Annotated in this window: 56 protein-coding genes (2 of these 56 only partly in view); 37 read left to right on the top strand and 19 right to left on the bottom strand. The window is 54.0% G+C overall.

Annotation, left to right across the window (positions count from 1 at the left end; all coding sequences use genetic code 11):
• A protein-coding gene (locus WH298_RS17770; protein WP_180823458.1) for an amidohydrolase crosses the window boundary here: on the bottom strand, nt 1-586 show its 5' portion. 1,292 nt of this gene lie to the left of the window's left edge; the window shows 586 of its 1,878 coding nt (coding positions 1-586); the start codon lies at nt 584-586; the stop codon falls past the left edge of the window.
• Between the two features lie 233 nt (nt 587-819).
• Between WH298_RS17770 and WH298_RS17775 the strand changes: the two genes are divergently transcribed.
• The 5 genes from WH298_RS17775 to WH298_RS17795 are packed head-to-tail and all read left to right on the top strand — an operon-like array spanning nt 820 to nt 8,064.
• The gene (locus WH298_RS17775; protein WP_007891143.1) at nt 820-1,512 is read left to right on the top strand and encodes a hydrolase; all 693 of its coding nucleotides are present in this window, start codon (nt 820-822) and stop codon (nt 1,510-1,512) included.
• Between the two features lie 57 nt (nt 1,513-1,569).
• Nucleotides 1,570-1,821 (top strand): DUF1427 family protein, encoded by a 252-nt coding sequence (locus tag WH298_RS17780; protein ID WP_180823459.1) that lies wholly within the window; start codon nt 1,570-1,572, stop codon nt 1,819-1,821.
• 2 nt (nt 1,822-1,823) lie between these two features.
• Entirely contained in the window at nt 1,824-2,078 is a 255-nt protein-coding gene (locus tag WH298_RS17785) for a XapX domain-containing protein (protein ID WP_036621728.1), read from the top strand.
• A gap of 41 nt (nt 2,079-2,119) precedes the next feature.
• Entirely contained in the window at nt 2,120-2,506 is a 387-nt protein-coding gene (locus tag WH298_RS17790; protein WP_007891139.1) for a response regulator, read from the top strand.
• Nucleotides 2,503-8,064 carry an AAA family ATPase gene (locus tag WH298_RS17795; RefSeq protein ID WP_180823460.1) on the top strand — a complete coding sequence of 1,854 codons (5,562 nt, stop codon included), beginning with the start codon at nt 2,503-2,505 and terminating at the stop codon, nt 8,062-8,064. The genes WH298_RS17790 and WH298_RS17795 overlap by 4 nt, the downstream gene beginning before the upstream one ends.
• Nucleotides 8,065-8,135: 71 nt before the next feature.
• Here WH298_RS17795 and WH298_RS17800 read toward each other — a convergent pair whose 3' ends face one another.
• Together WH298_RS17800 and WH298_RS17805 are read right to left on the bottom strand one after the other, a co-directional pair.
• The gene (locus WH298_RS17800) at nt 8,136-8,750 is read right to left on the bottom strand and encodes a response regulator transcription factor (protein WP_007891134.1); all 615 of its coding nucleotides are present in this window, start codon (nt 8,748-8,750) and stop codon (nt 8,136-8,138) included.
• A 367-nt stretch (nt 8,751-9,117) separates the two neighbouring features.
• Entirely contained in the window at nt 9,118-9,510 is a 393-nt protein-coding gene (locus WH298_RS17805; protein ID WP_180823461.1) for a YgiW/YdeI family stress tolerance OB fold protein, read from the bottom strand.
• A gap of 182 nt (nt 9,511-9,692) precedes the next feature.
• On the opposite strand from WH298_RS17805, the gene WH298_RS17810 reads away from it, so the two are divergent.
• Nucleotides 9,693-9,839 (top strand): hypothetical protein, encoded by a 147-nt coding sequence (locus WH298_RS17810; RefSeq protein ID WP_007891130.1) that lies wholly within the window; start codon nt 9,693-9,695, stop codon nt 9,837-9,839.
• A gap of 19 nt (nt 9,840-9,858) precedes the next feature.
• Here the strand turns inward: WH298_RS17810 and WH298_RS17815 are convergent, their stop codons facing one another.
• Both WH298_RS17815 and WH298_RS17820 read right to left on the bottom strand, forming a co-directional pair.
• Entirely contained in the window at nt 9,859-10,977 is a 1,119-nt protein-coding gene (locus WH298_RS17815; protein ID WP_180823462.1) for an MFS transporter, read from the bottom strand.
• Complete coding sequence (locus tag WH298_RS17820) at nt 10,974-11,510, bottom strand: TetR/AcrR family transcriptional regulator (RefSeq protein ID WP_049851862.1); 537 nt, start codon at nt 11,508-11,510, stop codon at nt 10,974-10,976. Before WH298_RS17820 ends, WH298_RS17815 begins: the two co-directional genes overlap by 4 nt.
• Nucleotides 11,511-11,864: 354 nt before the next feature.
• On the opposite strand from WH298_RS17820, the gene WH298_RS17825 reads away from it, so the two are divergent.
• Entirely contained in the window at nt 11,865-13,445 is a 1,581-nt protein-coding gene (locus WH298_RS17825; RefSeq protein ID WP_180823463.1) for a sensor domain-containing diguanylate cyclase, read from the top strand.
• 9 nt (nt 13,446-13,454) lie between these two features.
• On the opposite strand, the gene WH298_RS17830 is transcribed toward WH298_RS17825, so the two are convergent.
• The 4 genes from WH298_RS17830 to WH298_RS17845 form a co-directional block, all read right to left on the bottom strand.
• Nucleotides 13,455-13,706 carry a hypothetical protein gene (locus tag WH298_RS17830; RefSeq protein ID WP_007891122.1) on the bottom strand — a complete coding sequence of 84 codons (252 nt, stop codon included), beginning with the start codon at nt 13,704-13,706 and terminating at the stop codon, nt 13,455-13,457.
• Nucleotides 13,707-13,905: 199 nt separating this feature from the next.
• The gene (gene umuC / locus WH298_RS17835; RefSeq protein ID WP_049851860.1) at nt 13,906-15,168 is read right to left on the bottom strand and encodes a translesion error-prone DNA polymerase V subunit UmuC; all 1,263 of its coding nucleotides are present in this window, start codon (nt 15,166-15,168) and stop codon (nt 13,906-13,908) included.
• A complete protein-coding gene (gene umuD, locus WH298_RS17840; RefSeq protein WP_180823464.1) occupies nt 15,168-15,590 on the bottom strand; it encodes a translesion error-prone DNA polymerase V autoproteolytic subunit in 423 nt (140 codons plus the stop codon). Before umuD ends, umuC begins: the two co-directional genes overlap by 1 nt.
• 172 nt (nt 15,591-15,762) lie before the next feature.
• Nucleotides 15,763-16,275, bottom strand: a complete 513-nt coding sequence (locus WH298_RS17845; protein WP_007891095.1) for a GNAT family N-acetyltransferase — start codon at nt 16,273-16,275, stop codon at nt 15,763-15,765.
• 281 nt (nt 16,276-16,556) lie between these two features.
• Here WH298_RS17845 and WH298_RS17850 point away from each other — a divergent pair, with 281 nt between their 5' ends.
• The 4 genes from WH298_RS17850 (at nt 16,557) to WH298_RS17865 (ending at nt 18,093) form a co-directional block, all read left to right on the top strand.
• Nucleotides 16,557-16,835: a hypothetical protein gene (locus WH298_RS17850; RefSeq protein WP_180823465.1), complete on the top strand. Its 279-nt coding sequence runs from the start codon at nt 16,557-16,559 to the stop codon at nt 16,833-16,835.
• Nucleotides 16,836-17,046: 211 nt separating this feature from the next.
• Nucleotides 17,047-17,292 (top strand): regulatory protein YcgZ, encoded by a 246-nt coding sequence (gene ycgZ / locus WH298_RS17855; RefSeq protein ID WP_007891089.1) that lies wholly within the window; start codon nt 17,047-17,049, stop codon nt 17,290-17,292.
• A gap of 178 nt (nt 17,293-17,470) precedes the next feature.
• Nucleotides 17,471-17,761 carry a hypothetical protein gene (locus WH298_RS17860; protein WP_007891085.1) on the top strand — a complete coding sequence of 97 codons (291 nt, stop codon included), beginning with the start codon at nt 17,471-17,473 and terminating at the stop codon, nt 17,759-17,761.
• A gap of 65 nt (nt 17,762-17,826) precedes the next feature.
• Nucleotides 17,827-18,093: a biofilm development regulator YmgB/AriR family protein gene (locus WH298_RS17865; protein WP_007891082.1), complete on the top strand. Its 267-nt coding sequence runs from the start codon at nt 17,827-17,829 to the stop codon at nt 18,091-18,093.
• Nucleotides 18,094-18,129: 36 nt separating this feature from the next.
• Here WH298_RS17865 and WH298_RS17870 read toward each other — a convergent pair whose 3' ends face one another.
• The 8 genes from WH298_RS17870 to WH298_RS17905 all read right to left on the bottom strand — a co-directional run bounded on the left by WH298_RS17870 (nt 18,130) and on the right by WH298_RS17905 (nt 23,776).
• Nucleotides 18,130-18,330 carry a hypothetical protein gene (locus tag WH298_RS17870; RefSeq protein ID WP_007891079.1) on the bottom strand — a complete coding sequence of 67 codons (201 nt, stop codon included), beginning with the start codon at nt 18,328-18,330 and terminating at the stop codon, nt 18,130-18,132.
• A 164-nt stretch (nt 18,331-18,494) separates the two neighbouring features.
• Entirely contained in the window at nt 18,495-18,752 is a 258-nt protein-coding gene (locus tag WH298_RS17875) for a hypothetical protein (RefSeq protein WP_180823466.1), read from the bottom strand.
• A 145-nt stretch (nt 18,753-18,897) separates the two neighbouring features.
• Nucleotides 18,898-19,707 carry a hypothetical protein gene (locus WH298_RS17880; protein WP_007891075.1) on the bottom strand — a complete coding sequence of 270 codons (810 nt, stop codon included), beginning with the start codon at nt 19,705-19,707 and terminating at the stop codon, nt 18,898-18,900.
• On the bottom strand, nt 19,708-19,905 hold the full coding sequence (locus WH298_RS17885; protein WP_007891073.1) for a hypothetical protein: 198 nt from the start codon (nt 19,903-19,905) through the stop codon (nt 19,708-19,710).
• 201 nt (nt 19,906-20,106) lie between these two features.
• Complete coding sequence (locus tag WH298_RS17890; protein WP_180823467.1) at nt 20,107-20,985, bottom strand: manganese catalase family protein; 879 nt, start codon at nt 20,983-20,985, stop codon at nt 20,107-20,109.
• 311 nt (nt 20,986-21,296) lie between these two features.
• The gene (gene fucO / locus WH298_RS17895) at nt 21,297-22,448 is read right to left on the bottom strand and encodes a lactaldehyde reductase (protein ID WP_180823468.1); all 1,152 of its coding nucleotides are present in this window, start codon (nt 22,446-22,448) and stop codon (nt 21,297-21,299) included.
• Nucleotides 22,449-22,653: 205 nt separating this feature from the next.
• The gene (locus WH298_RS17900; protein WP_180823469.1) at nt 22,654-23,328 is read right to left on the bottom strand and encodes an outer membrane protein; all 675 of its coding nucleotides are present in this window, start codon (nt 23,326-23,328) and stop codon (nt 22,654-22,656) included.
• A 154-nt stretch (nt 23,329-23,482) separates the two neighbouring features.
• The gene (locus WH298_RS17905) at nt 23,483-23,776 is read right to left on the bottom strand and encodes a hypothetical protein (protein ID WP_007891064.1); all 294 of its coding nucleotides are present in this window, start codon (nt 23,774-23,776) and stop codon (nt 23,483-23,485) included.
• 552 nt (nt 23,777-24,328) lie between these two features.
• On the opposite strand from WH298_RS17905, the gene otsB reads away from it, so the two are divergent.
• The 15 genes from otsB to cheZ all read left to right on the top strand — a co-directional run bounded on the left by otsB (nt 24,329) and on the right by cheZ (nt 41,979).
• On the top strand, nt 24,329-25,117 hold the full coding sequence (otsB, locus tag WH298_RS17910) for a trehalose-phosphatase (protein WP_007891060.1): 789 nt from the start codon (nt 24,329-24,331) through the stop codon (nt 25,115-25,117).
• On the top strand, nt 25,114-26,553 hold the full coding sequence (gene otsA, locus WH298_RS17915) for an alpha,alpha-trehalose-phosphate synthase (protein WP_180823470.1): 1,440 nt from the start codon (nt 25,114-25,116) through the stop codon (nt 26,551-26,553). The genes otsB and otsA overlap by 4 nt, the downstream gene beginning before the upstream one ends.
• 1,093 nt (nt 26,554-27,646) lie before the next feature.
• Nucleotides 27,647-27,997: a flagellar transcriptional regulator FlhD gene (flhD, locus tag WH298_RS17920; RefSeq protein WP_007891053.1), complete on the top strand. Its 351-nt coding sequence runs from the start codon at nt 27,647-27,649 to the stop codon at nt 27,995-27,997.
• Nucleotides 27,997-28,575 (top strand): flagellar transcriptional regulator FlhC, encoded by a 579-nt coding sequence (gene flhC, locus WH298_RS17925; RefSeq protein WP_007891050.1) that lies wholly within the window; start codon nt 27,997-27,999, stop codon nt 28,573-28,575. The genes flhD and flhC overlap by 1 nt, the downstream gene beginning before the upstream one ends.
• A 132-nt stretch (nt 28,576-28,707) precedes the next feature.
• Nucleotides 28,708-29,595, top strand: coding sequence for a flagellar motor stator protein MotA (gene motA / locus WH298_RS17930; protein WP_007891047.1), 888 nt, complete (start codon nt 28,708-28,710; stop codon nt 29,593-29,595).
• Complete coding sequence (motB, locus tag WH298_RS17935; RefSeq protein ID WP_049851853.1) at nt 29,592-30,623, top strand: flagellar motor protein MotB; 1,032 nt, start codon at nt 29,592-29,594, stop codon at nt 30,621-30,623. Before motA ends, motB begins: the two co-directional genes overlap by 4 nt.
• Before the next feature lie 10 nt (nt 30,624-30,633).
• The gene (cheA, locus tag WH298_RS17940; RefSeq protein WP_180823742.1) at nt 30,634-32,604 is read left to right on the top strand and encodes a chemotaxis protein CheA; all 1,971 of its coding nucleotides are present in this window, start codon (nt 30,634-30,636) and stop codon (nt 32,602-32,604) included.
• A 22-nt stretch (nt 32,605-32,626) separates the two neighbouring features.
• A complete protein-coding gene (gene cheW, locus WH298_RS17945) occupies nt 32,627-33,124 on the top strand; it encodes a chemotaxis protein CheW (protein WP_007892553.1) in 498 nt (165 codons plus the stop codon).
• A gap of 166 nt (nt 33,125-33,290) precedes the next feature.
• A complete protein-coding gene (locus WH298_RS17950; protein ID WP_180823471.1) occupies nt 33,291-34,964 on the top strand; it encodes a methyl-accepting chemotaxis protein in 1,674 nt (557 codons plus the stop codon).
• 318 nt (nt 34,965-35,282) lie between these two features.
• On the top strand, nt 35,283-36,947 hold the full coding sequence (locus WH298_RS17955; protein ID WP_180823472.1) for a methyl-accepting chemotaxis protein: 1,665 nt from the start codon (nt 35,283-35,285) through the stop codon (nt 36,945-36,947).
• 247 nt (nt 36,948-37,194) lie between these two features.
• Nucleotides 37,195-38,874: a methyl-accepting chemotaxis protein gene (locus tag WH298_RS17960; RefSeq protein WP_007892558.1), complete on the top strand. Its 1,680-nt coding sequence runs from the start codon at nt 37,195-37,197 to the stop codon at nt 38,872-38,874.
• Between the two features lie 103 nt (nt 38,875-38,977).
• Complete coding sequence (gene cheR, locus WH298_RS17965; RefSeq protein WP_007892559.1) at nt 38,978-39,853, top strand: protein-glutamate O-methyltransferase CheR; 876 nt, start codon at nt 38,978-38,980, stop codon at nt 39,851-39,853.
• Nucleotides 39,850-40,899 (top strand): protein-glutamate methylesterase/protein-glutamine glutaminase, encoded by a 1,050-nt coding sequence (locus WH298_RS17970; protein WP_007892560.1) that lies wholly within the window; start codon nt 39,850-39,852, stop codon nt 40,897-40,899. Before cheR ends, WH298_RS17970 begins: the two co-directional genes overlap by 4 nt.
• Nucleotides 40,900-40,938: 39 nt before the next feature.
• On the top strand, nt 40,939-41,328 hold the full coding sequence (gene cheY, locus WH298_RS17975; RefSeq protein ID WP_007892562.1) for a chemotaxis response regulator CheY: 390 nt from the start codon (nt 40,939-40,941) through the stop codon (nt 41,326-41,328).
• 9 nt (nt 41,329-41,337) lie between these two features.
• Nucleotides 41,338-41,979, top strand: coding sequence for a protein phosphatase CheZ (gene cheZ, locus WH298_RS17980; protein WP_180823473.1), 642 nt, complete (start codon nt 41,338-41,340; stop codon nt 41,977-41,979).
• Nucleotides 41,980-42,180: 201 nt separating this feature from the next.
• Here cheZ and WH298_RS17985 read toward each other — a convergent pair whose 3' ends face one another.
• The gene (locus tag WH298_RS17985; RefSeq protein ID WP_007892568.1) at nt 42,181-42,984 is read right to left on the bottom strand and encodes a DeoR/GlpR family DNA-binding transcription regulator; all 804 of its coding nucleotides are present in this window, start codon (nt 42,982-42,984) and stop codon (nt 42,181-42,183) included.
• Between the two features lie 379 nt (nt 42,985-43,363).
• Here WH298_RS17985 and WH298_RS17990 point away from each other — a divergent pair, with 379 nt between their 5' ends.
• From WH298_RS17990 to WH298_RS18020, 7 genes are all read left to right on the top strand, one after another.
• Nucleotides 43,364-44,161: a GolD/DthD family dehydrogenase gene (locus WH298_RS17990; RefSeq protein WP_049851849.1), complete on the top strand. Its 798-nt coding sequence runs from the start codon at nt 43,364-43,366 to the stop codon at nt 44,159-44,161.
• A gap of 56 nt (nt 44,162-44,217) precedes the next feature.
• On the top strand, nt 44,218-45,153 hold the full coding sequence (locus WH298_RS17995) for a D-ribose ABC transporter substrate-binding protein (protein WP_007892571.1): 936 nt from the start codon (nt 44,218-44,220) through the stop codon (nt 45,151-45,153).
• Nucleotides 45,154-45,195: 42 nt separating this feature from the next.
• A complete protein-coding gene (locus tag WH298_RS18000) occupies nt 45,196-45,807 on the top strand; it encodes a DUF2291 family protein (RefSeq protein WP_007892572.1) in 612 nt (203 codons plus the stop codon).
• 9 nt (nt 45,808-45,816) lie between these two features.
• Nucleotides 45,817-47,349: a sugar ABC transporter ATP-binding protein gene (locus WH298_RS18005; protein WP_007892575.1), complete on the top strand. Its 1,533-nt coding sequence runs from the start codon at nt 45,817-45,819 to the stop codon at nt 47,347-47,349.
• 20 nt (nt 47,350-47,369) lie between these two features.
• Nucleotides 47,370-48,437 (top strand): ABC transporter permease, encoded by a 1,068-nt coding sequence (locus tag WH298_RS18010; protein ID WP_007892577.1) that lies wholly within the window; start codon nt 47,370-47,372, stop codon nt 48,435-48,437.
• Nucleotides 48,438-48,448: 11 nt separating this feature from the next.
• The gene (locus WH298_RS18015) at nt 48,449-49,246 is read left to right on the top strand and encodes a glucose 1-dehydrogenase (protein WP_007892580.1); all 798 of its coding nucleotides are present in this window, start codon (nt 48,449-48,451) and stop codon (nt 49,244-49,246) included.
• A 170-nt stretch (nt 49,247-49,416) separates the two neighbouring features.
• Entirely contained in the window at nt 49,417-50,853 is a 1,437-nt protein-coding gene (locus tag WH298_RS18020) for a YchO/YchP family invasin (protein ID WP_180823474.1), read from the top strand.
• A gap of 82 nt (nt 50,854-50,935) precedes the next feature.
• Here the strand turns inward: WH298_RS18020 and WH298_RS18025 are convergent, their stop codons facing one another.
• Nucleotides 50,936-52,009: a porin OmpC gene (locus tag WH298_RS18025; protein WP_007892586.1), complete on the bottom strand. Its 1,074-nt coding sequence runs from the start codon at nt 52,007-52,009 to the stop codon at nt 50,936-50,938.
• 878 nt (nt 52,010-52,887) lie between these two features.
• Here WH298_RS18025 and WH298_RS18030 point away from each other — a divergent pair.
• The 4 genes in view from WH298_RS18030 to astB are tightly spaced (each overlapping or abutting the next) and all read left to right on the top strand, a layout consistent with a single transcriptional unit that may run on beyond the window.
• Nucleotides 52,888-54,108, top strand: a complete 1,221-nt coding sequence (locus WH298_RS18030; protein WP_180823475.1) for an aspartate aminotransferase family protein — start codon at nt 52,888-52,890, stop codon at nt 54,106-54,108.
• A complete protein-coding gene (astA, locus tag WH298_RS18035; protein WP_049851847.1) occupies nt 54,105-55,136 on the top strand; it encodes an arginine N-succinyltransferase in 1,032 nt (343 codons plus the stop codon). The genes WH298_RS18030 and astA overlap by 4 nt, the downstream gene beginning before the upstream one ends.
• Nucleotides 55,133-56,599, top strand: a complete 1,467-nt coding sequence (gene astD / locus WH298_RS18040; RefSeq protein WP_007892595.1) for a succinylglutamate-semialdehyde dehydrogenase — start codon at nt 55,133-55,135, stop codon at nt 56,597-56,599. The genes astA and astD overlap by 4 nt, the downstream gene beginning before the upstream one ends.
• On the top strand, nt 56,599-57,671 hold the 5' portion of the coding sequence (gene astB / locus WH298_RS18045) for an N-succinylarginine dihydrolase (protein WP_180823476.1). 256 nt of this gene lie beyond the right edge of the window; the window shows 1,073 of its 1,329 coding nt (coding positions 1-1,073); its start codon is at nt 56,599-56,601; the stop codon falls past the right edge of the window. Before astD ends, astB begins: the two co-directional genes overlap by 1 nt.

Raw genomic sequence — 57,671 nt, forward strand, 5'->3', positions numbered from 1 at the left:
TCGCGTTCGGACGCGCAATCAGCATGCCGGTTGGGTTGCCATTGCTGTCGCGCTGGATCTCGCCACCCGGCGGATTCGGCGTGTCTTTGGTGTAACCGACCACTTTTAACGCTGCACGGTTGAGCAGGGCGCGGTCATAGAGATGCAGGATGAATACCGGTGTATCGGGCGCCGCTTCATTGATCTCATCCAGCGTCGGCATACGACGTTCGGCAAATTGGAACTCGGTCCAGCCGCCCACCACACGCACCCACTGGGGAGACGGTGTGCGCAGCGCCTGTTCCCGCAGCATGCGCAGTGCATCAGCAATGGAGGGCACGCCTTCCCAGCGTAATTCGAGGTTGTAATTGAGCCCACCGCGGATCAAATGAAGATGGGAGTCGTTCAGGCCGGGGATGGCGGTATGACCCTTAAGGTCAATCACTTTGGTGCCTTCGCAATGGTGTTGCATCACGTCGGCCAGACTGCCGACTTCAAGAAACTTACCGTCCCGAATGGCGACGGCGTCGGCAACGGGGTTGCCACGGTCGACGGTATGGAATCGACCATTCGTCAATATGATGTCTGCTTTACCTAAAGTAACCATAAAACCTCCTGAATGAGATGCCCGCAATAGCAAGAGTGGCCGCGGACAAAGAGATGTCCTGCCGATTTCGCAGGTTAAGGACGTGAGCGGATTATGTTCAGGAGGGCTGGAAAGCGTCTAGTTATACAAAAGGATAGGTATACCTTCGTATAGTTATACCTATAGATAATAGTTTGCCTGCTCAAAGCTTCTTAGACTGCGTCGAGACATTAACCTCAATGGGATAAAACAACATGACGACGAGCAAACTTGAAGTACTGACACCGCAAAACTGCCAGATCATCTTTATTGACCAGCAGCCACAAATGGCGTTTGGTGTGCAGTCAATTGACCGCCAGGTACTGAAAAACAACGTGGTTGCGCTGGCCAAAGCGGCCAAAGTTTTCAATATTCCTACCGTGCTGACTACCGTTGAGACCGAAAGCTTCTCAGGGAATACCTTCCCGGAGCTGCTGGATGTATTCCCTGGCCAGGATATTCTTGAGCGCACCTCAATGAACTCCTGGGATGATCAGAAAGTCCGTGACGCACTGGCGGCTAACGGTAAAAAGAAAGTTGTGGTTTCAGGTTTGTGGACCGAAGTCTGTAACAACTCTTTCGCGCTGTGCGCCATGCTGGAAGGTGATTATGAAATCTACATGGTGGCTGATGCGTCGGGCGGCACCACGAAAGAGGCCCACGACTATGCGATGCAGCGCATGATTCAGGCCGGTGTCATTCCGGTAACCTGGCAGCAGGTGATGCTGGAGTGGCAGCGCGACTGGGCGCACAAAGACACCTACAACGCGGTAATGGATATTGCCAAAGAGCATTCAGGGGCTTACGGCATTGGTGTGGATTACGCGTACACCATGGTTCATAAAGCGCCTTCACGTCAGAAGAGCGAGCATCGTACTCTGGCTCCGGTCCCTGCACCGATTCGCTAACTGCTCAGGCGGGCAGATCCGTTCTGGATTTGCCTGCCTCTTTTGACAGGAGGAACTGTGCATCCTTTACTCATTTCTCTGGCTGCTGGCGTGTTTATCGGCTTGCTTTATGCGCTGCTCAAGGTGCGCTCCCCGGCGCCGCCCGCCGTGGCGTTAGTTGGCTTGCTGGGTATGATCATCGGCAGTTCGCTAGGGGGAAAATTGACGCACCCCGTGGCCTCCGCCGCGCTAGACGATAAAAATCGGACTTTAACTGCAGCCGAAAGGCCGTCCCAACGCCTCGTTTTACACCCAAAACAGGAGGGATAATGATGTTGAAAACCTATGCGATTTCGTTATCCGTCGGCATTTTAGTTGGCATTATTTATGCCGTAATGGACGTCAACTCACCTGCGCCACCGGTGATTGCGCTGCTGGGGCTGTTTGGTATGCTGGTGGGCGAGCAGATTGTCCCGCTGTGTCAGCGGCTCATTAACCGTCAGCCGATCACTCTGGCCTGGTTTCGTCATGAATGTGTCCCTAAAATCAGTGGCACACCACCGCCTTCAGGCGACAAAACCTCTTAAAGAGGGATCTCAGGGAATGAATAATCATTAAGGAAAACAGCATGCAGCTGTCGCAGCGCATTGTCGTTGTTGATGATGAACGTTCTGTTCGCAGTGGCCTGACTAATCTGCTTCAGTCTGAAGGTTATGTAACCCAGGCGTTCGAGTCGGCAGAGGCGCTGTTAGCGGATGCGTCGGCGCTGAAGGACGCTGCGCTGTTCATTATTGATGTTGAACTCAAAGGGATGTCGGGCTTTGACTTGTTCAGGGAGCTGGTTCAGCGTCTTGAGAATCCACCCGGCATTATTATCTCCGGCAACGGTGATGAAAATATGCTCTGGTACGCTATCAATCTGGGCGCGATAACCTTTATGCGAAAACCTATAGATATCGACCTGCTGTTTGAACACATTCGATTGGCGTTTATGTCCCAGGCTATGCGCCCATGAGTACGCTGTTCCTGTCATTAAATATTGCAGACGACGCTGGCCTGGTGCTGTCCGACGACATCGTCTTCCGTCATCTCGCCCAGCAAGGGCTGGTGGAATGGCTTGAATGCCGGCACGAGATCTCCGGTGAAACCTTCGTTCTGGCGACGGCAGCAGGCGAAGAAGCGACTTTTCAGGTTACCCAGCTGTTGAAAAATGAGTATGCGCTGCGCGCGTCATTAGCAGAAAGTTGGGCGCTAAAACCGATCAGGCACACGTTATATCAAGGGCGCTACGCCCTGATTTACCCGCCTTTCAGCTACCAAACACTGGCCGATTACCTGCACATGCCCGCAGGAAAAATCCAGAAGTTCATTAGTCATGCGCTGCTTTTGTGCCACGCGGTTAGTAAGTTGCATCAGCAAGGTGTGGTTCATGGTGACATAAAACCCGCCAATTTTTTCTTTACGGACGACTGTGAGGTTGTCCTCGGCGGTTTTGGCCTGGCTTTTATGGAAAACGAAGCTCAGCAGCCGCTGGGCGCACCTATCGCCGGCGGAACGCTGGCCTACATGTCGCCTGAGCATACGTCACGCACGCCGCACCGCGTTAGTCGGGTCAGCGATCTCTACAGCCTGGGCATTGTGCTTTATGAGTTGCTCACCGGCAAACTTCCCTATGGCAGTGCCGATGGCGGCGAAGCGGAGTGGGTACACCATCACATTGCTTCCGAAGCGCTGCCGCCGCACATGCTGCGCAAAGATGTCCCACTGGTACTCTCCTCCATCATTTTACGCCTGCTGACCAAATCGCCAGAGCATCGCTATCAAACGGTTGAGGGAGTATTGGCCGATCTCAGGCGTTGCGAGTCAAATTTGATGCCTGGCGGCAGGGTAGAGTCTTTTGCCTTAGGCTTACAGGACATGCAGACCTCGATACTTTTATCCGACGAGCTGTACAGCGACCACGCCCAGGCCAGCGAGATGTTAGTAGCGTTTGATGAGGTATGCCGTAGCGGTAAACACTGCACGGTAGCCATTTCTGGATCTCCCGGCTCAGGCAAATCTTCCCTGATGGTCTCGGCGTTAAAAATCCTGCGTGAGAAAAATGCGCTACTGACGGTGACGAAAGCCGACCAGCATTCCCCTATTTTGCCCTATGCCGTATTTACCTCAGCGTTCCGCTCGCTGACGCTGCATTTACTGGGCCTTCCGGCTGAGGAGATGGCGCGCTGGAAAACCCATATTGGGCGGCTACTGGGTGACTATGCCGATTTGGCGGTCAACCTGGTGCCCGAATTGGGCATCCTGCTTAATCAAAAAGCCAGCGTACCAACCGATGCGCACTCGCTGGATGCGCGAAATCGTTTAAATCTGCTGGCCTGTAGCCTGGTCAAAGCGTTTACGGCACCCGGTCGACCGCTGATTTTATTAATTGATGATGTGCACTGGGCCGATCAGGCAACCTTGCAGCTGCTGGAAAATTTGTTACGTTCCAGTGAAGATATTCCCTTGTTACTGGTGATCTCTCACCGCGATTATGCCGCGTTGCCTTGTCCCGAGGTGTCCGCCAGCCTGCAGCGTCTCCGTGCGGCAGCTACCCGCATTGTGGATATCACGCCTGAGCCGCTGTCGCCCAAAAATATTGCCAACTGGCTGGCCGGACTTTTCCACGCGCGCAGCGCAGAGACGGCAGAACTTGCGCAGATTATCCATGAAAAAACCGCAGGTAATCCGCTCGCCACGCGTGAATTTTACCGTCAGGCGGTACGCGATCATCACATTACTCACTTCGCGTCTGATAAATGGACCTACCATCCGCAGGCACTCAAAAACTGCCATTACACCGCCAACGTCGCAGCCTGCGTATTACAACAGCTGCAATTACTCTCTTATCCCGTCCGCCAGCTTTTGGGCCAGCTAGCCTGTTTAGGCAGCGCGGATGATTTGCAGGTTTTGCGCCACATTCTGGGCATTGAGGTTAGCGCGATCCAGGCAACGCTGTTACCCGCAGTTGAAGCCCGGCTGATTGCGTTAACAGAGAGTCGCTATGCCTTTATGCATAACAGCATGCATGAAGCCGCCCTCAATTTGATTACGTCCGAAGTGAAAGACCATTTTCATCACGCTGCCGCTGAGTTCTACATGCGGGCAACCCGCGAGGATAGGTCGCATACGCTACTGTTCAGTGCCGCACATCACATCATAACCCTCAAAAATCATGAACTGCTCACGCCAGATGCTGCTGCCTTCTGCCAGCTGTTACTGCAAGCGGCGCGGCGAGCAAAAATGATGGGTGATTACGTTTCCGCGCTGCGTTTTTTACACTGTGCCCGCGCGCTTAGCGCTGTTTCAGGATTAGAAGAGCGTGGCGAATTTCTATTTGAGCAAGCCGAGTGCGAGTTTTTAAACGGTAATTTATCGGCCGCGCTGGCGTTGAGTTCCGAGATTCTGGCCACGCCAGGCGCTGTAACGGATAAAGCCGATGCGGCCACGCTGATTGCTGAGATTCATATGCGCCAGTCAGATAGCCAGTTAGCACTGGAGACAGCGCTTGCCTGGCTGGCGGTTTTTGGTATCCATCTTGACCGCTATCCCAATAAAGCGGAGTGCGATGCCGCAAGATTGTTATTGAAAGAGGATGTGGGGAAAAATCCCTATACGCGCTTCCGCTCTTTGCCGCGTCTTACCTGCCACAAGACCGAAGCCGTGATGAACCTGATGGCCAGTGCCAGCACGTTCGCGGCCTTTATCAGTCCGCGTCTGCAGTTCATCATCCTGTGTAAACTGCTTCACCTGACAATGGCCAAAGGCATCAGTGGTGCATCAACGTTGGCGCTCTCGTGGTACGGCGTGGTGTGTGGCGATCAGTATGATGAGTACAGCCGCGGATTTGCCAGCGCATTGCTGGCGCGTGAACTGGTGTATAAGCACGACTTTGTCAGCTACAAAGCTCGGACGCTGATGCCACTGGATCAGGTCAGTGTCTGGACCATGCCGCTGAGTTACGCCATTGAGTGCGCTAAAGCGACATTTGATGTGGCGGTGGATATTGGCGATCGCACCTCAGCGTGTCTGGCGCTGCGTCATCTCACCATGAATTGCCTGGCGCGTGGTGACCATCTGGATGGGGTACATACCTCAATAACCCGCGGCATAGCGTATGTGCGCAAAGCACAATATCGCGATGTGGAAGTGATTCTGGGTATGCAGCTGGATTACGTCATGTTCTTGCGTAAGCCTGGAGCAGAGACATTTTCAGGCGATCACTTTATCTCGCCCGTATTAGCGGTGGTGAAACCCGAGAACGCCATTGAACCACTCTTGCTGATGCAGTTCTGGGCTCGGCTGTATAAAGGTATGGCGCATTTTTTCGCCGGTGAATATGCTGCCGCTCATCGCCAGTTTACTGACGCAGCCCCTCTGACCGCGTTCATCCCCGGTCATGTGCATATGCTGGATTTTCATCTGTACAGCGCGCTCTCACTCTCTATACCGCTACAGCCGACTGAGTTTGATGTCACGATGCGGCAGCGACTGCAGCGCCATCTGGATAGAATCGTTACCTGGGCATCGGAAAACGCCGGAACTTTTGCCGACAAAGAAGCGCTGTTGCGCGCCGAACTGCTAAGGCTGGCGGGTGAAACCGGGGAGGCAATGGAGCATTATGAAAAGGCCATTGAGCTGTCGCGGAAAGGCCAGTTCCATCATATCAATGGGCTGGCGTGTGAGCTTGCCGGTCGTTTTGCTCATGCTCGCGGCATGACCTTTGCTGCAGATGGCTATATCAAAGGTGCCCACTTAGCATGGGATCGTTGGGGAGCGGGGGCCAAGGTACGTCAGCTTGAAGCACACTATCCTCATCTAACAGCCCTGCATCCACAGACGGCTTTAAACACCGTAACGTTCGAGCAAAGCGCGGCCATCAGCGACTTGCAAAGTATGGTGACCGCCATGCGCGCCTTAACCGAAGAGATAAACCTTGATCGGCTGATCCATATTTTGATGATGATGTTGGTGGAGCGGGCCGGGGCGCAGCACGCTATTTTGATCCGTTTAGTGGACGGCAGTGTGCCTGAAATTCAGGCAAGAGCATCGTCAACGGTGGACGGGGTCAGAGTTAAAATTGTCAATGAGCGACCGGTTGCCACCGATCTGCCGCTGTCGATCCTTTCAGCGGTGATCCGTACCGGACAAGAGATCCGCACCGGAAGACCGGAAGTGTTCAGCCCGTTCAGTCAGGATAATTATCTGGTTGCTTCCGGCGCGGCGGTAATGTGTGTGCCAATGTTCAGGCAGGCGCAAATGGTTGGGGTGCTGTATCTGGAGAATCGACTGATGCCGGATGTGTTCACTGCTGAACACTCGCGCATTGTCTCTATGCTCGGCGCCCAGGCCGCGGTTTCACTTGAAACCGCACGGCTGTATGCCGAACTGTTGGAAGAGAATATCCAGCGGCGGAAAATTGAAAAGCAGCTGCGCGCCAGCCAGACATCATTGATGCTCGGTGAAAAAATCAGTAACACCGGAACCTGGCACTGGCATCTGACACCGGATATCCAACTGATCTCGGATGAATATAAACGCATCATGGGACTGCCAGCCGAACAGCTAAGCACTTCAATGGTGGAGTTTCAGAGCCGGGTGCATCCTGATGATATTCATTGTCTGAAAGAGTTGATTGAAACCAGCGTCCTGAATGGCGTGAGTATGCAGGCAGAGTTCCGCATTATCCGTGATGACGGTGAATGTCGCTACATTAAAGGCATCGGTGAGCCAGTAGAAAATTGGCCGGAGGTCGCCGAATATTTCGGCACGCTTACGGATATCACCGCGCAACGCCATTCAGAAGATGCGGTGAGGATTGCGCAGGCTGAACTTGCGCGCGTCGCGCGCGCGACGACGGTGGGGCAGTTAACCTCATCTATCGCGCATGAAATCAATCAGCCGCTGATGTCGATTGTGGCGAATGCGGGTGCCAGCTTGCGCTGGTTGAAACGCGATCCGGTGCATCTGGCAAAGGCCACTGAAGGTATAGAAGAAATTATTAAAGAAGGTCGCCGGGCAGGTGAGATTATTCGCGGCTTACAATCCCTCACGCGGAATAATGTTTCTGAATATGGTCCGGCAAGAATGCATCTGCTGGCGCGCGATATTTTAACCTTGTCACGCCTGGAGCTTGAGCGTCGATCTGTTTCTCTGGAGTTAGAGATTAAAGCAGAGAGGGATGAGGTTTTTTGCGAGAGTGTACAAATTCAACAGGTGCTGCTTAACCTGGTCATCAATGCTATCGAAGCCATGGCCGATAATTCTGGCGCGCGAATCCTGCGGCTGGCCTCATCAAATCCTACGCCTGGTTTTATTCGTATTGAGGTCGCGGATAATGGTTCTGGCTTATCAGAAGATGTTATCGATAAAATCTTTGATTCTTTCTATACGACTAAAGCGGATGGTATGGGAATGGGGCTGACGATCAGTAACGAAATTATCAAGCGTCATGGTGGCGTGCTAAATGCAGAAAATCGCCAGAGTGGCGGGAGTTTATTCTGGTTTACCCTACCGGTGCATGGGGTAACCTAATTTTTAATGTCGTCCTCCCGCACTATTTTGCGGGAGGCGCGCTACGGCATAATAGTAATGAAATAGCGCGCTTATTCATCTTTTAATAAGTTTAGCTTTTCTGCTGCCCGTACTAGCTCTGAAATGGAACGCACCGACATTTTGTCCATTACTCTGCGCTTATGTACTTTTGCGGTAATTTCACTGATGCCCATCTCGGCGGCCATCTGCTTGTTCAATAAACCGCGAATGAGGAACTGCATCAGTTCCTTTTCACGCGGCGTCAAAGAGTGATAGCGACCGGTCAGCGCTCGTTTTTCCTCTGAGAGAGCCACGCTTTTTTCGGCTAACGCTAGCGCATCAGACACGACTTGTACCAGGTCATCAGGCATCACGGGTTTGGTCAGAAATTCAAACGCCCCCGCCTTCATTGCCCTGACCGTCAGCGGAATAGTGCCGAACCCAGTCAGAAAAATAGTCGGAATAGCGTATCCGCGTTCTGTGAGTTCATGCGAGACATCGAAGCCATCCATACCCGGCATGTTCAGGTCTACGATCAGACAGCTCGGCGTACTGAAGTGAGATTGCTGTAAAAATTGAGCAGGAGAAGTAAATGTTGAGATCAGGTAGCCTTCTGAGCTCAGAAGATTTTTCAGCGCGGTGATGACGGAGGGGTCATCGTCAACAATATAAATCGTTCTATCCATAAAAACTCATTGGGACTCTTACGAGTTCTATTCACTTTGTGCGAAGTAATATACCCGCAAAGTGGCGTGTTAGGAATGGCGAAAAACTTATATTTCAAATCGATTATTCATTGCGCAATTAAACTGGCTGGCCCGTAAAAAACACACGGGGAAATGCCTTTCAGCGCAAAGGAGACTGATCTGAACACCTTTATTACCTGACTCCTGATTGCGTACTGGAATAAAAAATTTGCTTGGGAAAAGAATTTGAACAATCCTTTAAGCCGTAGGCTAGATTGTAAGTAGAGTTGTGCTGCAGAAAATGATTCAGGTGAGAGGGATGAAAGTCCTCTCACCCGGCAAGTTTTACAGCGCTAATTCCAGGTAATCAAGGCTCATCAATACGCGATACCTTCAGCGTGGTTTGATCGCCACGTCCATAAACCTTTCCGCTGACGCGAACTTTATCGTCGGCCGAATAGGTTTTTTCTTTAAACGTAGACTTTTCTGCCTGAATGGTAATGGTTCCCGTATCATCGCGGAATCGATAATCATCGCCCTGCAACTTTTCAATGATATGACCTTCCAGCGTGACATAACCACCCTGACGGAAATCACGAATACGCGAAATAGGTGTCTGCCCCGTGTCTTCAGAGCCCTTGTAGCCGGCATCCTGATTATTTTGCGGGGGGGCCGTCTCTCCCGACTTGAATCCGCCTTCGGCGGCACCCGCGCCCAAACTCAATAACAGCAGCGTTGAAGCTAAAAAAATACGTTTCATATACTCTCCATGAATTTATTCGCTTATCTGCTGCTAAGTCTGGCACAAATATTTATGCCTGCACGCCAGACAGTTATTTAATCCTTAATGGTTAAGCGTAACGGTAATGAGCGATCACCTACCTCCGCCATTTTTTCCGGGATGATCTAAACTTAAATTCTAAACCAAGCTGGGAGTTTAAAATGACTGATGCAAAAAAACAGACGGATAAAAAAGACGTGAGTGAGGAAAACCATCCGGCGAAAGATAATCCGGCTGAGCATGGTGAAATACCGAGAACGCGCGATGATAGCGAGGATGATAAAAAGGATCCTTTTCGCGATGAATGAGGTGTTATTTCCGCGAAAGTTAAGCGTTACGTGGAATAAGGAACAGCATCAATAAAGGCAGGGCCGCGAACAGCAGTAACGCGGCCGGCGCGCCTGCAACGCTATACAGCTGGCCAAACAGCAGTGAACCGATGACCTGACCGGCCGCTAACATGAAAAACAGCATGCCTACGCCAGTGGCGGGAGCTTGCTCTGTTGCCGCGGCGCCCCACACCAGCAGCACACCGGACAGCGTCACGTACGCCGCGCCCCCCAACGCCACGGCGGGAAATAGCCAACCTGACGCGTGATGGCTGGCCGCCAGCACCAGTAACGGGATGGCCAGGCAGCACTGTGACAGCCGGTAAACCTGCGACATTCCCAGCCATTTTGCCATCGGGCCGGTCAGCGCCCCGACAATACCTGCCGCACCCGCGATGAGCCACAACAGGCTAACAATGTTGTCCTTGACGGCAATGCGCTGCAGCAGTTCTGGACCAAAGCTCCACCAGGCTGCGCTGGCAATCCCACTCACCAGGGCAATGACGATCAGCCGCTGCAGGGATCGCTGGCGCAGGCTGTGATACCAGGATGGGTGACGAACGGTTTCTTTCTCTGCTGGCAGCTGGCGCCATAGCGGCACCACGCAGCACAGCGCCAGTAGCGCGAAGAGCGCACATGCTGCGCGCCAGCCGCCCGGTAACCAAAAGAGTATCGGTACGGAGAGCATAATGCCCATGCTGGTGCCGGCATTGATCAGCGTATTCATCTGCGGCTGTTGTTCAACGTCAACCCGTTGGCTCACCGCCGCCGCCAGCGCCGGAGAGGCGAGGCCAGCGCTCAGGCCAGCGATAAATAATCCTGCACCAAGCATCCAGGCCGAGCTGGCTAAAGCCAGTATCAGCATGCCGGCTGCCGCGCACAGTGCCGCTACGCTGGCGGGCATTCTTGCACCAGCACGGGCGGTCATCATCGGCGCAAGCATGACCGCCACGCAGTACGCGGCGAAGCTGCAGGCGGCAAGCACGCCGGAGATGCGCGGCGTAAACGGAATAGCGCGCATCACGTCGGGCATCATCAAACCCCAGGCAAAGCGCGCCATTCCGTAGGTGACGGCGATAAGCGCAAAGCCCGTCAGGCCCAATGCGCAGTTTTTCATGTTTTACCGCTTAACAGCTGCAGCGCTGCTGCTTTGCCGGTTGCACAGGCATCCGCCGCGCCCAACACTAACGCTGAGGTCAGCACCCCTTCAAACAGCAGCCAAACGGCATCCGCCAGCGCGCTGTTTTCCGGCGATGATTGCGGATTCACGCAGCGTGCAATGTAGGCGCGCATATGATGACGATACGCCATCGCCTGTTGGGCCAACGCGATATCTTCGGCGGCGTACTCTCCCCATGCCTTGAGGAATAAGCAGCCATTGTTGCCGTACTCAAGCATCCATTCACGCATGACATCGAACATCTGGGCTACCGCATGCGGATGTTCTGGCTGGTGTAACGCGGCAAAAAAGCGCGCCTGGCGCGCCTCCAGCACCGCCGCCGTTAACGCTTCGCGCGAGGGGAAATAGCGATAGAGGGTGCGCGTGGAGACTTGCGCCTCACTGCAGATGCGATCGGTGCTGGTGGCATGAAAGCCGTTGAGATAGAACAGCCGCTCTGCGGCCTGGATGATGTCCTGTTTCTTTTTCATCCTTAAAAAGTAAACCGATCGCTTTACTTTTGCAAGCCGGGCATTTCGCTCCGCCATGATGCCGAGGCGAAAAAAAGCCCGCGCTAAGCGGGCCTGGTAGATATCGCTACCGAATAATCTCGTATTGAACGCGTGCTGTGTATTGCAGCCACAGAGTGTGGTGGAGACATATTACATTAATATTTCGTTACTGGTCATAGGAGTTAACAATGGCAGCAACCTGGAGGGTTCTGTCACATTTATCAGGACAGACTACTCTGATAGTTGACCCTAAACGGCTGACTTATCCGCTAGCGTCTCGCTATGCGGTTTTTACATGCTTAACTCTGTGGTGGGGTGAAAACAGAGGACAGAATGCAGTTAAACAGGAAAATGGATACCCGGGCCACCAACGATTCGGGTTTGCTCAAAAGCATTGTGCTGTCCGGTGTGTTGCTGATCGTCACGGTGGTGAGCATGAACATCTGGACCTTGCGCGAAGCCTGGCTGGGAACGGTGCGCCAGGCGCAAGAGTCTGCCATGAATCTGGCTTTGTCTCAGTCGCGTCAGGCTGAAGATACCTTCCTGCAGACGGAACTTTCGCTTCGCCAGATACAGCGCGATTTGCAATTGCAGCTGGCAACCCATATTCAGGGCGCTGACCTGAGTCATACCATGCGCGAGTTGCAACGCCGTTTGCCACAGTTGCACGGGCTGTTTTATTACGATGCGAATGGCAAATGGATTGCCACCTCGGCCGCGCGCGTGCCTGCCGATATCAATAATTCCGATCGCGAATATTTTAGCTATCAGCGCGTTAACCGCCGCAACAGCGTACATATCGGTCCGGTGATCACCAGCCGCAGTACCGGCGATCGGGTGATTCCGGTTTCGCTGCGCGTGAGTGACGCCAGCGGCGGTTTTAAGGGGGTGCTGCTGGCGACCATCAAGGTGGATTATTTCCGCCGTTTTTACAGCTATTACGAACTGGGTAAACGTGACGTACTGGTTTTAATGCTGGCTGACAGCACCGTTCTCTATGCCCGGCCGATGCCGGACAGTTACATCGGTAAAAATCTCTCTGCCAGCCCGCTGTTTCAGGAGATGTTGGCCAGGATGGATCGCGGCAGCGGGCAGTGGAAATCGGTGCTCGATGGGCAAGCACGCATTTTTGGCTTTGCGCGCTCCGATCGCTATCCGATTATTGTCGCTGCCGGTTACAACAGTGACGATCTGTTCAGCACCTGGATTAATGGGCGAGGGCAGGACATTATTCTCAACCTGATTCTGCTGCTCACTATCATTTTGCTCGGCACAGTCCAGCTGCGTCATGCGCGGCGCGTGTTGCGCTATCAGCAGGAGCTGACCAGCCTGCGCGACGAATTGCATCACGCCAACCTCGCGCTGAATCAACTCGCCCATGTCGATGGTTTAACCGGTTTGGCGAATCGCCGTGAATTCGACCGCTTTCTGCAGGAGGCGCTGGAAAACGCTGCGGCTAGCGGTAAGCCACTTTCGCTGATCATGATGGATATCGATTTTTTCAAAGCTTATAACGACACCTACGGGCACATCGCGGGTGATAACTGTTTAAAAGTGATTGGCGGGGTTTTAGCGTCGGTGGCCCGGCGGCGTTCAGATATGGCGGCGCGCTATGGCGGTGAGGAGTTTGCGCTGATCCTGCCAGATACCTCATTTGATGAGGGCATGACCCTGGCGAAGCGGGTGGTCGAAGCGGTGCGGGTGTTGCATCAGCCCCACATCTCCTCGCCGAAGGGCCAGGTTACGCTCAGCGCCGGCTGTGCCACCACCGCTTCTCCAGCCTCAATCAGCGCAGTAAAACTGCTGGAGCACGCCGATCATGCCTTGTATCGGGCGAAGCGCGCAGGGCGTGATGGCGCACAGGGCGTGCAGGTGACGCCATCCGCTGAGGGTATGAGTGACGCACAGCGCTAAAGCGACGCGTTATTCCACAGCAGGCAGCTGATAGTTGATATATTGACGCAGCGCCTCGTGCATTTTGCTATTCATCTCGTCGTCTAAACCGCGCTCCTCATATTCTTTCGCCAGCTGAATAATCACCTCATCATATTTTCCTTTAAAGGTGATGTTATTTACCGCAACTTGCTTAATCATCAGTTCCCGCAAGGCGGCGACTTCTATTTCTAATCTATTGACGTTTTCTTCCAGCTCTTTCACGCGTTCTTCACTCGACATACGCTCTCCGGATGTTATTACGCTGTGGCGATGATAGGGCCTGAATATCGCATTGGCATGCGCGTAATTCAAGAGGGGGATAAACAACGTGAAACGAAATAAGTGATGTTATTAACACTCGGCATTGGCGGATAATAAGCCATCATCAGTTATTACTGACCCTACGCGAATAAGCGCAGCGAGAGCCAGAATGAGTCGACTATTTCGCCACAGGCAGATCCGCCAGTCGGGTGGTATACGCGGGTGATAGCATCTCGCGCTTCATTGACCAGGGCTTTTGAATCCCTTGCCCGGCAAACCATAACGCACCGCGCTGGTGGGCATTCATCTTGTCGATCAGCGCCATCAGTTGCTCACTATTATGACGCGGCTGATAATCGGCAAACAGGTCAAACTGCGCGACACCATCGCTAAAGAAATCGCCCAGCATGACGCCGCCTTTCATATAACGCTTACCGGGGATCCAGATGCGATCTAAACAGTTGAGCGTTGCCTGAATAATGTCACGGCTGTCTGCGGTAGGTGTAATCAATGTCTGACTGGCCGCATTGGCGTAATAGGGATGATGCGGATCGTGCGGGCTGGTGCGAATAAAAGTGCCAATATGCCGACAATATTGCCGCTCGCTGCGTAGTTTCTCTGCGGCACGTGCGGCGTAATTAGCGATAGCTTCGCGCATGTCATGATATTCGGTGATGCGGTCACCAAAGGAGCGCGAGCACAGAATATTTTGACGATTGGGAATCACCTCTTCAAACGCCAGGCAAGCCTCGCCACATAATTCACGCACCGTGCGCTCCAGCACTACACCGAAATGTTTACGGATCAGTGCCGTGGGGGTTTCAGCGAGCTGCAGCGCGGTATTAATGCCCATCAGATTGAGCTTTTTTGATAAGCGTCGGCCAACGCCCCACACCTCTTCAACCTTGACCAGTTTCATCAACTCACGCTGGCGGTGCGGCAGGGAAAGATCCATCACATTCTCAGCTTTGGTCCAGCGCTTAGCGGCCCAGTTGGCCAGCTTGGCGAGCGTTTTCGTCGGCGCGATACCGACGCCCACGCGCAAGTGGGTGTCCTGATAGATGCGATCGCGAATGTCACGGCCTAACTGGTCAAACGTCATGCAAGCGTCGATGCCAGTGACATCGACAAAGGCCTCATCAATCGAGTACTCATCCACGCGCGTTGATATCAGCGCCAGCGTCTCCATCACGCGCCGCGACATATCGCCATACAGCGCATAATTCGATGAGAACACCACCACCTTGTGGCGCATTAACTCTTCGCGATGTTTAAAGTAGGGCGCACCCATTTTGATGCCGAGTGCTTTAGCTTCCCGGCTGAGGGAAATAATGCAGCCGTCGTTGTTCGACAGCACCACAATCGGTTTACCACGCAGGTCCGGGCGAAATACCGTTTCGCAGCTGGCGTAAAACGCGTTCACATCCACTAAGGCGAACATTAGCGGCCTATGGTTTTAATCACGTGTTTAACGATGCCGAAGACTTCGAACTCATCAGCGTCAGGAATAGCAATAATCGCATGGGCGGGATTCATCGGTTTGAGGTGCAGCTCAGGCTGCAACATCAGCTGTTTCACGGTGAACTCACCGGAAAGCGAGGCAACCACAATGTCACCGTGTTTGGGCTTAAGAGAGCTGTCCACAACCAGCATGTCACCTTCATTAATCCCACCGTCGATCATCGAGTCACCGCTGACCCGAATGAAGTAGGTTGAGCTGGGATGCTCGACTAGGAAATTATTGAGATCGATGCGTTGTTCAACGTAGTCCTGAGCTGGCGACGGAAAGCCGCAGGGCACGCGGCTAATGAACAAGGGTAACGCTAAAATGGCGCGGATCTCCGCGGGCTGATAAAACTGCATGGCTGCGATCTCAAATTATTACTGTATGTGTATACAGTAATATCGATTAACGGGATTGATCAAGTCAGAAGCGGGCAGGATTTGTAAAGCGGTTGGCAGCAAAGGAAATTTATTTTGTAGGGAAGTCCACGACTTGCTCGTGCTGGCGCAAGTCGTGGGTGCAACATGCGGCTTAAATCATCATCCCCAGAATCTGCAGCGTGCTCTGCTGCGAGGCGGTGATAAACGGAATATCTTTGATGTGCTGCATGCCGAAGGCTTCATAGAATTTTCGCGCGCGGACGTTATCGCCTAATACTTCCAGCCACAAATAGCCTTCACGCTTATCCCGCGCCTCATTGATGATGCTCTCGAACATCCATCTGCCGTAGTTTTTGCCGGTCTCTTCGGGATTGAGATACAGCTTATTCAGCAGCGCGCCGCTCATGCCTGAATCGGGTACCGGCGTGTTCCAGGTGACTTTGGCAAAACCAATCGGCTTGTCCGTCTCGGCGATCAGCCAGCTCTCATTCGGGGCCGCGAGGCTGCTGTTGAGCTCCGCAAGGCCATACTCTTTATCGATAAAGGCATCCAGTTCTTCTGCGGAAACCCACATATGTTTAAAATGCGCGCTGTAGGTCATGCGGCCCAGCTGATGCAGCAGCTCTGCATCCTCTGCCTGCGCTTTGCGTATGGTGAACTCCATGCCCGATATCCTTGCTGAATTCTGGTTATTGACCACTGCATCGGCCGCCGCATAGGCAGCTGAAGGGCACTCACCATAGCGTGTTAGTAACAAAAACCCAAGATAACCAGCGATTTCTGTTAACAATTTCGCGCGGCGGCATGGCCGGTCTTTACCCTGGTTAGCAATCTATCGATAATGCACCGGGGTCGTTGCAGGCCGCGCGTGCCAAGGCGAACCGCCGATGATCTATAGTTAACACTGAGAACCAAGCGTAAGCCCATATTCTCAGGAGGTAGAGGATGTCAGATTCACAACCAAAAATTATCGGCGAAGCGGCCTATGCGCTGCTGGTGCGCCGTGAGGAAGTTAACGTCTCTTCATTGCTCACTGAACTCGCACGCATGGCTGAAAAAGCAAAAAACGCGCAGCAACAGCAGCGTATCGCCAGCGCCCAACAGTGGTTGCTGACGCACCGCCAACCAGCAGGCAGCGATAATCGTGCCCATTCAGCGTTACGCGGACTGAGTCGTCAGGAAGGTAGCGTCAGAATGCCGTCAGCGGATGCAGACGATAGCTGATCAAACGTGGCTCATGCGTCGATGCCTTTCGGCGCTGAGCTCACGAATTTGGAAATAAAAGGTTTCCAATTATCCTAATTCGCGCCAGTTAGCACTTTTTGCAACAAATCCTACCGTATAAGTTCAGTAAGCTTTTTGTACAGCTTTAGATTTTCCTGTACAACTTTCCTTAGGTCGGGTGACCTAACATTTTACTTTATTGGGGTCAATTATGCGTCAGAACGGATACACGCCGAGTTCAGTCGAGGCCATTGCCAACTATTTCAGCAAAGCATCTCTGCCATCGCAGCAGGAAACGCTGGGCCAGATCGTGGTTGAAATCTTACGCGAAGGACGTAATCTCAACCGTAAATCACTGTGCACCAAGCTGCTACGCAGACTCGAATTGGCCGCCAATGCGGAAGAAGAGCATCACTATCATCAGCTGATCGGCTTGTTATTCGAACGCGAAAGCTGAGAGCAGGTTTAACGTCCAGGTTGTACAACTATAAGACTTTACTCTGATAACGCACTGCTTCATGCATGACCTGTGACGGGCTGTACTGCGCTACATTTCTCCGGTAGCGCATCCATTCTGCCGTAGTTCCCGGTCCGGGGCGAAGCGGCGTTCAGAGATTCGTTATGAATAATTCGTTATGAATAGAAGTGAACACCAGAAATTAATCGATGAGATTATTGGGGAAGCGGCATTGGTGCTGTTGCAGCAGGCGGGCCCCGTTAATACTCAGGCGTTGATCGACCAACTCATGCGCATGAAAGAGCAGAGTAGCGATAACGATCGGCGTGAGGCCATTATTGCCGCCATTACCGATGTGCGCACCAGTATTTCGGCTGGCAAGAAACGGCGGGAAGAGCAGCCGGAAAGAGACAACGTTCTGCAGTTGTTTGGCAATAAAGAACAGTCTGGCAGCAATCGCAAACATTGACCGATTGTGGCTCGCGTTTAGTGAAGATAATTTGAATGTATCGCTATCAGTACGGGACTGGAATCATGCCGGAAAATCACGACCTCTATTCTGCGCTGCCTGACACCGAGTTGGCAGAGCATTTTCGCAATGCAGACAGCACGTTAAGAAACGAAGCTGCCGTATTGGACAAGGTTATCCGCCACGTGCTGGCAACGGAAGGACGCGTCAGTAATAAAGCCATTATTCTCTGCCTGATTATGGCGCTGGAAACCGCAGAGGGAAGTGCTGAGGCAGATATCCTGCGCAGAACGCTGGAAATTGTAGTGGGCTATACGCCAGACGACGCCTGACAATTCATCGTGTCCCCCAGCTCATTGGGGGGCACGTTAGTGCATCAAATCTGCCAGTAATCGCATCGCGGCATCGCAAAGATGTCGAAACTCCTCATCGTTAGTTCCCAACTTCATGACATGCAATGACAACGAAATATCGTGCGCCTTAAATACCCGCTCTTCCCTGATAAATTCCGCCACCGCGATACCAATTAGCGCATACAGATCCGATGTTGGACGGCTTTCATCTCTCACGTCACCTCCGATACTTGTATGTATATACAGTGTGACATGGCGAATAATCTGACGATATGTTTTTCGTGCGGTCGGTTTTATCCGCTGTAAATAAGCGAAGCGCAAAAGTGTCGATAGGTATTGATAAAGGTGAAGGTGATTCGGCGATATTTAGCGCCAGCCGTTTACTCTTTTTCCGCACTCACCAGCATGCGTTTCGACCTGCCTAAATTAATTCTATGCAGCCACGTACGCAGCTGTTTAAGTTGCGCCTGCGGGGAAATATCATCGGCAACGCTGCAAATATAGAGCTGACTCTGGGTATGATTATTTGTGCCGGTGGCGTAGATTTCGCTTTTATTATCACGCTGTTGTAGCATTATTTCCGTGAAGTGCAAGTCTTTCCACAGATGTAGAATGGCTTCGAACTTTTTAAAGTCCATAGAGGTGTCCTGATTATTTTATCGTGTTATGGCGTATTGCTGGCCTAATGCAACATACCGTCATCAAGGCATTAAGCCAGCATCTTTGGACGTGGTAATGGGTAAGTGTTTAATGCTCGCTGTCAGCGCATGACAGCGAATTCATTTAGGGATAGTCGCTTTTTGCCACGGACTTGCGAGTCCATTTGCGTTTATTCCCGCTTTGCTTACCCATCGCTAATGCGCTGGCGCTGGCGGGATCAAACAGCGACAAACTTTCAATCTGATGCACCATAATCACTTTACGAAACTCCAGGGCGCTTTTTGGCGTGGAGGAGAAATCAATATTGTGATTGTGGTACCACTGGCTGTAATTATGCTCAATCGCCAAATTCAGCGTGCGCGCATCGCGGTAGCCGCTCAACATCGGAATCAGCACGATATTGGCGGTGTTGGCATATTCAAATGTCGCTGCATGGATCATACCGATATAAATGCGCTTAGATTTCAGCGTCACCCAGGCTAATTCGCCTTCCTCCATGCACTGCAGTAACAACTGCTCAATGCCATTCGAGCGCGAAAGACGCTGATAAAGCTCCTTACGGCCACCGGCGTTAAGCCGGGCGCTGACTGCCCAGTTGGAGCGATACATGCAGAATAGAATGGCAAAGGCCAGCATCATCACTACCGGCGCCTGGATACCTAAAAAACTCCAGGTCATGAAATCGACGTTCCAGTGCACGTTCTCTGCGGAGGTCAGCGCAAACGCATTGTTCACACCTGATGCGATAAGCAAGATTAACCAGATGATGGCGGTGGTTAGCACGCCTTGCAGCACAAAAATACAGCCATATAAGGCAATAAGAAAATAGACATCCCAGCCAAAAGAGCGTTTGATTTTTAAACGACTCGACATGTCGCGGCTGGTATACCAATAGCCACACACCATCATCACCATAAATATCGCCGTGCCCATTTAAATATCCTTTAATGTGCTGACATGATGGGCAAAATCGCGCTGTACTTCAGGACTCAATGGATTAACCGAAGCGTTACCATCTTCGTCAATAATAATTCTGTCACCTTCCTGAATCGACTCCTGAATGTCCTGACGGGTCATCACTTGCAGTAATGCCTCCGGGCTGCCGAACAGAGAAGCTAAAAAACCAAACATATTGGGTGGGTCCTTTTTTATTTATACCAACGTAAACTATGGCACATCCCTGCAATATTCAGCCGCGTAACTGAAGCTGGCAGTCACTTTCCGGATTAATCTGCCAGGAATATGCGCACGCGGCAGAAATATTTTCCATGCGTTATTTTTAGAGGGTGCGGGGCGCCATTTATGGCGACCCACAGGTTTCAGCGTGGCGCATTACTGATTGGTCAACGGATGTTTACTGCCCGGTTCCGCGCCGGTAATCGGATTGACGTCGGGGTGTGAAGCGGTGCGCGCCGCCAGCGTGGCCAGATCGCTCTGCTGCTGCGCGGGCAAGGTAACGCTGGCGAGTCCATCGCCGCCATCAACGGCCGGTTGCGGATCGGCAACGTAATCAAAGTTTTCATCCGAGTTCCAGCTGCCGCGAATATCGTCGCCCTCAGACATATTGTAATAAGTGTGCGCATACTTCTCGATCGGCGGCAGTTTGCCCGGCGGGAAGTTATTGCGGATGGAGTAGAGCGCTTTTTCAAACGACAGCTGGTGCGCCACTTCACGCGTCATCAGGAATCCCAGCGCATCCTTAACGCCAACGTCATCGGTAAGGTTGATAAGGCGCTCGTACAGAATCTTGGCGCGCGCTTCAGCAGCAACGTTTGAACGCAGATCCGCCGTCACTTCGCCGATGGTGTCGATATAGGCCGCGGTCCAGGGCACGCCAGCCGAGTTGGTCAGTGCCGGACCACCGCCATACAGAATCGAGGTGAGATGGCTGTCATTACCCGCGCCGGTAATGGAACGATAGAGATCGCCTTGCTCTTCGCTGCCTTCTGCCAGCGCCCCTTTCGCACCTTTATTTAACATGCCAACCAGCGAGCCGATAATTTCCAGATGGCTCAACTCCTCGGTAGCGATATCCATCAACATCTCACGACGACCCGCGTCGTCATCACTTAACCCCTGGGTGAAATAACGCATTGCTGCGGCCAGTTCACCCTGTGGGCCGCCAAACTGTTCCAGTAATAAATTGGCCAGGCCGAGATTGGGTTGATTAACGCGGACGGTAAATTGCAACTTTTTTACGTGTCGAAACATAGCTCACCTCAAAAAAAGGAAAATACCAACGGAGAGAATGGATTTTGAATGTTTAAATTAATGACGATATGAAATGGAGGAGGGAAGGCGGGTAATGGACCTTTAACTCATCTACAGCGTGTCACATAATTAATACTACTCCGACCAGCCGTTCCTGCAAGCGCACCGGGTGGGCTTAATTTACTATCTGTCGTTAAAATGAATAATATGCCGTAAGACGAACTCCTGGCATAAATTAAATAAAGGAAGGGGCGTTGTTTTAATACAATATTTGACGGGTCACCATGGATGGCGACCCGATTTATGCCTGATTAATATAATTGGCGATAAAGTGACGTGATCGTCTCAATGCTGCACTCGCGCGGATTTCCGGCGGTACACACATCAGCATAAGCTGCGGCAGCTAATACCGACGCGTCCTGCTCCTGCATGCCGATGTCACGTAGCCGCAGCGGAATATCAATATCGCGATTCAGCGAGCTGACCGCCTCAATGGCGAGTGCGCGCGCCTCGGTTAATGAACAGGCATAGGCGCCGCTAACGCCCAGCGCATGCGCAATATCGCGGTATTTCTCACCGGTGTGTTCAGCATTGAAAGCCATAATGTGTGGCAGCAAGACGGCATTGGCGATGCCGTGCGCGGTGCCATAAAAGGCACCTAGCGGATGCGCCATGCCGTGCACCAGGCCCAATCCGACATTCGAGAAGCCCATGCCGGCGATATATTGACCCAGCGCCATATCCGCCACGCCAGCCGGTACACCTGTTACCGAATCTCGCAGCGACCGGCCAATAATCTCTATCGCTTTGAGGTGGAACATGTCGGTCATCTCCCATGCACCGCGCGTGATATAGCCTTCAATGGCGTGGGTGAGCGCATCAACGCCGGTTGCCGCTTTCAGGCTGGCGGGCATGCTGGCCATCATGTCAGGATCGATAATGGCGATAACGGGAATATCATGCGGATCGTAGCAGACGAACTTACGCTTCTTCTCCTCATCGGTGATGACGTAATTGATGGTCACTTCGGCAGCCGTACCCGCGGTGGTAGGCACCGCAATGATCGGTACAGAGGGGCGGCGCGTGGCGGCACCGCCCTCCAGCATGCGCACGTCGCTAAACTCGGGATTGGCAATCATCATGCCGATGGCTTTGCAAGTATCCTGCGGGGAACCCCCGCCGACGGCGATCAGATAATCGGCGCCTGCACGACGAAAAGCCGCAACGCCGGCATGCACCACCTCTACCGTAGGATTGGGAATAACGTCGTCATAGAGGGCGAAACTGAGGTCGTGCTGCGTAAGCAGATCGGTGATGCGGGTGGCGACAGAAAACTTGATCAGGTCTTTGTCCGTCACCACTAATGCTTTGGTGAAACCGCGTTTGTTAATCTCATCGACCAGAGAATGGATGGCGCCGGAACCAAAGTAAGCGGTTTCGTTGAGGATCATTCTGTTAATCATGTTAATTACCTTCACGTAGATGCCAGATTTAAGTTTTTTCGATTAAATTCATCAAGATAAGATGTTTTAACCGTACCTAGATCTACGGGGTAACAGACATACAGATATTGCGTTTCCTCAAGTAAAGCGTGGTTTCCTGCTGGCTGGAATTGAGGAGGCAGACTTCCCCATCATGCGGGGATGGAGAAGTCTGCCAATTCATTCATCAGAAGAGATAGCGTACGCCCAGCGTGAACTGGTTCTCGATCAGATGCGCTTTCATCTGCTCATCTTTCAAGCCACGGGCATTGACGAAGTTGTTATAGCCGCTCTCAATTTTACCCATATCCACATAGCGATAACCGACATCAACGCTAACGCGCTCAATCGGCGCATAGCTGACGCCCGCACCAATGCTGTAAGTCAGGTTATTTTGCGTGCTGGAAGCATACTCACGCGTAACCACGCCCTGCCAGCCGCCCGCCTGAATACGGCTGAAGCCAAGGCCAGCGGTACCGTACAGCGAGAAGTTGTAGCCGAGTTCATAATCGCGATACAGGTTGAACATCAGGCGCTGCACGTTGGTTTGCAGATGGTTATAGCTGGTGGCAAAGGTGGATGAACCGCTGGTGAACTCCGCGCCCTGACCAAAGGTGTATTCGCCCTCGGTGCGCCAGCCATTACCCCATTGATAACCGAGTGCCAAGGCGGCGTTGGCCTGGTGCGCGGTCTCATTACCCGCGACAAACTGACCTACGCCAGGACGGGCGCTGGTGTTCATCTCTTTGGCATTGATCTGGCTTTGCAGATATTTGGCTGAACCGTAATAGCCTTCGTCAGCATTTGCCGCAACCGCTGCCATCATTAAAGGCAGTGCACCGCATAACATTTTCAGTTTCATTTGCATCCATTCTCTTCGTCAGTGGAAAGGGGGAACGTGGCTGTTCCGTGTGACGAATCATATGCAACACATTGAGGGGAAAAAATGCGGTTGAATACGCAGGAGAATAGGTAGAACTACGCAGCGAGCACGCCGGCGCACCGGCGCGCAACCCTCACGACCCTAAACGCATGCTCTCGGCGCGTTTAGCGGTGTCATAGACATATTGCAGCATCGGTTCGAGATCGGTATCGGGACCGGAACTGATGATCTTGCCGCGCAGCCACTCGATCTCGCTGGTGATATCCGGTGGGAAAATGGTGTTGTTCTGCGCGTTGCGCAGCCATTTGAGCAGAAAGTTGTTTTTACCGCGCACGCCGCCAGACTTCTTGTTTTTGGCGTTGATTTTCAGCGCGATCAGAATGCAGTAATAGAAGTGCACGCGTTGGCTGTAACTCTGCGGGATCATCTACGCTCACCCACCACAACAGTATGAAAATGTGAAGTCGATCGGTTTTCCATCTTGCGGATTCCTGCCTGAAGCGATCTAAAAGCGCTGATTTATGCTCTCAAGAGCCGTATCTCCACGCTGTAGCCGCGCGGTAAACGCACCATATGATAATCCGCGTGGCGGATGCAAGTCGGCTTAATCTGGGAAATTTCGCGCCGCATGGGCTGATTTTTGCCTGCCACTGGTGCAGGAAAAATAAGCGAAGCGTATGAAAAAGCGCGGAGGCAATCTTTTTGCTGCATAGCGGTTAAAACGGCCACTTATCCTATAGCGAAGCCGCGCGTATCTGGCAATATCGTGATCTACGTCTACACTTAAAGCTGACGATGTTCGCTGTCAGGTTGCCATGTGAGTCTAAATCATGTTTGTTTGTGGAGAGTTTGCTATCGAAATTCCGTGTTATCGTCAAAATCTCCTCGCACACAATTCTGCGGTTTTTTTCCGCTTCCATGATTCAGCCTGCCTCCGAACATCCTGTAATTTTAAAACCTACAACACAGGAGGAGAGTCGTGACCCCCGCGGTTAATCAGAACAGCACGTTGCCGTCGCTAAGCGGCGGACTTTATGCCTTCTTTTTTGATGTCGACGGCACGTTGGCAGCGATTCAGTCGCAGCCCGAGTCGGTTTCAATCCCCGCCTCGGTACGCCAGCTCCTGCAACAAATTTCTAATCTTAGCCACGGCGCACTGGCACTGGTGTCTGGCCGTCCAATCGTGCAACTCGATGCCTTAGTCGCGCCGCTTGAAGCGCCCGCGGCGGGTGTGCATGGCGCTGAACGTCGCGACGCTACCGGTCGCGTGCATCGCCACAGCCTGCCGGGCGATATTGCGCAAACGCTGCAAATTGAACTGCAGCAGACGCTGGATCAGTGGCCCAACACGCTGCTGGAAGTGAAAGGCATGGCGTTTGCGCTGCACTATCGCAATGCGCCGCAGTATGAGAATGCCATCATGCAGCTGGCGGAAGACGCCGTCGCACGTTTCCCTGATCTGGCGCTGCAGCCCGGCAAGTGCGTGGTGGAGTTGAAGCCGCAGGGCATTGATAAAGGTGCCGCCGTGCGTGAATTTATGCAGGAAGCACCCTTTGCCGGACGCATTCCGGTATTTGTGGGAGACGACCTGACAGACGAAAAAGGATTTCTGGCGGTCAACGCCATGCAGGGGATTTCTGTCAAAGTCGGTGAAGGTGCCAGCCATGCACGCTATCGCCTGAACAGCGTTGAGGCCGTATGGCACTGGCTTGAACAACTATTATTACAACTAGAACATGACAATGTTGGTAAGGAGTTTAGGTTATGAGTCGTTTAGTCGTCGTATCTAACCGTATCGCGATTCCCGATGGTAGCAAGGCCAGCGCAGGCGGACTTGCTGTCGGTATTTTGGATGCACTGCGAGATACCGGAGGATTATGGTTTGGCTGGAACGGAGAGATCAGCGAATTCTCGGGTGAAGATGAGGATGAAGAGCTCACTCAGCTGGAAAAAGACGGAATTACCTACGCCTCGCTGCCGCTCAATCAAAACGATTACGATCAGTATTATCTGCAGTTTTCGAATACCGTGATTTGGCCCGCTTTCCACTATCGTCTCGATCTGGTGCAGTACCAGCGCGAAGCGTGGGATGGCTATTGCCGCGTGAATACGCTGTTGGCCCAGCGTCTTAAACCGCTGCTGAAGCCCGATGATGTATTGTGGATCCACGATTATCATCTGCTGCCGTTTGCTGCCGAGTTGCGCAAATTGGGCATCAACAACCGTATCGGCTTCTTCCTGCATATTCCGTTCCCGACGCCCGAAATCTTCAATGCGTTACCGCCTCATCAGGAGCTGCTGGAGATGCTGTGCGACTATGATCTGCTGGGCTTCCAGACAGAATCCGATCGCGTGGCCTTCCTGGATAGCTTAAGCCAGCTGACGCAGCTGCAGAATAAAGGTGAGAAAAAGCATCGCGCCTTTGGCAACACCTTTATGACCGAGGTGTATCCGATTGGTATTGAGCCTGACACCATCAAAGAGATGGCAGAAGGGCCGCTGCCGCCGAAAATGGCAGCGATGAAGCGCGACCTCGGCGATCTGCAGAACATCATCGCCTGCGAGCGCCTGGATTACTCGAAAGGTTTGCCGGAGCGTTTCCTCGCCTTTGAAGCCCTGCTGGAGAATTTCCCGCAGCATCGCGGCAAAATTCGCTACTCGCAGATTGCACCCACCTCGCGTGGCGATGTGCAGGCCTATCAGGACATTCGCCATCAGCTGGAAACGGAAGCGGGGCGCATTAACGGCAAATACGGCACCCTGGGCTGGACGCCGCTCTACTATCTGAATCAGCACTTTGACCGCCGCCTGTTAATGAAGATCTTCCGCCTCACCAACGTTGGCCTGATTACGCCACTGCGCGATGGCATGAACCTGGTAGCGAAAGAGTATGTGGCGGCGCAGGACCCGGATAATCCTGGCGTACTGGTGCTGTCGCGCTTTGCCGGTGCCGCGAATGAACTGACCTCGGCGCTGATCGTCAATCCCTACGATCGGGATGAAGTGGCTGCCGCGCTGGATCGCGCCTTAACCATGCCGCGCACGGAACGTATTTCGCGTTATAACGACATGATGGCGGTGTTGCGCAAGCAGGATATTTCACATTGGCGTGAAAGCTTCCTGAAAGATTTAAATACCTTGCCGGTACGCAGCGATGATCACGGTACGGAAAATAAAGTCGCTACCTTTCCGAAATTAGCGTAAGCCCACTAAAAAAGGGCGCGTAAATACGCGCCCTTATCCTTCACCGCGCAATAAATTGCGCCGCTGCGCTAAATGCCAAACTTGAGTATTTTACCTGGTAATCGCACCACATCGTGGCGGCGAGATTTGTCGCGCGCCGGTAATTTACCGCTGCGTTGCACAGCGTTTTCACGCACCACCCTAACTTCACGAAATCGATTTCATTTCTTTAAGCGCTAATCGGCTGACTCATCAGTAAAAATCGCACATTTTGGTTAAAAAGCGCGCACCCAACCCAGGAATCACGCTTTTTTTATCGCTGACCCTAAAGATTCCCGGTGGCACGCCGATAGTTAGCGCGTAGCAAACCGTAAAATGGTCCATTCATTCATTTCTCTAATGTAACGCTCTGTTACATACCCTGCCGTGCGCTAAACACTCCCTACAATCTACTGACAGTTCCCAGGCGCTCTGCGTCCAGTCTTCACGCTTCGCTAGCGTCTCGCTTTAATCCTCCTCAGCAATATTCCCTGTAAGTGATTAATTTAGAAGCGAATAATTTCAGCCGTATTCAGAGTATTATGCTGCTTATATCTCATTATATAGCGCGTTATAGCCCGATAATCGCAACGGAACAGATAACTGATCGCGTGGTAATGGCAATCTGCCACAGAGCCTAAAATCCGCCGCAAATCAGCAAAATATTAACGAAATAATCCGATTTAGTACAAAAAACGCACAACATAAAAGCGATGCTGAAGGTTTGCGAAAAAAATTTGCCTTAAAAGTGTGACGCAGATCACACTTTATCTAAAATTTCGCGCCACTCACGTTGTATGTCGAAATCAGACGATATAGATTTGCGTTGTTTTCGGATTAGTCTTAAAAACTGTAAGCAGACGTCACGGAAGATGGTTACAACTCAAGCAAAGAATGGCCTGGAGTTTTGATTACTACTGATCAGTGTCCTGACGGGAAGTGAAACAGTTAGGTACGCGTTGGCTCAAGCCTGATTATTTTTTGCCATCTTTAGATTTACCAACCAGCAGCCCGAACCATAGAACAATTTAATTCTGTGGCCGTATATGTGTCGCGTCTATCAGGATGGAAAAAAATGGGTACATCAGAATTACTAAAACATATATATGACATCAATCTGTCATATTTGCTTCTTGCTCAGCGTTTAATTAACCAGGAAAAAGCTTCAGCAATGTTTCGTTTAGGCATCGATGAATCGATGGCCGATGCATTGTCGCAATTAACCTTACCGGAGATGGTAAAATTAGCGGAAACCAATCAACTGGTTTGCCAGTTTCGTTTTACCGACCACAACCATATTAATCGCCTGACGCAAGAGTCACGTGTGGATGATTTGCAGCAAATCCATACCGGCATTTTATTATCCAGCCGCTTACTGCGGAATGCGTCGAAAGATGACATCTCTGCGAAGAAGAGGGCTGTTTAATGGCCGAAAAAAGTATTGTTCAGGAAGCGCGCGATATTCAGCTGGCAATGGAGCTGATTACGTTGGGCGCACGACTGCAAATGCTGGAAAGTGAAACCCAGCTGAGCCGTGGTCGCCTGATTAAACTGTATAAAGAGTTGCGCGGTGCGCCACCACCGAAAGGCATGCTGCCATTCTCCACTGATTGGTTCATGACCTGGGAACAAAATATTCACTCCTCAATGTTCTGTAACGCCTGGCAGTTTCTGCTGAAAACCGGGTTGAGCAATGGCGTTGAAGCGGTGATCAAAGCTTACCGTTTGTATCTTGAGCAGTGTCCGCAATCGGACGAGGGCCCGCTGTTGGCGCTAACGCGTGCATGGACCCTGGTGCGATTCGTTGAAAGTGGCATGCTGGAATTGTCTGACTGCAAGTGCTGCGGTGGCAGCTTTATTAACCACGCGCATCAGCCAGTGGGCAGCTTTGTTTGCAGCCTGTGCCAGCCGCCATCACGTGCCGTAAAAAGACGTAAACTTTCTGCAGATTCTGCCGATACCTTTCCACAACTGCTGGATGAACAGGTTAAACGCGCCGTTTAAGTTTGTTCGCATCGTGGAAAACATCCAGCAGCGGTTAATACCGCTGCTTTTTTTTTGCCTGCGATAAACGAATAACACCTGCGGCTCTCTGGCTTAACTTCCATCAACACGTTACGGACGTAAGGATTTTTTGTGCTGATAATTCTGGGTTATATCGTGGTCGTCGGCTCCGTGTTGGGCGGCTACGCGATGGTCGGCGGACATTTAGGCGCGCTATATCAGCCGGCGGAGCTGATCATTATCGGCGGTGCCGGTATCGGTGCCTTTTTAGTCGGCAATAATGGCAAATCGATCAAGAAGACATTAAAAGCGTTGCCATTGTTAATGCGCGGCTCGAAATATAACAAAGCTGTATACATGGATTTAATGGCGCTGCTCTATCGCCTGATGGCGAAATCCCGTCAGCAAGGCATGCTGTCATTAGAACGTGATATTGAAGACCCAAGTCAGAGTGAAATTTTCGCTAACTATCCGCGTATTTTGTCCGATAAACAGTTGGTCGATTTTATTACCGACTATTTACGTTTAATGGTCAGCGGAAATATGAACGCCTTCGAGATTGAAGCCCTGATGGACGAAGAGATTGAAACCTACGAGCACGAGTGCGAAGTACCAGCGCAAAGTATATCGGCCGTGGGTGATGGCTTACCGGCTTTCGGCATCGTTGCCGCGGTAATGGGCGTGGTGCATGCACTGGCGTCGGCCGACCGTCCGGCCGCAGAGTTAGGTGCGCTGGTTGCCCACGCCATGGTCGGTACCTTCCTCGGGATTTTACTGGCCTACGGCTTTATTTCGCCGCTGGCCTCGGTACTGCGACAGAAATGTGCCGAAACCACCAAGATGATGCAGTGCGTAAAGGTGACATTGCTCTCCAGCCTGAACGGCTACGCGCCGCAAATCGCGGTGGAGTTTGGACGTAAAACGCTCTATTCCGCTGAACGTCCGTCGTTCTCCGAGCTGGAAGAGCACGTGCGTAACGCCAAGAACCCGGCGAAACAAACTTCGGATGAGAATTCATGAAAGCTGGCAATCGCCCCATTGTGCTGGTTAAAAAGCGCAAACATAAAGGTCACCATGGCAGCCACGGTTCGTGGAAGATTGCCTATGCCGACTTTATGACGGCGATGATGGCGTTCTTTATGGTGATGTGGCTGCTCTCCATCTCCAGCCCGAAAGAGTTAGTACAAATTGCCGAATACTTCAAAACGCCGCTCAAAGTGGCGTTAACCGGCGGTCAGCGCAGCAGCGACAGTGAAAGTCCGATCCCGGGCGGCGGCGACGATCCGACGCAGCAGAAGGGCGAAGTGAAGAAAATTGTCGATATGGATGCGCAGAAGAAAAAGCTGGAGGAGATTCGCCTGAATCGCCTGCGTGAAAAGCTCGATCAGCTGATTGAAGCCGATCCGCGTCTGAAAGCGCTGCGTCCGCACCTGATTATCAACATGGTGGAAGAGGGGCTGCGCATTCAGATTATCGATAGCCAGAACCGCCCGATGTTTAAAACCGGTAGCGCAGACGTTGAGCCCTATATGCGCGACATTCTGCGCACCATTGCGCCGCTACTGAATGATATTCCGAACAAAATTAGCCTGTCAGGCCACACCGACGATATCCAGTATGGCAATGGCGATCGCGGCTACAGCAACTGGGAGCTGTCGGCCGATCGTGCCAACGCCTCACGCCGTGAGCTGATGATCGGTGGGCTGGACGGCAGCAAAATGCTGCGTGTGGTCGGTATGGCCGACACCATGAAGCTGAAAAACCGTGGTGCTAATGATGCAGTCAACCGCCGCATTAGCCTGCTGGTGTTGAATCACGACACCGAAGCGGCGATTGAAAAAGAGAATGCCGAGAGCGATGCCGTACAGGTCAGCGACCCGGCGCAAATTATTCCCGACATTACCGCACCCGCCGTACCGGCTGCGCCGACTGCCCCAACAGGTTCCACTGCGACACCGGCTGCGCCGGCGGCTGCGACGGCACCTGCGGCAGCGGCGACGCCCGCGGTGAGCGTGGTGACACCAGACCAACCCTCACAGCCGAGGTGATCCCGTGAGCATGGACATCAGCGATTTTTACCAGACGTTTTTCGATGAAGCCGATGAGCTGTTAGCGGATATGGAGCAACACCTGTTGGGACTCGATCCCCAGGAGCCCGATTCCGAGCAGTTGAATGCCATCTTCCGCGCCGCCCACTCCATCAAGGGCGGAGCCGGTACGTTTGGCTTTACGGTTTTACAGGAAACCACCCACATCCTGGAAAACATTCTGGATGGTGCGCGCCGCGGCGAGATGCAGCTCAGCACCGATATCATCAACCTGTTTTTGGAAACCAAAGATATTATGCAAGAACAGCTCGATGCCTATAAAACGGCGCAGGAGCCCAACGCAGAAAGCTTTAAATACATCTGCGAAGCGCTGCGTCAGCTGGCACTGGAAGCGAAGGGCATCGCGCCTGAAGCGCCAAAAGTCGCCGAAGTGATTGACATCGCTGCACCGGTTGCCGCCGCAGGTCTGCGCCTGCAGCTGGTTGATCTGAAAGAGAAAGAGCCGGAGCTGATGCTGGAAGAGCTCGGCAATCTCGGCACGGTCAGCAACGTGGTAAAAGGCGCTAATTCGCTCGAAGTGACCATCGATGGCGTCGGCAAAGATGACATCGTCGCCGTGCTGTGCTTTGTACTCGATGAAGCGCAGATCCACTTCCCGGCAGGCGCGGCGGCAGTGGCCGAAGCGCCGGTGGTGGACGTGGTCGCTGAAGCGGTGCAAACCGCCACCGTTACCGAGATTACGCCGGCAGCGAAACGTGAACCTAAGCGTGCAGCGGCACCGGCCAAGGGCAGTGAATCCAGCAGCATCCGCGTGGCAGTGGAGAAAGTGGACCAGCTGATTAACCTGGTGGGCGAACTGGTGATCACCCAATCGATGCTGGCGCAGCGCTCCGGCGCGCTGGATCCGGTGGCGCACGGCGACCTGCTGAACAGCATGGGCCAGCTGGAGCGTAACGCCCGCGATCTGCAAGAGTCGGTGATGTCGATTCGTATGATGCCAATGGAGTATGTCTTCAGCCGCTTCCCGCGCCTGGTGCGCGATTTGGCCAGCAAGCTGGGCAAAGAGGTGGAACTGACGCTGCTTGGCAGCTCGACCGAACTGGATAAGAGCCTGATTGAACGCATCATCGATCCGTTAACGCACCTGGTGCGTAACAGCCTCGATCACGGTATCGAAACCCCGGAAAAACGTCTGGCTGCCAGCAAAACGGCAGTCGGTAACCTGACGCTGTCCGCGGAACATCAGGGCGGCAACATCTGCATCGAAGTGATCGATGACGGTGCCGGTCTGAACCGTGAACGTATCCTGGCTAAAGCGCTGTCGTCTGGCCTGCCGGTGAGCGACAGCATGAGCGATGAAGAAGTCGGCATGCTGATCTTCGCGCCGGGCTTCTCCACCGCCGAACAGGTCACTGACGTGTCGGGCCGTGGCGTGGGCATGGACGTGGTGAAACGTAACATTCAGGAGATGGGCGGCCACGTCGAAATCTCCTCGAAGCAGGGCAAAGGCACCACTATTCGCATCCTGCTGCCGCTGACGCTGGCGATCCTCGACGGCATGTCGGTGCGCGTGGCCAACGAAGTGTTCATTCTGCCGCTCAACGCGGTGATGGAATCACTGCAGCCAACCGCTGAAGAGTTAAAACCGCTGGCCGGTGGCGAGCGCGTGCTGGAAGTGCGAGGCGAGTATCTGCCGCTGGTTGAGTTGTGGAATGTGTTTGAGGTGCAAAACGCCAAAACCGACGCCACGCAAGGCATTGTGGTGATTCTGCAAAGCGCAGGCCGTCGCTATGCGCTGCTGGTCGATCAGCTGATTGGTCAGCATCAGGTGGTAGTGAAAAACCTTGAAAGCAACTATCGCAAAGTGCCGGGGATTTCAGCCGCCACCATTCTGGGCGATGGTAGCGTGGCGCTGATTGTGGATGTCTCAGCACTGCAATCGTTGAACCGTGAAAAGCGTGTGGCCGGTGCCGCAGCGTAATAGATAACGAAAGGGTAAAAAAATGACTGACATGGCAACCGTGACCAAAATCGCTGGCGAAACCGTCGGCCAGGAGTTCTTAGTTTTCACACTGGGTGACGAAGAGTACGGCATCGACATTCTGAAAGTGCAGGAGATCCGCGGCTACGATCAGGTAACCCGCATCGCGAACACGCCAGAGTTCATCAAAGGCGTCACCAACCTGCGCGGCGTGATTGTGCCCATTATCGACCTGCGCGTGAAATTCTCGCAGCCGGACGTGGATTACAACGAGAACACCGTGGTGATCGTGCTGAATCTTGAGCAGCGCGTGGTGGGGATTGTGGTTGACGGCGTTTCTGACGTGCTGTCGCTGACTCAGGAGCAGATTCGTCCTTCACCGGAATTTGCGGTCACCATGTCTACCGAGTACCTGACCGGTCTGGGTGCGCTGGGTGAACGTATGCTGATTCTGGTCGACATCGAAAAGCTGCTGAGCAGTGAAGAGATGGCGCTAGTGGATAACCTGCGTACCGCCTAATCACATCAACGGGCCGCGCTGCTGCGGCCCGTTATCATCACGTACGTTAATTAATTTGTTGTAAATCAACAACAAAACTGCAAAAACCCTGCTTTTCTCCTCAATATTCCCCGCCGTAAGTCGATAACTGCTCTGCACGATTTTTCTTCATTTTCCAGGGCAAACTATGTTTACAAGAATCCGCGTTGTCACCAGCTTATTGCTGGTGTTGTTGGTATTTGGTTTTCTGCAATTGGCATCCGGCTCGCTGTTTTTTAAAGCGCTAAGTGATGACAAAAACAGTTTCAACGTTTCACAACTGGCGAGCAAAAACACCGCCGCCATCAACGACGCCTACATGAGCCTCAATCAGAGCCGTGTGGTGTTAACCCGCATTCAGTTGCGCATGGCGACCAGCAAGCTCAGCGGCAGTGAAGCGGATGTGGCCGGTTTATATAACGACAGCAAAGCCTTCCAGAAAGAGGCCGCTGATAACTATCAGCTGTTTAAAGCCACGCCGGATACGCCGGGGCAGGATGCCGCGCTTAACAAGCGTCTGGATGACACCTATTCTGCTTATGCCAGCGCGCTGGGCCAGATGCAGGATGCGCTGGTAGCACAAGATCTGGTGCAGGCCGCGAAAGTGCCGGTGGCGCCAAGCCAGAGTGCGTTCCTGAAAGAGTACCGCCAGTGGCGTGCCGATCAGGACCGTTTGACGGCGAAGGGCGTCGCCGCCAACAGCTCTGCCTACGATCATATGATCTGGCTGCTGACTGCGGTGTTGGCGATCGTGGTGGCGGTGATTGTGCTGTGCTGGTTTGGCATGCGCAAAATTCTGATCACGCCGCTCAACCACAACATTCAGCATATTCAGCACATTGCGCAGGGCGATTTAACGCAGCACATTGCGGTTGTTGGGCGCAATGAAATGAGCCAGCTGGCGCAAAGCCTGCATGATATGCAGCAGTCGCTGGTACGCACGGTAAGTGATGTGCGTGACGGATCGGATGCCATCTTTACCGGAGCCAGTGAGATTTCGGCGGGCAATAACGATCTCTCGGCACGTACCGAAGAGCAGGCGGCCTCGCTGGAACAGACCGCCGCCAGCATGGAACAGCTGACCGCCACCGTGAAGCAGAACGCGGAAAATGCGCGTCAGGCTTCGCAGCTGGCGCTGAGTGCCTCTGAAACCGCGCAGAAGGGTGGCGATGTGGTGCAAGGCGTGGTGCGTACCATGAGCGACATCGCCGGCAGCTCGAAGAAGATTGCTGACATCACCAGCGTCATCGACGGCATCGCCTTCCAGACCAACATTCTGGCACTCAATGCGGCGGTAGAAGCGGCGCGTGCCGGTGAACAAGGCCGTGGATTTGCGGTGGTAGCAGGCGAAGTGCGAAATCTGGCGCAGCGCAGCGCACAGGCGGCCAAAGAGATCAAAGGGCTGATTGAAGACTCCGTCAGCCGCGTTAACAGCGGCTCAGCGCTGGTGGGTACCGCCGGTGAAACCATGAGCGATATCGTCAATGCGGTCACCCGCGTGACGGATATTATGGGCGAAATTGCCTCGGCATCGGATGAGCAGAGTCGTGGTATCGACCAGGTGGGTCAGGCGGTGACGGAGATGGATCGTGTGACGCAGCAGAACGCCTCGCTGGTAGAAGAGTCTGCCGCAGCGGCGGCCTCACTGGAAGAGCAGGCCAGCCGCTTGAGCCAGTCGGTGGCGGTGTTCCGCGTACCGCGCGCGGCACAAGCACAGCCGAAAGCCGGCGTACGTCATCCGCAGATTGCACCGCCCACCTTGAGCGCACCGCGTAAAGCGGTGATCGCCGCTGCAGGCGACAGTAATTGGGAAACGTTCTAAGTTTCGGCGTCGTCGGTCCCTCACCCCGGCCCTCTCCCGTAGGCGGGAGAGGGCGATGTTGCATAGGTAAGCTCGATCGGTTCCCTCTCCCATTTGTAGGAGAGGGTTAGGGTGAGGGACAAACCGCACCTCACCCAATGCGCCTTTATCGCTCACCCGATAAAGGCGCATTTTTTTTACTGTTAATTTTTTTACTTATAAAACACTGCAATCATGCTAAAACGCAGAGTTTTAATTTGTAAAGTCGCTTAAGCGCCCTGAAAAATTCAGAATATTGGTCGATAACGGGGATAGCCGAAACGCATTCCTGGAGATCCCATGTTAAAACGAATCAATGTAGTGACCAGTTTAATCGCCGTATTGCTGGTGTTTGGTGCTTTACAGTTACTTTCGGGTGGTCTGTTCTGGTCCGCCTTGCAAAAAGATAAAGAGGCGTTTGCCGTTGCGCAGATCTCAACCAACAACGTAGGGGCGATGTCCGACGCCTGGATTGAATTAAATCAAACCCGCACGGTACTCAATCGCGCGATGTTGCGCATGCAGGGCAGCATGGCCGCGCAGGCCAACGGCGGCCAGCTGGGAGCGTTAATTGCGCAAACGGAAAAACAGCTCGATGTCGCTGCCGGCCACTATCAACGCTACTACGACTTGCCCGCCACGCCGGGCTTGCCGGAAGCGCTGCGCGATAAGCTGGAAGCGAACTATGCCGCTTTCAACAACGGGCTGAAAGCGATGCTTGAGCGCCTGAAAGCCAACGATCTGCAAGGCATGTTTGCGCAGAATATCGAAGCGAAACAGGTGGCGATGAAAGCCACCTACGAAGAGTGGCGTACTGCGCAAAGCGAACTGGCAGCAGAAGGTGTGGCGCAGAATCAGCGTGCCTTCCATACCATGATGTGGCTGCTGGCATCAGTGATGCTCGTGGTGGTTGCGGTGATTATCGGCTGCTGGTTTGGTTTACGCAGCGTGCTGATTCAGCCACTGCATCAGTTGCTGGGCCATATTCGTCACATCGCCGCGGGCGATCTCACCCAAACCATCGTGGTTGAGGGGCGAAATGAGATGAGCCAGCTGGCGGGCAGCCTGCATGAAATGCAGCAGTCGCTGGTCAGCACCGTGGGCAATGTGCGCGATGGTTCCGATGCCATTTTCACCGGTGCCAGTGAAATCGCCGCCGGTAATAACGATCTTTCGGCGCGTACCGAAGAGCAAGCCGCGTCACTGGAACAGACCGCAGCCAGCATGGAGCAGTTAACCGCTACCGTGAAACAGAACGCCGAAAACGCCCGTCAGGCCTCGCAACTGGCGCTCAGTGCATCCGATACCGCGCGCAAAGGCGGTGAAGTGGTCGATGGCGTGGTGCGTACCATGCAGGATATTGCCGGTAGCTCGAAGAAGATCGCCGACATTATCAGCGTCATTGATGGAATTGCCTTCCAGACCAACATCCTGGCACTCAACGCTGCGGTGGAAGCGGCTCGTGCCGGTGAGCAGGGGCGTGGTTTTGCCGTAGTGGCAGGCGAGGTGCGCAATCTGGCACAGCGCAGTGCGCAGGCGGCGAAAGAGATCAAAGGCTTGATTGAAGACTCGGTGAATCGCGTCAACAACGGCTCGCAACTGGTGGGGACCGCCGGTGAAACCATGAATGATATCGTCGGCGCCGTCACACGCGTTACCGATATCATGGGCGAGATCGCGTCGGCGTCCGATGAACAGAGCCGCGGTATCGATCAGGTGGGACAAGCGGTGACCGAGATGGATCGCGTCACGCAGCAGAACGCCTCGCTGGTGGAGGAGTCCGCCGCCGCCGCCGCGTCACTGGAAGAGCAGGCCAGTCGCCTGAGCCAGTCGGTATCGGTATTCCGCATTCCGCGTGCCGCTCAGGTGCCACCCGCTAAAGCCACCCTCGCCCGTCAGATCGCCAGCGCACCGCGCAAAGCAGCGGCGGCGGCGGTGAGTGAGGGTAACTGGGAGACGTTTTAAGTTTCGGCGTCGCTGCCCCTCACCCCGGCCCTCTCCCGCAAGCGGGAGAGGGAGACGCTGCCATATGTTAGCGCGATCGGTTCCCTCTCCCACTTGTGGGAGAGGGTTAGGGTGAGGGACAGCGAGCACATCCCCTATTTATCCTTACTCCTCCTTAATTCCCGCTGGTCCAACCCCTGCGAACACACATAAAGATCCCCTCGCGCACGCCGATAACAGGAGCGATCCGCCAACCAATGAGGTGTTTATGTTTAGTCGTATTCGTGTTGTTTCCGGCTTGCTGTGCGTGCTGGCGCTGTTTGCCTTACTGCAGCTGTTTTCCGGGGGAGTGTTCTATTCCACGGTGAAAGCCGATAAAGATAATTTTGCCTACAACCAGCGTCTCAGCACGCTGCAACGGGCGATGGGCACCTCATGGGTATCGCTGGTTCAGGCGCGTAACACGCTGAACCGTGCGGGGATCCGTTACCTGCTGGATAGTCAGCAGGCGGGCTCGGGTGCGACCGTGAAAGATCTGGTGGCGCTGGCGAGTGAGGAGTTGAAGAACGCTGATGCAGGTTTCGCCGAATTTAACGCCAATCTGTCTGAAAAGGGCAAAACGGCGGAAAACGTGCTGACGCTGCAGGCCAACTACAACGCCTATCGGGGGGCATTGGGTGAGTTGATTGATTTCCTCGGTAGCGGAAATTTCAAAGGATTTGTCGATCAACCGACGCAGGGATTCCAGGATAAGTTTGCCAAAGATTACAACGCCTGGCTGGGCTACAACATCGAGCTGGCGAGTAAGGGTGTGGAGGCCAATGAAGCGGCCTATACCCAATCAATCATGCTGGTGGTCGGCACGCTGCTGGTGACCTTGCTGGTGATTGCATTGGTGTGGAGCGGCATGCGTTCCGTGCTGATCCGTCCGCTGAAGCAGAGTATTGAGCATATCCGCCACATCGCGCGGGGTGACTTAACCCAGCAGGTGGAGATCAACGTGCGCAATGAGATGGGCGAACTGCTCACGTCACTGCAGGAAATGCAGCAAGCGCTGGCGCGTACGGTGCGTACCGTGCGTGATGGTTCTGATGCCATCTACACCGGTGCCAGCGAAATCGCTATGGGCAACAACGATCTCTCTTCGCGTACCGAGCAGCAAGCGGCTTCGCTGGAAGAGACCGCCGCCAGCATGGAGCAGCTCACCGCCACCGTGAAGCAGAACGCCGAGAATGCCCGCCAGGCCTCACAGCTGGCGTTGACGGCGTCTGAAACCGCGCAGCAGGGCGGCAAAGTGGTGGATGGCGTAGTCACCACCATGAAAGAGATTACCGGTAGCTCGAAGAAAATCGCTGACATCATCAGCGTGATCGACGGTATCGCCTTCCAGACCAACATCCTCGCACTGAACGCCGCAGTAGAAGCCGCGCGTGCCGGTGAGCAGGGCCGTGGTTTTGCCGTGGTAGCCGGTGAGGTGCGCAGTCTGGCACAGCGCAGTGCTCAGGCGGCGAAAGAGATTAAAGGATTGATCGAAGATTCGGTCAGCCGCGTCAACACCGGTTCCGTGCTGGTGGAGAGCGCCGGGGAAACCATGACCAACATCGTCAATGCGGTGACGCGCGTTACCGACATCATGGGCGAAATCGCCTCGGCGTCGGACGAGCAGAGCCGAGGTATCGATCAGGTCGGTCTGGCGGTGAACGAGATGGATCGCGTGACTCAGCAGAACGCCGCGCTGGTTGAAGAGTCGGCGACTGCGGCAGCGGCGCTGGAAGATCAGGCCAGCCGACTGAAACAGTCGGTTGCGGTGTTCAATATTGGTAAAGAATTTGTCGTTCAGGCCGTTAACGTATCTACAGCGGCAAAAAATTTGCGTTCGGGAGCGCCAAAAGCCTTGGCACAACCGGCAGGCGCACGTAGCACAGACGATAACTGGGAAACCTTTTAATCCTTGTGGCCGCCGCAAGGCGGCCCATAAGCATGGCGCGACTGGCAGCACAGTAGCAACCGCAGTATCACAATTTAAACAGTTTGTTGCCGGGTGACCTGAAATGAAGAAATCGACGTTATTAGATCAAAGTGAAGCGACCACGCTGCTCTCGCAAATGGTGCAGCGCTTGCCGCTCTCAGATACTCATTTTCGTCGTATCAGCCAGCTGATTTATCAGCGAGCGGGCATTGTGCTGGCCGACCATAAGCGCGAGATGGTTTACAACCGTTTAGTGCGTCGTCTGCGCATGCTGAATATTGATGACTTTGGCCGCTATCTGGCGCTGCTGGAGCAGGACCAGAACAGTGCCGAGTGGCAGGCATTTATTAACGCGTTGACCACCAACCTGACCTCTTTCTTCCGCGAGGCGCATCACTTTCCGATCCTCGCGGATCATGCGCGTAAGCGCACGGGTAATTACAGCGTCTGGAGCACCGCCGCCTCAACCGGCGAAGAGCCGTACTCCATCGCCATGACGCTGGCTGAAACGCTGGGTACCGGTCCGGGTAAGTTCCAGGTGCACGCCAGCGATATTGATACGCAGGTGCTTGAGAAAGCCGTGGCAGGCGTCTATCGCCAGGAAGAGCTGCGCACCTTGTCGCAGTCACAGTTGCAGCGCTTTTTCCTGCGCGGCACTGGCCCGCACGAAGGCATGGTGCGGGTGCGTTCTGACCTCGCCAACATGGTGAACTATTCGCAACTGAATTTACTGGCCAACGACTGGGCGTTGCCGGGTCCGTTCGACGCGATTTTTTGTCGCAACGTGATGATCTATTTCGATAAAGAGACGCAGGAACAGATTCTGCGCCGTTTCGTGCCCCTGCTGAAGCCCGGCGGCCTGCTGTTTGCCGGACACTCAGAGAACTTTAGTCAGATCAGCAAAGAGTTCTGGCTGCGTGGACAGACAGTCTATGGACTGAGCAAGGAAAGACGATGAGCAAAATCACCGTGATGTGCGTGGATGACTCTGCGCTAATGCGACAGTTGATGACGGAAATCATCAACAGCCATCCCGATATGGAGATGGTCGCGAGTGCGCCAGATCCGCTGGTGGCGCGGGATTTAATCAAACAGTACAACCCGCAGGTGTTGACGCTGGATGTGGAAATGCCGCGCATGGATGGCCTCGATTTCCTCGAGAAACTGATGCGCCTGCGTCCAATGCCGGTGGTGATGGTGTCATCGCTGACCGGTAAAGGATCCGAAGTGACGCTACGCGCGCTGGAGCTGGGCGCGGTGGATTTTGTCACCAAGCCGCAGCTCGGCATTCGTGAAGGCATGCTGGCCTATAGCCAGATGATTGCCGACAAGATTCGCGCCGCAGCGCGCGCCAAACTGCATGCGCGTGCGGCCACGCCGATGCCGGTAACCTTGAAAGCCGGTCCGCTGTTGAGTAGTGAAAAGCTGATAGCCATTGGCTCATCCACCGGCGGCACCGAGGCGATTCGCCATGTGCTGCAGCCGCTGCCGGCCACCAGTCCGGCGCTGCTGATAACGCAACATATGCCGCCAGGCTTTACCCGCTCGTTTGCCGAGCGACTGAACAAGCTGTGCCAGATCACTGTGAAAGAGGCGGAAGATGGCGAGCGTATTCTGCCGGGCCATGCCTATATCGCGCCGGGCGCGATGCACATGGAGCTGGCGCGTAGCGGGGCGAACTACGTAGTGAAACTGAATGACGGTCCGCCGGTGAATCGACACAAGCCATCGGTTGATGTGCTGTTCCGTTCGGTGGCGGTCCATGCAGGACGAAATGCGGTGGGTGTGATCCTGACCGGGATGGGGAACGACGGCGCCGCCGGGATGCTGGAAATGCATCGCGCGGGCGCCTGGACCATCGCGCAGGATGAAGCCAGCTGTGTGGTATTTGGCATGCCGCGCGAAGCGATTGCGATGGGCGGCACCAGTGAAGTGGTCGATTTGGGCCACATCAGTCAGCACATGCTGGCGAAAATTAGCGCCGGACAGGCATTGCGAATTTAACGAGCCCGTCCTGCTGGACGAGACAACACAGGAGTAGATATGGCTGATAAAAATATGCGCTTTTTGGTGGTGGATGACTTCAATACGATGCGTCGTATCGTCCGTAACCTGCTGAAAGAGCTGGGATTCAATAACGTCGAAGAGGCAGAAGACGGCGTTGATGCGCTAACTAAACTGCGTGCGGGCGGCTTTGATTTCGTGGTGTCGGACTGGAACATGCCCAACATGGACGGTCTGGAACTGCTGCAGACCATTCGTGCGGATGCGGCGCTGAGTAAACTGCCGGTGCTGATGGTCACGGCGGAAGCGAAGAAAGAGAACATCATCGCGGCCGCGCAGGCTGGTGCCAGCGGCTACGTAGTGAAACCGTTCACTGCTGCCACGCTGGAAGAGAAGTTAGGCAAAATATTCGAAAAACTGGGTATGTAAGGAGATGTGATGAGCGACCTTCCGAAATCAACCGAAGAAGCCTCGGCACACGACATTATTACCCGCATCGGCTCACTGACGCGCATGCTGCGTGACAGTTTGCGTGAGCTGGGGTTAGACCAGGCGATTGCTGAAGCGGCGGAAGCGATTCCTGACGCGCGCGATCGTTTGGATTATGTTGTGCAAATGACGGCGCAAGCGGCTGAACGTGCGTTGAACTGCGTTGAAGCAGCGCAGCCACACCAGGACCAAATGGAAGTCAACGCCAACCAGCTGAAAGGCCGCTGGGACGCATGGTTTGAAAATCCGATTGAACTGACAGATGCGCGCGAGTTGGTTTCGGATACGCGCCAGTTCCTGACTGACGTTCCGGGACACACGTCGTACACCAATAAGCAGTTGCTCGAAATTATGATGGCGCAGGATTTCCAGGACCTTACCGGTCAGGTGATCAAGCGCATGATGGATGTGATCCAGGAGATCGAGCGTCAGTTGCTGATGGTGCTGCTGGAGAATATGCCAGAAGCGAACGCGGCAGCCCGTAAGGATGCGACCAGCCTGTTAAATGGTCCGCAGATCCATGCCAATGCACCGGGCGTGGTGGCGAACCAGGATCAGGTTGATGACCTGCTGGATAGTTTAGGGTTTTAAGTACGCTGGCCCTCACCCTAACCCTCTCCCACAGGTGGGAGAGGGAACCGATCGAGCCTGCATGTGGGAGAGTCATTCGACTGCGCCTGCATGTGGGAGAGTAATTCGACTGAGCCTGCATGTGGCAGCGTCTCCCTCTCCCGCTTGCGGGAGAGGGCCGGGGTGAGGGACAACGCGCACGGCACCCATCCGTGCCAAACCTCACACAGCACGCCTGTGCGCCACCAACACCTGCACCCCCAACGCCTCAAACGCCGCGACCTGCGCCGGTGAAATCCCGCTATCGGTAATCAGATAGTGAATATGGCTCCAGTCGCACGGCAGGGCGAACATCGACACCTTATCAATCTTGCTGGAATCCGCTACCACGTAAACGGTGCTGGCCGATTTGATCATCGCCATCTTCACTTTGATATCGGTCTCGCTGGGAAAGCTCAGCCCCAAACGCGGCGAAATACAGGCGGTGGCGAGAAACAGCTTCTCCGCCAATACGTTTTCGAAAAAAGAGGCCGCTTTCTCACCCGAGGTCGATAGCGTCGGGAACTTGAAGGTGCCGCCGGTCAGCAAAATATTAATCCCCGGTTCGCCGCCCAGCTTTAGCGCAATATTAACGGCAGTGGTAATCACTGACAGACGCCGAATATGACTAATCGCCTCGGCGATTGCCGTGGTAGTGGTGCCGGAATCGAAAATCACCGTATCGCCATTCTCCACATGCTGCGCGGCAAGGCGTCCAATCGCCTGTTTTTCGTCGAGATGCGTCTGGCGCTCCAGCAGCATTGCACCGCTATTTTGCTTACCGGTCATCAGCGTGGCGCCGCCGTGATAACGCTGCACATGACCCTCTTGCTGCAACATGCGCAGGTCGGTGCGGATGGTGGCTTCGGTCAGGCCAAAGGTATCGGTTAACGCTTTTACCGTGACGGTGCCGTCTTCGCGGATCATCTCCAGAATCTTCTCACGGCGAAGCTGCATATCAGCCAGCTGCTCAGTTTTGCTTTTCAATCGAAACGCTCCCTCTTTCCAATCACGGTCTGGTTTCGCCAATAAGGAAACCCGAGCTGATTTTACTCTGCGTTTTTGGTATTTGCGAGGCAGCTCGCAAGCTCATTTGTTTTCGAATGAAAATGAATATTTGCTATGCGATTGATTTTGCACAAAGCCACTAGCAGCTCTCTCCATGCCTGGAAATATGAAATGTAAGCATTATCAATGAAATCATAGCGATGTATTTTATTGCTGTGATTTGTATGAAATTTGATCTGCCCCACAAACCATTATTAATCGATAGCTTATATTTTTGTTCGAAAACCAATATTGCCAAAAACGATAACCCGGCCAGCGATAATCATCGCCGCAGCGTAATGATGAAAGGAGTAAGTGGATGAGTGGGGAATATGACGTCAACCTGCGCTACGGCGTGAACATTGAGCAGGACTTAAGCGGCAAAGTGGCGGTGGTCACCGGCGGGCTGGGCGGTATTGCCATGGCCAGTAACGCCATGCTGCTGGAGAAAGGGGCGCGGCTGGCGCTGCTCTATCCTCCATTCGAACGTGACAAAGTGGCTGATGTGCAGACGCAATTCGCCGCCGATCGCGTGCTGCTGGTGTGCTGCGATGTCACCGATCCCGGCTCGGTGGATGCTGCCTTCAACCAGGTCGAACAGCATTATGGTCAGATTGATATCCTGGTGAACTGCGCCGGCTACGTGATGTTACAAGCGGTACTGGAGACCGATTTCGCCGAGTGGCAGAAACAGATCGCCGTGAATCTTACCGGCCCCTTTCTCTGCTCGCAGGCTGCCGGTAAACGCATGGTGCGTGCCGGCAACGGCGGCAAAATTATCAATATCGCCTCGCAGGCCGCCTCTATCGCCATCGATAACCACGTGGCTTACACCTCGGCCAAAGCGGGTCTGCTGGGCATGACCAAGGTGATGGCCAAAGAGTTTGCGCCGCATCGCATCAACGTAAATACCCTGTCGCCCACCGTAGTGCTGACGCCGATGGGGGAAAAAGCCTGGCGCGGAGAGAAGGGTGAAGCGATGAAAAAACTGATCCCACTCGGGCGCTTTGCCTATACCGACGAAATCGCCGCCGCGGTGCTGTTCTTCGCCAGTAACGGCAGCGACATGATCACCGGCGCAGATTTGATGATCGACGGTGGCTTTACCATCTGGTAAGGCCACGCCAACACCAGAACGGCTGACCCTGCACCTACAACAAAGAGAAAATCACCATGAAAAAACCCATCCTACTGTTGACTGCTATTGCCAGTTGTCTGATCGCGCACGCCAGTTTGGCTGCCGAAAAAGGCACCATCATGATTCTGGTAAACTCACTGGATAACCCGTATTACGCCTCCGAAGCCAAAGGCGCCAACCTCAAAGCGCAGGAACTCGGCTACAAAACCAGCGTGCTGTCGCATGGCGAAGATGTGAAGAAGCAAAGTGAACTGATTGATGCCGCGATTGGCAAGAAAGTACAGGGCATCGTGCTGGATAACGCGGACTCCACCGCCAGCGTCGCCGCCATCAAAAAAGCCAAAGATGCCGGCATTCCGGTGGTACTGATCAACCGCGAGATCCCGGTGGATGACGTGGCGCTGGCGCAAATCACCCACAACAACTTCCAGGCCGGTTCCGATGTGGCCAACGTGTTTGTCGAGAAGATGGGCGAAAAGGGCAGCTATGCCGAACTCACCTGTAATCTCGCCGATAACAACTGCGTCACGCGTTCCAAATCCTTCCACCAAGTGCTCGATCAATATTCCGACATGAAAAGCGTCGCGCGTCAGGATGCCAAAGGCACGCTGATTGATGGTAAACGCATCATGGACAGCATCCTACAGGCGCATCCGGATGTGAAAGGGGTGATCTGCGGCAACGGCCCGGTAGCGCTGGGGGCAATTGCCGCGCTGAAAGCGGCGGGTCGTAACGATGTCATCGTGGTCGGTATTGACGGCAGTAATGATGAGCGCGATGCGGTCGAGAAAGGCGATCTGAAAGCCACGGTGATGTTGCAGGCGCAAGCTATTGCCGCCCAGGGCGTAACCGACCTCGACAACTTTATTCAGAAAGGCACTAAACCTGAGAAGCAGCGCGTGATGTTCCGCGGCATTCTCATCACCCCAGATAACGCGAAAGGCGTGCAGGACTTTAACTTCAAGTCGTAATCAACGCGGTGCGCCCGTTCATCGGGCGCTCAGGAGAATGTGATGCACAGACGACTCTGGTTACTGCTACCCGTCGTGATCCTTAGCGGTTGCCGCATTGTGTCGCAGCAGGAGCTGGCCGACCTGAAAAATCCCCCTAATGCCAACATGGCCAACATCGCGCAGATGTGGCAGCAGAAGCTGGTGCCGCAGGTCGCTCATGAAGCCAGGCCGCTGGCAGAACTGATGAAGTCGCTGCAGTCGGCCAAAGATTTCGACAGTGCCTGTAAAAGCTACGGCTATCGCAGCCAGGATGAGAATCCCTGTGTATTCAGCGTCAGCCTGAGCGGAGAAGTGACGGCGCTGAATACCACCTCGCGCAGCGGCAAAATGACGGTGAAAGAGGTCTCGGGTGCCAGCGTCACGGTGCAAACCGGGCCGATAATTCGCGGCACCGCGCTGCGTGACGTTTATAAAGGCGCCAGCTATCAGGATTTCAACGATCAGGTGCTGTTTGGCGATTTCAATCGCGCTATCAATCAGCAGGCATCCGACATGATGCAAACGTTTAAGCCGAAAGTGGGCGACAAAGTGGCGATCGTCGGAGTGTTCAGCAGCTGGGATATTCCACAGCAGGCGCCTGACATTACACCGGCGCAAATCACCCGGCAATAAGGAGGGGCTATGTCGCAAATTCCGCCCGACGGGCCGCTGGATGTGATTATCGAGACGCGTAATGTGTCGCGACTCTATCCCGGCGTCACCGCGCTGGACCAGGTCAATTACCGCGTCTATCGCAACAAAGTCAACGTGCTGATTGGCGAAAACGGTGCGGGTAAATCCACCATGATGAAAATGCTGGCGGGCGTAGAGATCCCGTCCTCCGGCGACATTCTGCTGGACGGCGAGGTGGTATCGCTCAACTCCACGCATCAGGCAGAGAAACAGGGCATCAGCATTATCTTTCAGGAGCTAAACCTGTTTCCCAATATGAATGTGATGGACAACATTTTCATGGCCAATGAGTTTTTCCAGCGTGGCGTCATCAATGAGAAGTACCAGTATGAGCTGGCCAAAGCGCTGCTGCAGCGGCTGGAGCTGGATGTCGATCCCTATGCGCCACTGGCTGAGCTGGGTATCGGCCATCAGCAGCTGGTGGAGATCGCGCGGGCGCTGTCCAAAGACACGCGCGTCCTGATTATGGATGAACCGACCAGCGCACTCAGCCAGTCTGAGGTGAAAGTGCTGTTTAACGTGATTGAGCAGCTCAAGCGGCGCGGCGTCACCATCATCTATATCTCGCACCGGCTGGAAGAGCTGATGGAAATTGGCGATCACATCACCATTTTCCGCGACGGACGCTTTATCAGCGAGCGTGAGGTGCGTGATGCTTCAATTCCCTGGATCATTGAGCAGATGGTGGGCGATAAGAAAAAGCATTTCGACTACCAACCGGCGGCGCAGGGTGCCACCGTCCTCAAGGTAAATGGGCTGACCGCGCTGCATCAAAACGGTGGCTACAAGCTTAATGATGTCTCTTTTTCCCTGCGCAAAGGTGAGGTGATTGGCATCTACGGTTTGCTGGGCGCCGGGCGCACCGAGTTGTTTAAAGGGCTGATTGGCATGATGCACTGTCAATCGGGCAGTGTCAGCCTCAACGGGGAAGCGCTGGAGAAGCGTAGCTTTCAACAGCGATTGAAAAAAGGGATTGCGCTGGTGCCGGAAGATCGCCAAACCGAAGGCGTGGTGCAGCTGATGTCGATCACCGCCAACATGACGCTCAGCGATCTCAGCCTGCGCGGGTTCCGCCGCGCGTGGCAGAGGCTCAATCCGCATAAAGAGCAGCGTCGCGTGGATGAAATGATTGGTCATCTGGCGATCAAAGTCAGCGATCCGGAGCTGCCGATCACGTCACTCAGCGGCGGTAATCAGCAGAAAGTGGTGTTGGGAAAAGCGCTGATGACCGGTCCACAAGTGGTGCTGCTCGATGAGCCTACGCGCGGCATCGACGTTGGGGCAAAAACGGATGTCTATCACCTGATTGGTCATCTGGCACAGCAGGGGCTGGCCGTGATGTTCTCATCTTCGGAACTGGATGAAGTGATGGCGCTGGCGGACCGCATTCTGGTGATGGCCGATGGCCGCATTACCGCTGATTTACCGCGCGCGGCGGCCACGCGTGAAGCCTTGATTAGCGCCTCAACGCCACATGACTGAGCCCGCTGGAGAGTGAAACGATGAATCAAAAATACCTGATCTACATGTACCTGTTGAAGGCGCGCACTTTTATTGCGTTATTAATCGTGGTGAGCTTCTTCAGCTTGATGGTGCCTAACTTTCTCACGACCTCAAACCTGCTGATTATGACGCAGCATGTGGCGATCACCGGGTTGCTGGCGATTGGTATGACGCTGGTGATTCTTACCGGCGGCATTGATCTTTCGGTGGGCGCGGTAGCGGGTATTTGCGGCATGGTGGCGGGTGCACTGCTCACCAATGGCGTACCGCTGTGGGGCGGCAATGTGCTGTTTTTTAATGTGCCTGAAGTGATTCTGGTGGTGGCGCTGTTCGGCGTTGCGCTGGGACTGATTAATGGTGCGGTGGTGACACGACTTGGCGTGGCGCCCTTTATCTGTACGCTCGGCATGATGTACATCGCGCGCGGTGCGGCGCTGCTGTTCAACGATGGCAGCACTTACGCCAACCTCGTCGGCACCCCGGCGCTGGGAAATACCGGCTTTGCCTTGCTTGGTTCGGGTTCGGTGCTGGGCGTGTATATCCCGATTTGGCTGATGCTGGGTTTTCTGCTGCTGGGCTTATACCTGACGCGTAAAACGCCGCTCGGCCGTTATATCTACGCCACCGGCGGCAACGAATCGGCGGCGCGGCTGGCCGGCGTACCAATCATCAAAGTTAAAGTGTTTGTCTATGCCTTTTCCGGCTTGTGTGCCGCGCTGGTTGGCTTGATCGTGGCGTCGCAGCTGCAAACCGCCCACCCGATGACCGGCAACATGTTCGAGATGGACGCTATCGGTGCCACGGTATTAGGCGGCACGGCGCTGGCGGGCGGCCGTGGTCGGGTGTCCGGCTCTATTATCGGCGCTTTCGTCATCGTGTTCCTCGCCGATGGCATGGTGATGATGGGCGTCAGCGATTTCTGGCAGATGGTGATTAAAGGCCTGGTGATAGTTACTGCGGTGGTGATCGACCAGTTCCAGCAAAAATTACAAAGTAAGGTGGTGCTGCTGCGCAGACATGAAAAAAAGCAGCAATCGGCCGCCCTGCCTGAAGCGACACATGGATAACAGGAGGCAATATGACACGCGATTTTAGTGGTAAGACGGTGGTGATTACCGGAGCATGCCGCGGCATTGGGGCGGGCATTGCGGCTCGCTTCGCCCGCGACGGTGCGAGGTTGGTGATGGTGTCAAATGCTGAACGCGTCTTTACTACCGCGCAGGCCATCGAACAGCAGTTTGGCAGTGAGATTCTGGCGCTGCAGGTGGATGTCACCAATGAGACTGAGGTACAGCAGCTCTATCAGCAGGCTGCGGAGCGCTTTGGCAGCATTGATGTGTCGATTCAAAATGCCGGGGTGATCACCATCGATCGCTTTGATTCGATGCCGAAAAGCGATTTCGATAAGATCCTGGCGGTGAATACCACCGGCGTCTGGCTGTGCTGTCGCGAAGCGGCAAAATATATGGTGAAGCAGGGCAGCGGTAGCCTGATTAACACCTCTTCGGGTCAGGGACGTCAGGGCTTTATCTATACGCCTCACTACGCCGCCAGCAAGATGGGGGTGATTGGTATCACGCAGAGCCTGGCGCTGGAGTTGGCGCCGTGGCACATCACGGTGAATGCCTTCTGTCCCGGCATTATTGAGAGTGAAATGTGGGACTATAACGATCGCGTATGGGGTGAGATTCTCAGTAGCGATAAAAAGCAGTATGGCAAAGGCGAGCTAATGGCGGAGTGGGTTGAGAACATCCCGCTGAAGCGCGCGGGTCAGCCGGAAGATGTTGCCGGTTTAGTGGCGTTTCTCGCCTCGGATGATGCGCGTTACATCACCGGGCAGACCATTAACGTGGACGGCGGGTTGATCTTTTCCTGATGTTTTCCCCAGGTGCGCATGAATGCGCACCCTACTAAACCGCGGTCGATTCGGTATTGTCTTAAACAAAACAAGACATTGCCTGCACGCAGGTCAGAATGTGCTAGGGTAAACTTATGCAGTTTTGTGAGCTACCTCTAATTCTGAGTCGGGTTGATCCCTTTTTTGCTATGTTGCCTACTTTGTTTTCACCTAAATCCTTGCGGTATGTCTCCGGTATTTCCGCACTCGCCGTCGCTGCGCCAGCGCTGGCGTTGATCTCTGATACTAAACTCTCCGATGCGCCGTTTAGCGATCCCGCACGTTTCCAGAAAATGGCCGATCAGTTACCGGAATTGGGTTATCAGGACGAGACCGAGACGTTTAACAAAAAGCTGGCGACCATTGCGAAAAGCATCGGTGAAGCCAGTCAGAATAGCACCGACGAAAATTCGTTAGGTCAGCAGGCGGGTCTTTGGGCCTTCAATCATTTTCGCGATGAAGTGGGGAATCGACTGGTTAATGAAGGACAGTCGCTGCTTTCGCCGTACGGCAACGCACAGATCGACTTCAACGTGGATATTGACGGTAACTTTAACGGCAGCGGTGCCTCGCTGTTGACGCCGTGGGCGGATAACTACCGCTATCTGACCTTTAGTCAGGTGGGGTTTCATCAAACCGATGATGGGCTGGTGGGCAATTTTGGCCTTGGTCAGCGCTGGGTGACGGGTAAATGGCTGCTGGGCTATAACGGCTTTGTTGATCGTATGTTCAGTAGCGGACAGCAACGCGCTTCGCTCGGTACCGAAGCCTGGGGTGATTACCTGCGTTTTTCCGCCAATTATTACACGCCGTTATCTGGCTGGCAGGATCGCGATCCGTTCCAGCAGCAACGCCTGGCGCGCGGCTACGATTTCACTACGCAAGGCTATCTGCCGCAGTATCGTCAACTGGGTGCTTCGGTAAGCTGGCAGCAATATCTCGGCGATAACGTTGATCTGTTTAGCTCCGGCAATCGCTACCACAATCCGTCGGCGCTGACCTTTGGCGTGACCTATACGCCAGTGCCGCTGGTGACGCTGTCGGCCAGTCATAAAACCAGCGATAGCGGAGAGAGCCAGGATCAGCTGGGTCTGCGCCTCAATTATCGCTTCGGCGTAGCGCTCAGCCAGCAGTTAAGTCCGGACAACGTGGCGGCGGCGCACTCGCTGCGCGGCAGTCGCTACGATAACGTGACGCGCACCAATACGCCGGTGCTGGAATTCCGCCAGCGTAAGACGCTGTCGGTATTCCTCGCTACGCCGCCGTGGCAGTTGAAGGGTGGGGAAAGCTTACCGCTGAAACTGCAGATTCGCAGTACTAATCCGATCGCCAAAGTGATGTGGCAGGGTGATACCCAGGCGCTGAGCCTGACGCCAGGTGCCAACCCGAACGATCCACAAGGCTGGAGTGTTATCTTGCCGGCCTGGGACAGTTCCCCCGGTGCTCGCAACAGTTATCGCTTGTCGGTGCAGTTAGAAGACAGTAAGCAGAATCATGTGACTTCGAATGAGATTGTTCTGCAGCTGCAACCGCCGTTCTCGCTGGATCAGGGTGATGACGAGCGTTTCAATTTGATGGCGCCGTAAGCGCAATAAAAAGGGCAGCTTACGCTGCCCTTTGCTCATCTTCAGCCGACACTAGCCGAAGATGCAATGAGGGAACTGCAACTTAGAACTGGTACACCAGACCGACGGCCACAACATCATCTTTCGGAATGGCTAAAGCATTGTCATCTTTCAGCAGGTTGATTTTGTATTCGCTGTAGACCGACATGTTTTTGTTGAAGTAGTAGGTTCCGCCGACACCAATGTATTTAACGATATCAACATCGCCAATACCTTCCACGTCTTTGGCTTTAGAGGATACGTAGCCGATAGAAGGGCGCAGGCCGTTCAGGAACTGATACTGTGCAACCGCTTCAAAGTTGACGGCTTTGTTAGCAAAACCACCGGTGATTGGCGTGGCGTTCTGCGTTTCACCGTAGATGGTTGCCAGATAAATCTGGTTGGCGTCATATTTCACACCGGCAGTCCAGTGCTGCGCTTTCTCGCCGTCGCCGCGCGCGGCCAGGTTCTGCGCATTGGTACGATCCAGGCTGGCGTATGCACCCAGCAGGCTCAGACCGAAATCGAAATCATAGGAAGTAGAGAGCGCGTAACCATCGCCATTTGAACGACGTACTGCAACACTCGCATCGCTACGATCGTTTTTACCTTCATACTGCGCCGCAACGTTCCAGCCTTTCACCAGACCGAAGAAATCTTTGTTGCGCCATGTCAGCACGCCACCTGAGCGGCCAGACAGGAACGCATCGGTATAACCGGAATCACCGCCGAAGAATGGCAGCATATCGGTAACACCCAGCACGTCATAAATCAGGCCGTAGTTACGACCGTAATCAATCGAGCCAAACTGACCAAACTTCAAGCCTGCAAAGCCCAGACGGGTTTTGTTACCGGTGTTAGCATCGCTGCCTTCTGAGTTGCTCAGGCTGTACTGATACTGCCATTGACCATAGCCAGTCAGTTGGTCACTGATTTTGGTTTCGCCTTTAAAGCCCAGACGGGTGTAAGACGAGTTGTCGCCATTTGCCGCATCGTTATCAGAGAACAAATGCGAGACGTTAATTTTGCCGGTCAGATCCAGCTTGTTACCATCTTTATTGTAGATTTCGGCGGCCTGAGCCGAAGAAATTCCCAGCAGTAAAGGCATCACTGCTGCCAGTAAGGAGCGCTTCATCATTTAATTTTTACCCTGTGATATTTTTTAATTTTATCCCCAAGGTTGGGGTGAAAAGAAAATGACACAAAAGGTTCAAGATCTATAGTGCAATATATGTAACTAAATATTTCCAGTTGGCTTTTTGTGTGATTTTTAATCTTTAATTCCATTATGTGGAATCTTATATTGGTTAAACTTATCTATTAACGGTTGAGGTAATTGATGAATTTAATATGCAGGAAGTTGATTAATAAGCGTTTTATGAAATTAAAAGAAGCGTAAACATTGTGGCTATCATGTTCCTGAAATAGCACAAGCCTATGCATTATTGTTCAATAGCAAATATCTGAATCCCGCTAATCATTAGCAGGGTAATTACTTGGTACATGGCTTTGTGTCTGGTTATTTCCATTCTGATAATAACCTTGGTCACGAAATGTTATTTAGCCTTAATTTAAGATTTGTTCCTGGTTAAATAATATCCAGCGGCGTTATTGAGATGTTAAAACGAATGTAAAACGCCCCCGCACAAAGCTGCACACTTTGGGCACTTCACTGCACCAATCCGGTTCATAACGCCCCAAAAAAGGGCTTTCAAAGCGCTATTTTGGCGAATTATTTCCTGCGCGATCACAAAAGCAATATTTCATTTTGTAGATGCATAAATCCGCTAAATAAATTGCTGCGACAGCGTCGGCATCAGACATTTATTCACTTTTTATGCATTAAGTGTGAATAGTGGTAGCAGTTAAGTTGTTGATATTCCGTTGTGGTAAGACGTTTATGCATTTTAACCGCTGGCTGGCACGCTAACTGCAATATACATTAGAGCGGTCACTTAACATTTTTAACAAATTTAAAACAAAGGCTTCGCGGGTTGTGAAGCAGGAGAAAGGGCTATGTCACTGCAGGTTTCACGTCAAAATTTTGATCAATGGATGATGCCAGTTTATGCACCCGCAGCGTTTGTTCCGGTGCGTGCCGAAGGTTCAACGCTCTGGGATCAGCAGGGGAAAGAGTATATCGACTTCGCCGGTGGCATTGCGGTTAACGCCTTAGGTCATGCCCATCCCGCTTTACAGCAGGCCCTGACTGAACAAGCGGGCAAATTGTGGCATACCGGTAATGGCTACACCAATGAGCCGATTCTGCGCCTTGCCAAACAGCTGATTGATGCCACGTTTGCCGATCGCGTGTTCTTCTGTAACTCCGGCGCCGAAGCGAATGAAGCGGCGTTGAAGCTGGCGCGTAAAACCGCACACGATCGTTTCGGTGCGGAGAAAAATGGCATCGTGGCGTTTAAAAATGCGTTCCACGGCCGCACGCTGTTTACCGTGACAGCGGGCGGGCAGCCAGCTTATTCACGCGATTTTTCCCCACTGCCTCCGGCCATTGACCATGCGGTGTTCAACGATCTGGCCTCGGCAGCGGCGCTGATTAATGACCAAACCTGCGCGGTGATCGTTGAGCCGATTCAAGGTGAAGGCGGCGTGCTGCCTGCCGATCCCTCTTTCCTGCGCGGCCTGCGTGAACTCTGCGATAAACATCATGCCGTGCTGATTTTTGATGAAGTGCAGAGCGGCGTGGGTCGTACCGGTTCGCTGTATGCCTACATGCATTACGGCGTGACGCCCGATGTGCTGACTACGGCAAAAGCGCTGGGCGGCGGCTTCCCCATTGGCGCGATGCTAACGCGGGAAGATTTAGCCCAGATTATGGGCGTGGGCACCCACGGCACGACCTACGGCGGCAATCCGCTGGCGGGCGCCGTGGCGGGCAAAGTGATGGAGCTGATTAACCAGCCGGACTTCATGGCGGGCGTTGCCGAGCGTCATCAGTGGTTTGTTGCCGCGTTGCAAGAGCTGAACCAGCGTCTGCCGGTGTTTAAAGAAGTGCGCGGACTCGGGCTGCTGATTGGGGCTGTGCTGAACGACGACTTCGCCGGTAAAGCCAAACAGTTCAACCTCACCGCCGCTGAAGAGGGCGTGATGGTGCTGATTGCCGGTGCGAACGTGGTGCGATTTGCGCCGGCGCTCAACATCAGCGAACGCGAAGTGAAAGAGGGTCTGGCGCGCTTCGAACGTGCCTGTGAACGCGTGCTCAAAGGAGCCACATCATGATGGTGATTCGCCCCGTCGAACGTGACGATCTTGCGCAGTTGTTGTCGCTGGCGGGCAAAACCGGGGGCGGTTTAACTTCGCTGCCCGCGGATAGCGATACGCTCAAAGCGCGTATTGAGCGTTCGCTGCTCACCTGGCAAGGTGCGCTGCCGCGCGCCGAACAAGGCTATGTATTTGTATTGGCTGATAGCGAGGACAATCGCGCCGTCGGTATCTGCGCCATTGAAGTCGCGGTTGGCTTACAGGATCCCTGGTATAACTTCCGCGTCGGTACCCAGGTACACGCGTCGAAAGAGCTTAACGTCTATGCCAGCTTGCCCACGCTGTCACTGTGCAACGACCATACCGGCAGTAGCGAGATGTGCACGCTGTTTCTCGATCCTGACTACCGCGATGGCAAAAATGGCTATCTGTTGTCGAAATCGCGCTTCCTGTTTATGGCCAACTTCCGCGATCGCTTTATGAAACGTGTGGTGGCGGAAATGCGTGGCGTCAGCGATGACAACGGGCACTCGCCATTCTGGGACAGCGTGGGCAGCCGCTTCTTCTCTATGGAGTTCAGCAAGGCGGATTTCCTCAGCGGTACCGGCCAGAAAGCCTTTATCGCCGAGCTGATGCCGAAACATCCGCTCTACATTGACTATCTGTCCGAGGCGGCGCAGAAGGTGATTGGTGAAGTGCATCCGAAAACGGCGCCAGCGCGCGCGGTGCTCGAGGCAGAAGGCTTCCGCTATCTCAACTACATCGACATCTTCGACGGCGGCCCAACGCTGGAGTGCGAGATCGATCGCATTCGCGCGATTCGTAAAAGTCGACTGCTGACCGCGCAACCGGGTTCAGCGGATGAAAAGTGGCCGCTGTGTCTGGTGGCGAATGCCGATTACCAACATTTTCGTGTGGCGCTGCTGCCGGTCGATATGGCTTCCGGCATTGTGTGCCTCAATGAGAGCCAGCGCGCGGCGCTGCAGTGTAAACATGGCGATGAACTGCGTGTGGTCACGCTGTGTCGCGAGGAGAAAAAAGCATGACGCATTTTATTCAGGGTCAATGGTTGACCGGCGGCGCGGACGCCTTTAGCAAACAAAATCCGGTAACCGGTGAAACGCTATGGCAGGGTAAGGCAGCCTCGGGATCGCAAGTGGCTGCGGCCTGTGAAGCGGCGCGCGCGGCATTTCCGTTGTGGGCGAGAAAGCCCTTTGCAGAACGTCAGGCGCTGGTAGAGGGTTTTGCGCGTCTGCTTGAAAGCCATAAAACGGCACTGGCAGAAACTATCGCTCAGGAAACCGGCAAGCCGCGCTGGGAAACGCTGACCGAAGTGCAGGCGATGATCAATAAAATCGCCATTTCAATTAAGGCTTATCACAGCCGCACCGGCGAACAGGCCGACGGCGAGAGCTCATTACGGCATCGGCCGCACGGCGTGCTGGCGGTGTTTGGCCCCTACAATTTCCCTGGGCATCTGCCGAACGGTCATATCGTCCCGGCGTTGCTGGCCGGTAACTGCGTGGTGTTTAAACCGAGCGAACTGACGCCGATGACGGCGCAGAAAACCGTTGAGCTGTGGGAACAGGCGGGCTTGCCGGCGGGTGTCATCGCGCTGGTGCAGGGCGGTCGCGAAACCGGCCAGGCGTTGGCGAATGAACCGCAGATTGATGGCCTGCTGTTTACCGGTAGCGCGGCCACCGGCTATCACCTGCATCGCCAGTTTGCCGGTCAGCCAGATAAGATGCTGGCGCTGGAGATGGGCGGTAACAATGCGCTGATTGTGGAGGAGCCTTCTGATGTGGAGGGTGCGGTGCATATCGCCATTCAGTCGGCGTTTATTACCGCCGGACAGCGCTGCACCTGTGCGCGTCGTCTGCTGGTGAAACGCGGCGCGGCGGGGGATGCGTTCCTGCAGCGTTTGATTGAGGTGACGGCACGCCTGCAGCCGGGCGCGTGGAACGCCGAGCCACAACCCTTTATGGGCAGCGTGATTTCGCCAACTGCCGCTGGACATATTTTTGCCGCCTGGCAGCAGCAGGTTGAACAGGGTGGAAAAGTGTTGCTGGGTATGCACTGGCCGGATCGTGACAGCGCCATTATTACCCCGGGCATCATTGACGTTACCGAGATCAATGACTTAGCGGATGAAGAAGTGTTTGGCCCGCTGCTGCAGGTGATTCGCTACGACCGCTTCGAGCAGGCGATCGCCATCGCCAATAACACCCGCTATGGCCTGTCGTGTGGTTTGATTTCACCGCAGCGCGCGCAGTTCGATCAGCTGCTGCTGGAAGCGCGCGCCGGTATCGTTAACTGGAATAAACCGCTCACCGGCGCTGCCAGTACCGCACCGTTTGGCGGCATTGGCGCTTCGGGTAACCATCGTGCCAGCGCCTGGTACGCCGCCGATTACTGCGCATGGCCTATGGCATCGCTTGAAAGTCCCGCTATGGCGCTGCCGGGCAGCTTATCGCCGGGCCTCGATTTCTCGCCGCAGGGAGCCAAATAATGAAAGCCTTTGAAGCCAATTTTGATGGGCTGGTCGGCCTGACGCACCATTACGCCGGGTTGTCGTTTGGCAATGAAGCTTCGACGCGCAACCAGCTGCAGCCTTCCAACCCGCGCCTGGCGGCGAAACAGGGCTTGTTGAAGATGAAAGCGCTGGCGGATATGGGCTACGTGCAGGGCGTGATTCCGCCGCATGAACGGCCCAATCTGCCGCTGCTGCGCCAGCTGGGCTTCAGCGGTAGCGATGAGCAGGTGTTGGCGCAAGCGGCGCAACACGCGCCGCAGCTGTTATCGGCGGCCAGTTCGGCCTCGGCCATGTGGGTAGCGAATGCGGCGACGGTTTCTCCGTCCGCCGACAGCGCCGATGGGCGCGTGCATTTTACCGTCGCTAACCTCAATAACAAATTCCACCGGGCGATTGAAGCGCCAGAAACCGCCGATCTGCTGCGCGCCATCTTCCGCAATCCTCAGCACTTTAGCGTGCACGACGCGCTGCCGCAGGTGGCGCAGTTTGGCGATGAGGGCGCGGCAAATCACAATCGCTTCGGCAGCGATTACGGCGATGCCGGGGTACAGCTGTTTATCTACGGTCGCGACGGCCAGCAGCAGGGTGCGACACCGGCACGTTATCCGGCGCGACAAACGCGTGAAGCCAGCGAAGCGGTGGCGCGTTTACATCAGCTGCACGGCTATCGCACGCTGTTTGCTCAGCAGAATCCTGCGGTAATCGATCAGGGTGTGTTTCATAACGACGTGATTGCGGTGAGCAATCAGCAGGTGCTGTTCTGCCATCAGGATGCGTTTGTTAATCAACCGCAGCTGCTGAGCGATCTCGCCGCGCGCGTCAGCGGTTTTCAGCCGATTGAGGTGCCACGTGATAAAGTGTCGGTCACCGATGCAGTGAACACTTATCTGTTTAACAGCCAGTTATTGCAACGTGCAGAGGGCGGCATGCTGCTGGTGTTACCGGAGGAGTCGCGTCAGCATGCGGGCGTGTGGCGCTACCTTACGGAGCTGGTAGAGAGCGGCGGACCGATTCGGGAACTTAAGGTATTTGACCTGCGTGAAAGCAT

It is taken from the genome of Pantoea nemavictus (genome assembly GCF_037479095.1).
Lineage (GTDB): Bacteria > Pseudomonadota > Gammaproteobacteria > Enterobacterales > Enterobacteriaceae > Pantoea > Pantoea nemavictus.

Excerpts from the sequence above, each read along its gene's own strand:
- WH298_RS17865 (WP_007891082.1), top strand. The coding sequence starts at position 17,827 with ATGCCGGAAAATCACGACCTCTATTCTGCGCTGCCTGACACCGAGTTG.
- WH298_RS18010 (WP_007892577.1), top strand. The coding sequence starts at position 47,370 with ATGAATCAAAAATACCTGATCTACATGTACCTGTTGAAGGCGCGCACT.
- cheW (WP_007892553.1), top strand. The coding sequence starts at position 32,627 with ATGACTGACATGGCAACCGTGACCAAAATCGCTGGCGAAACCGTCGGC.
- WH298_RS17950 (WP_180823471.1), top strand. The coding sequence starts at position 33,291 with ATGTTTACAAGAATCCGCGTTGTCACCAGCTTATTGCTGGTGTTGTTG.
- WH298_RS18030 (WP_180823475.1), top strand. The coding sequence starts at position 52,888 with ATGTCACTGCAGGTTTCACGTCAAAATTTTGATCAATGGATGATGCCA.
- WH298_RS17790 (WP_007891139.1), top strand. The coding sequence starts at position 2,120 with ATGCAGCTGTCGCAGCGCATTGTCGTTGTTGATGATGAACGTTCTGTT.
- WH298_RS17820 (WP_049851862.1), bottom strand. The coding sequence starts at position 11,510 with ATGAAAAAGAAACAGGACATCATCCAGGCCGCAGAGCGGCTGTTCTAT.
- cheR (WP_007892559.1), top strand. The coding sequence starts at position 38,978 with ATGAAGAAATCGACGTTATTAGATCAAAGTGAAGCGACCACGCTGCTC.
- WH298_RS17900 (WP_180823469.1), bottom strand. The coding sequence starts at position 23,328 with ATGAAACTGAAAATGTTATGCGGTGCACTGCCTTTAATGATGGCAGCG.
- WH298_RS17860 (WP_007891085.1), top strand. The coding sequence starts at position 17,471 with ATGAATAGAAGTGAACACCAGAAATTAATCGATGAGATTATTGGGGAA.
- WH298_RS17960 (WP_007892558.1), top strand. The coding sequence starts at position 37,195 with ATGTTTAGTCGTATTCGTGTTGTTTCCGGCTTGCTGTGCGTGCTGGCG.
- WH298_RS17805 (WP_180823461.1), bottom strand. The coding sequence starts at position 9,510 with ATGAAACGTATTTTTTTAGCTTCAACGCTGCTGTTATTGAGTTTGGGC.
- WH298_RS18020 (WP_180823474.1), top strand. The coding sequence starts at position 49,417 with ATGTTGCCTACTTTGTTTTCACCTAAATCCTTGCGGTATGTCTCCGGT.
- WH298_RS17830 (WP_007891122.1), bottom strand. The coding sequence starts at position 13,706 with ATGTCGAGTGAAGAACGCGTGAAAGAGCTGGAAGAAAACGTCAATAGA.
- WH298_RS17825 (WP_180823463.1), top strand. The coding sequence starts at position 11,865 with ATGCAGTTAAACAGGAAAATGGATACCCGGGCCACCAACGATTCGGGT.
- WH298_RS18025 (WP_007892586.1), bottom strand. The coding sequence starts at position 52,009 with ATGATGAAGCGCTCCTTACTGGCAGCAGTGATGCCTTTACTGCTGGGA.
- astA (WP_049851847.1), top strand. The coding sequence starts at position 54,105 with ATGATGGTGATTCGCCCCGTCGAACGTGACGATCTTGCGCAGTTGTTG.
- WH298_RS17850 (WP_180823465.1), top strand. The coding sequence starts at position 16,557 with ATGTCAGATTCACAACCAAAAATTATCGGCGAAGCGGCCTATGCGCTG.
- cheA (WP_180823742.1), top strand. The coding sequence starts at position 30,634 with ATGGACATCAGCGATTTTTACCAGACGTTTTTCGATGAAGCCGATGAG.
- cheZ (WP_180823473.1), top strand. The coding sequence starts at position 41,338 with ATGAGCGACCTTCCGAAATCAACCGAAGAAGCCTCGGCACACGACATT.
- WH298_RS17970 (WP_007892560.1), top strand. The coding sequence starts at position 39,850 with ATGAGCAAAATCACCGTGATGTGCGTGGATGACTCTGCGCTAATGCGA.
- ycgZ (WP_007891089.1), top strand. The coding sequence starts at position 17,047 with ATGCGTCAGAACGGATACACGCCGAGTTCAGTCGAGGCCATTGCCAAC.
- WH298_RS17785 (WP_036621728.1), top strand. The coding sequence starts at position 1,824 with ATGTTGAAAACCTATGCGATTTCGTTATCCGTCGGCATTTTAGTTGGC.
- WH298_RS17990 (WP_049851849.1), top strand. The coding sequence starts at position 43,364 with ATGAGTGGGGAATATGACGTCAACCTGCGCTACGGCGTGAACATTGAG.
- WH298_RS17880 (WP_007891075.1), bottom strand. The coding sequence starts at position 19,707 with ATGGGCACGGCGATATTTATGGTGATGATGGTGTGTGGCTATTGGTAT.
- WH298_RS18000 (WP_007892572.1), top strand. The coding sequence starts at position 45,196 with ATGCACAGACGACTCTGGTTACTGCTACCCGTCGTGATCCTTAGCGGT.
- cheY (WP_007892562.1), top strand. The coding sequence starts at position 40,939 with ATGGCTGATAAAAATATGCGCTTTTTGGTGGTGGATGACTTCAATACG.
- WH298_RS17800 (WP_007891134.1), bottom strand. The coding sequence starts at position 8,750 with ATGGATAGAACGATTTATATTGTTGACGATGACCCCTCCGTCATCACC.
- umuC (WP_049851860.1), bottom strand. The coding sequence starts at position 15,168 with ATGTTCGCCTTAGTGGATGTGAACGCGTTTTACGCCAGCTGCGAAACG.
- WH298_RS17955 (WP_180823472.1), top strand. The coding sequence starts at position 35,283 with ATGTTAAAACGAATCAATGTAGTGACCAGTTTAATCGCCGTATTGCTG.
- WH298_RS17775 (WP_007891143.1), top strand. The coding sequence starts at position 820 with ATGACGACGAGCAAACTTGAAGTACTGACACCGCAAAACTGCCAGATC.
- flhD (WP_007891053.1), top strand. The coding sequence starts at position 27,647 with ATGGGTACATCAGAATTACTAAAACATATATATGACATCAATCTGTCA.
- umuD (WP_180823464.1), bottom strand. The coding sequence starts at position 15,590 with ATGCAGTTTTATCAGCCCGCGGAGATCCGCGCCATTTTAGCGTTACCC.
- astD (WP_007892595.1), top strand. The coding sequence starts at position 55,133 with ATGACGCATTTTATTCAGGGTCAATGGTTGACCGGCGGCGCGGACGCC.
- WH298_RS18015 (WP_007892580.1), top strand. The coding sequence starts at position 48,449 with ATGACACGCGATTTTAGTGGTAAGACGGTGGTGATTACCGGAGCATGC.
- WH298_RS17810 (WP_007891130.1), top strand. The coding sequence starts at position 9,693 with ATGACTGATGCAAAAAAACAGACGGATAAAAAAGACGTGAGTGAGGAA.
- otsA (WP_180823470.1), top strand. The coding sequence starts at position 25,114 with ATGAGTCGTTTAGTCGTCGTATCTAACCGTATCGCGATTCCCGATGGT.
- flhC (WP_007891050.1), top strand. The coding sequence starts at position 27,997 with ATGGCCGAAAAAAGTATTGTTCAGGAAGCGCGCGATATTCAGCTGGCA.
- WH298_RS17875 (WP_180823466.1), bottom strand. The coding sequence starts at position 18,752 with ATGGACTTTAAAAAGTTCGAAGCCATTCTACATCTGTGGAAAGACTTG.
- WH298_RS17885 (WP_007891073.1), bottom strand. The coding sequence starts at position 19,905 with ATGTTTGGTTTTTTAGCTTCTCTGTTCGGCAGCCCGGAGGCATTACTG.
- WH298_RS17905 (WP_007891064.1), bottom strand. The coding sequence starts at position 23,776 with ATGATCCCGCAGAGTTACAGCCAACGCGTGCACTTCTATTACTGCATT.
- WH298_RS17995 (WP_007892571.1), top strand. The coding sequence starts at position 44,218 with ATGAAAAAACCCATCCTACTGTTGACTGCTATTGCCAGTTGTCTGATC.
- WH298_RS17795 (WP_180823460.1), top strand. The coding sequence starts at position 2,503 with ATGAGTACGCTGTTCCTGTCATTAAATATTGCAGACGACGCTGGCCTG.
- WH298_RS17815 (WP_180823462.1), bottom strand. The coding sequence starts at position 10,977 with ATGAAAAACTGCGCATTGGGCCTGACGGGCTTTGCGCTTATCGCCGTC.
- WH298_RS17845 (WP_007891095.1), bottom strand. The coding sequence starts at position 16,275 with ATGGAGTTCACCATACGCAAAGCGCAGGCAGAGGATGCAGAGCTGCTG.
- fucO (WP_180823468.1), bottom strand. The coding sequence starts at position 22,448 with ATGATTAACAGAATGATCCTCAACGAAACCGCTTACTTTGGTTCCGGC.
- WH298_RS18005 (WP_007892575.1), top strand. The coding sequence starts at position 45,817 with ATGTCGCAAATTCCGCCCGACGGGCCGCTGGATGTGATTATCGAGACG.
- WH298_RS17890 (WP_180823467.1), bottom strand. The coding sequence starts at position 20,985 with ATGTTTCGACACGTAAAAAAGTTGCAATTTACCGTCCGCGTTAATCAA.
- motB (WP_049851853.1), top strand. The coding sequence starts at position 29,592 with ATGAAAGCTGGCAATCGCCCCATTGTGCTGGTTAAAAAGCGCAAACAT.